The organism is Nonomuraea sp. H19, from assembly GCF_052068215.1.
In the GTDB taxonomy this organism is placed as follows: Bacteria; Actinomycetota; Actinomycetes; order Streptosporangiales; family Streptosporangiaceae; genus Nonomuraea.
This window is the reverse complement of record NZ_JBQHCV010000014.1, coordinates 110,566-166,857: the sequence shown is the minus strand read 5'-3', so window position 1 is coordinate 166,857 and position 56,292 is coordinate 110,566. Positions and strand designations below refer to the sequence as shown.

Sequence of the window (56,292 nt, the reverse complement as noted above, 5' to 3'; positions counted from 1 at the left end):
TGGGCTTCACAGTGGGCTTGGCGGTCGTCGGCCTGGCGGTCGGCTGGCTGGGAACCGTCCTCGTCGGGGCGGAGGTCGGCGGTGCCGACTCCTGTGTCGTCGGCTCCACGTCCGGCTCGACCAGGTTGGTCTTCTTCGTCTTGGTCGGGGACGGCGTGGGCTCGGGCTCGGGCCGCTTGGTCGTGACCTGGGGCCTCGGAGCTTCGGTGACCGGGTTCGGGACCTGGGAGATGGGCTCCTTGCCCTGCTTCTCGGTCTTCTCGGGCTCCTCCGGCACCTCGATGTCCAAGGTGGGAATCGGCTGGGAGGTGTCCGTCGGGATGACCGGGTCGGCGGTCGGACCGGCCGTCGGCGGCTCGCCCTGGCCGGCGCCGGAACCGTCACCCGGGCTGTGCTGGCTGGTGTCCCGCACGGCCACCACCGGGACCTCCCGGCTCTGCGCCTGCACCACGACGGCGCCGACGACCACGAGCAGGGCCGCGGCCGCGGCTCCGGACAGGGCGAAGGTCAGCGTGCGGCGCTGCTTCGCGGGCGCGCCGTCACCGGGTAGCGAGGAGCCGCCCGGCCGGGCCGGCCCGCCGGGGCCGCCTGGGGCTCCGGCCTTGAAGGGGCCGGGGCCGTGCGGTGGCATGCCGGACGCGGCGGCTTGGTGGCCGCCGAGCGGTGCGCCCGCCTGCGGGCCTCCCTGGGGCATGCCCGCCTGCGGACCGTTGCCGGGCATCGCGGGCTGGTGCCCGCCGGGTGCCCCGGGGTGAGGGCCACCGGCAGGGCCGGGCTGTGAGCCGCCTGCCGGTCCGTTCGTCATCGGGGAGCCCTGGGCGGGGCCGTTGTGCGCGGCCGCGGCCGGGCGGCCATAAGGCCCGGTCTGCGGAGGGCCGGGCTGGCCCGGCTGCGGCGACGGGATGGCCTGAGGGCCGGTCAGCTGCGTCCAAGGGCCCGGATAGGAGTCTTGGCCACCCTGAGAGGGGCCGCCTTCGGCTCCGGGGCCGCCCGCGGTGCCGGTGCCCGCCACCGCGGCTGCCGCCGCCGGGCCCGCGGGCGTGCTGCCCGTCACCGGTTCGATGGCGGACTTCGGGGCCGGCTGGCCGGTCAGGCGGGTGATGAGCTCGTCGGCGCTCGGCCGCAGCGCCGGGTCCTTGGACAGGCAGGCGGCCACCAGTTCGGCCAGCACGCCGTCCATGCCGCCCAGCTGCGGTTCCTCGTTCAGGATCCGGTTCATCACCACGGGAATGGAGTCCGCGCCGAAAGCGGGCTTGCCCGTCGACGCGAACACCATCGTGACGCCCCAGGCGAACACGTCGGCCGCCTCCGCCACCGGGGCCCCGCTGAGCTGCTCGGGCGCCAGGTACGAGGGCGTTCCCATGGCCATCCCCGTGGCGGTCGCGCCGGGGGAGTCCAGCGCGCGGGCGATGCCGAAGTCGATCACGACGGGACCCTCGGGTCCCATGAGCACATTGGCGGGCTTGAAGTCGCGGTGCAGGATCCCGGCGCGGTGGATGGCCGCGAGCGCGGTGGCCGTACTGATCGCGAGCCGTTCCAGCGCCGCCCCTCGGCGCGGCCCCTCGTTGATGACCAGCTCACGCAGAGAGGGGCCGGGGACGTACTCGCTCACGATGTACGGCCGGCTCCCGTCCAGGTCGGCGTGGAGCACGGGAGCGGTGCAGAACCTGGCCACCCGCTGCGCCACCGCCACCTCGCGCAGGAAACGGGTCCTGGCGTCGGCATCGGCCACCAGGGCGTGATGCAGCAGCTTGACCGCGGCCTGTTCGCCGGAGTCGTTCTTGCCCAGATAGACAACGCCCTGGCCACCCTCGCCGAGCCGGGCGACGATGTCGTACGCCCCCAGCCGCCGCGGGTCGTCCGCCGCCAACGGCTGGAACTGATTCACGTCGGACCCCCATCACAACCCAATAGATGAGGCAAGACGCTACCAGCGTGATGCTTGAGGCGTCTGCTGGACCTAACAGAAGTTTCGTGTTTTGACCCAGGAAGTCAGTGTTTCGTCCCTGGTGGTGTGCGCGTTGACGCCCAAGGTCACGGGTTGGTCAAGCCCGCTCAGATCGCCTTGCCCGGGTTGAGGATGCCCAGCGGGTCGAACACCGCCTTGATGCCCCGCTGGACCTCCGCGGCCACCGGGCCGGCTTCCATGGCCAGCCAGCGCTGCTTGAGCAGGCCCACACCGTGCTCCCCGGTGAGCGTGCCACCGAGCTCCAGCGCGCGGGTGAACACCTCGTCCGCCGCCGCCCACACCTCGGCCGGCGGCTCCGCCATGCCCCGGTCGAAGATGAAGACGGGATGCACGTTGCCGTCCCCGGCGTGCGCGACGGTGCAGATCTGCACCCCGTGCCGGGCCGCGGACTCCTCGATCGAGGTGATCATGTCGGGCAGCGCGGAACGCGGCACGCACACATCCTCCACCAGGCACGCCCCGAGCCGCTCCTTGGCGTCGTAGGCCATCCTGCGCAGCCCGATCAGCTCCTCGGTCTCCTGCGGGCTGGAGGACACGGCCACGAACGAGGCGCCGTTGTCCATGCAGATGCGCTCCATCCGCTCGGCCATCGCCTGCCCGTCCGCCGCGTCGGATTGGCCGATCAGCATGGCCTTCGTGCCGGCCTCCAGCCCGAAGTTGCGCATATCGTTGATGGCCTTCAGCGTGGCCCGGTCGAGCAGCTCCATGAGCGACGGCTGGCAGCCGGCCGCCATGATCGCCGACACGGCCGCCCCCGCGTCCCTGAGCGAGCCGAACTCGGCCGCGAACGTCGCGGGCGGCCCGGCCGGCGCGCGGCGCAGGCGTACCGTGGCCGCGGTGATGACGCCCAGCGTGCCCTCCGAGCCGACGAACAGGCCGGTCAGGTCGTAGCCCGTGACGCCCTTCATGGTGCGCCGGCCGGTGTCGAGGATCCGGCCGTCGGCCAGCACGACTTCGAGGCCGAGGGCCGAGTCCCTGGTCACGCCGTACTTCACGCACCGCAGCCCGCCGGCGTTGGTCGCCAGGTTGCCGCCGATCGTGGAGATCTCGTACGACGACGGGTCCGGCGCGTACATGAGGCCGTGCTCCCGTGCGGCCCGGTCCAGGTCGGCGGTGATCACGCCGGGCTCGACGACGGCGATCTCGTCGGCGGGGGAGAGCTCTCTGATCGCGGTCATCCTGGCCAGCGACAGGATGATCGCGCCGTCGCCGGCGACGGACGCGCCCGCCAACCCGGTGCCCGCGCCGCGCGGCACGACCGGGACCCGGTGCTCGCTCGCCCACTTCATGGTGGTGACCACGTCGTCGCGGGAGGCGGCGAGCACGACGCCGAGCGGCTTGCCGGGCTCCAGGAACGTGCGGTCGCGCGCGTAGGAGTCGATGACGTCGGGGTCGGTCAGGACGCGAGCATCGGACAGGGAGTTCACCAAGGCATCAATCGGTCTCACACCCAGCAGCCTATGGTTTGCGCAGCGCGGCCCTAACGGACAAACTGCCCAGGTGAAAGTCAGGTGCCCGGTGTGTTCGGAGACTGACCAGGTTGTCGCGGTCCCCGGAGCGGTCGCGGCGGGGACCACGTACAAGATCGGGCGTGTCAGGTTGCCCGGCGCACGCGAGATCGCCGATCTGCCCACCGGGCCGGCCCTGGGCGCGTCCAAACACGTCATGAGCCGGACGCAGCTGGCGGTGTGGCTGTCGTTCCCCAGCCGCCACTACACGCCGTGGGCGAGGAACCAGGGCTACATCCTGCTCTGCGCGGCCGCGCTGATCCACCTGGTGGTGTCGCTGGTGATCGCGATGGGGCAGGACGCCCAGTGGGGCGAGGTGCTGCTCGCGCCGTTCTGCCTGACCGGCCTGTTCTGGGGGTTCGGGCTGCTGAACGTGCTCGGCTCGTACGGCGCCCGAAAGCGCGACCACGTCGAGGCCCCGGCCAGGGAGCAGGCCCTGGCCGTCTGGAAGAGCCTCTACTACTGCGCCCGCGACAACGTCGCCTTCGAGCCGGGGGTCGGCGTCTCGTTCCATCCGAGCGAGACGCGCGAGTACATCTTCGGCTTCAGGTCCGGCCGGTAGCCTCAGCCGCGCTCCTCCGCGACCAGGCGGACGCAGACGGCCAGGCCGTCGATGGCCTGCGCCAGCTCGTCCGGCTCCGGGTAGGTCGGCGCGATCCTGATCGTGCGGTCCGCCGGGTCCTGGCCGTAGGGGTGCGTGGCGCCCGCGGGCGTCAGCGCGATGCCCGCGGCCTTGGCCCTGGCCACCACCTCGGCCGCGTGCGGCACCTCCAGGCTGATGAAGTAGCCGCCCTTGGGGCTCGTCCAGGTCGCGAGGTCGCCGAGGCGCTCGCTCAGCACCTTGTCGACCAGCTCGAACTTCGGCCCGATCAGCTCGGCGTGCCGCCGCATGTGCGCGGCCACGCCGGCGGCGTCGCGCAGGAACTCCACATGACGCAGCTGGTTGATCTTGTCCGGGCCGATGGACTGCTTGCCGGTGTTGTACAGGAACCACTCGACGTTCGCCGGCGAGCCGCCGAAGAACGACACGCCGCCACCGGCCAGCGTCACCTTCGAGGTGGAGGCGTAGACGAACACGCGGTCGGCGTTGCCGTGGGCGGCGGCCAGCGCCAGCAGGTCGGCCAGCTCGGCCGGGGTGTCGGTGAGGTGGTGCACCGCGTACGCGTTGTCCCAGAAAATCCGGAAATCGGGGGCGGCGGTGGGCATGGCGGCCAGCCGGCGTACCGTCTCGTCGCTGTAGACGACGCCGGACGGGTTGCTGTACTTCGGCACGCACCACATGCCCTTGACGCTCGCGTCGGCGGCGACCAGGCGCTCGACGACGTCCATGTCGGGGCCGTCGGCGTTCATGGGCACGGGGACCATCTTGATCCCGAGCCGCTCGCAGATCGTGAAATGCCGGTCATAACCGGGCACCGGGCACAGGAACGTGATCTCCGGTTCCTCCACCCAGCGGCGCGCCGCGCCCGGCACCGGGGTGAGCAGCGCGTGCACCACCGTGTCGTGCATGAGGGCCAGGCTGGCGTTGCCGCCCACGACGAGCTGCTCGGCGGGCACCTGCAGCAGCGGCCCGAACAGCTCGCGCAGCTCGGGCAGGCCCTGAAGGTTGCCGTAGTTGCGGCCGTCGGTCCCGTCCGCCGCCCTGTAGGTCGACGGCAGCTTGAGCATGTCGTCGGAGAGATCGAGCTGGCGCGGCGACGGCTTGCCTCTGGTGAGGTCGAGCGAGAGCCCTCGCTGGACGAGGGCGGCGTAGTCACGCTGAGCGGTCACGAGATCTCTCCTCCGAGTCGGTTCGGTTACGAAGGATAGAAGACGCCACCAGGTGAGCCGGTAAATATCCGCAATGTGGGACGGCGTCCGGGGCTCGGCCGGGGCCGGTCAAAGACATGGGCGGCGAATGTTAAAGAACGGCTTCCCGTGCGGCGATCGTTGGCGTGGAATGGGTACATCGGGGCAAGCCACGTTGGGCTGCCTAGGCGGTCCAGCGCAGTAGCGGTCTCTGCACCTACCACTCCGCACAGGAGGGAGCAGCCGTGACGACCGTTCGAGAGACCTCGATGGAACAGGTCAGGCGCCGCCGCACCGGGACCGTCGCCGTCTCCTGGCTGTCGACGACCGACCACAAGGTCATCGGGTATCTCTATCTGATCACGTCGTTCGGGTTCTTCCTCGCGGCCGGCGTCATGGCCATGATCATTCGCGCCGAGCTCGCGCAGCCCGGCATGGACCTCGTCAGCCAGCAGATGTACAACCAGCTGTTCACCATGCACGGCACGATCATGCTGCTGTTGTTCGCCACGCCGCTGTTCGCCGGGTTCGCCAACGTGGTCATGCCGCTGCAGATCGGCGCGCCCGACGTCGCCTTCCCGCGGCTGAACGCGGTGGCGTACTGGCTGTTCCTGTTCGGCGGGCTGATGGTGCTGGCCGGGTTCTTCGCGCCGGGCGGGGCGGCGGACTTCGGGTGGTTCGCGTACACGCCGCTGTCGTCGTCGATCTACTCGCCGCAGATCGGGGGCGATCTGTGGATCATGGGCCTGGCCATGTCCGGGCTCGGCACGATCCTCGGCGCGGTCAACTTCATCACCACGATCGTCGGGATGCGGGCGCCCGGCATGACCATGTTCCGGATGCCGCTGTTCACCTGGAACGTGCTGCTGACCAGCGCAATGGTGCTGATGGCGTTCCCGGTGCTGGCCGCGGCGCTGCTGGTGCTCGAATCGGACCGCAAACTGGGCACGCAGGTCTTCGCGAGCGAGAACGGCGGGCCGCTGATCTGGCAGCACCTGTTCTGGTTCTTCGGCCACCCCGAGGTCTACATCATCGCGCTGCCGTTCTTCGGGATCATCACCGAGGTGATCCCGGTCTTCAGCCGCAAGCCGATCTTCGGCTACATGGGGCTGGTCGGCGCCACGATCGCCATCGCCGGGCTGTCGATGACCGTGTGGGCGCACCACATGTTCGCCACCGGCCAGGTGCTGCTGCCGTTCTTCTCGTTCATGACGTTCCTCATCGCGGTGCCGACCGGGGTGAAGTTCTTCAACTGGATCGGCACGATGTGGCGGGGGCATCTGAGTTTCGAGTCGCCGATGCTGTTCGCCGTGGGCTTCCTGGTGACGTTCCTGATCGGCGGGCTCACCGGGGTCATCCTCGCCTCGCCGCCGCTGGACTTCCACATCAGCGACACCTACTTCGTCGTCGCCCACTTCCACTACGTGGTGTTCGGCACGGTGGTGTTCGCGATGTTCGCCGGGTTCTACTTCTGGTGGCCGAAGATGACCGGCAGGATGCTCGACGACCGCCTCGGCAAGATCCACTTCTGGACGCTGTTCGTCGGCTTCCACACCACGTTCCTGGTGCAGCACTGGCTGGGGCAGCTCGGCATGCCCAGGAGATACGCCGACTACGGCGCCGGCGACGGCTTCACGCTGCTCAACCAGGTCTCGTCCGTCGGCGCGTTCCTGCTCGGCGCCTCCACGCTGCCGTTCCTCTACAACGTGATCAAGACGACCAAGCGCGCGCCCAAGGTCACGCTGGACGACCCGTGGGGCTACTGCAACTCGCTGGAGTGGGCCACGAGCTGTCCGCCGCCGCGGCACAACTTCGTCAGCATCCCGCAGATCCGCTCCGAACGGCCCGCTTTCGACCTGCACTATCCCCAGGAGGAGGCGGAACAGCCCTCCGTGGTGGAGCAGGGCGAGGCCCCCGAAATCCCGCCGCGCGAGGAGACCCCCGGCTGACCCTTCCCCGAACCGGGGCGCGGTGCTTGTGTGGAGGTGACGTTTCGCCCATCTAAGGAGATCGGCGATGACAGGCACGAAGATCCCCTTCGACCCCGAGACGGCCCCCTGCGGCGAGAGGTCCGGTGGTGAGCGCCTCGTCGACGACGACGGCTACGGCCTGGTGATCCGTGACCAGTTCTTCGACTGCGGCTGTCGCCGGATCAGGCACGAGTACCACGACGGAAGCATCCATCTGTCCGCCATCCGCCACGACGGCAAGCGGGTGAAGGACCCGATCCAACCCGACCACGGGAGCTGAACGAACATGATCGACGTGCTCATCGTCGGAGGAGGCGGAGCGGGCCTGCGGGCGGCCATCGCGGTCGCCGAGCTGGACCCGTCGCTGAAGGTGGCGGTCGTGTCGAAGGTCTACCCGATGCGCAGTCACACGGTCTCCGCCGAGGGCGGCGCCGCCGGGGTGATCGGCATCGGCGACACTCTCGACGAGCACTGCTACGACACGATCTCCGGCGGTGACTGGCTCTGCGACCAGGACGCGGTCGAGGCGTTCGTGGCCGAGGCGCCGCGCGAGCTGATCCAGCTCGAACACTGGGGCTGCCCGTGGAGCCGCGAGAGCGACGGCCGCGTCGCGGTCCGCCCGTTCGGCGGGATGAAGAAGATGCGCACCTGGTACGCCGCCGACAAGACCGGCTTCCACCTGCTGCACACCCTCTTCCAGACATCCCTGAAATATCAGGACGTCATCAGGTACGACGAGTGGTTCGTCACCAAGCTCGTCGTCGACGACGGCCGCGTCCACGGCGTCGTGGCCGTCGAGATCAGGACGGGCCGCATCGAGACCATCCCGGCCAGGACCGTCATCCTGGCCACCGGCGGATGCGGCCGCGTCTTCCCCTTCACCACGAACGCCGCCATCAAGACCGGCGACGGCATGGCCCTGGCCTACCGCGCGGGGGCGCCGCTGAAGGACATGGAGTTCGTCCAGTACCACCCGACGGGCCTGCCCTTCACCGGCATCCTCATCACCGAGGCGGCCAGGGCGGAGGGCGGCTGGCTGCTCAACAAGGACGGCTACCGCTACCTGCAGGACTACGACCTCGGCAAGCCCACGCCCACGCCCAAGCTGCGCAGCATGGAGCTGGGTCCGCGCGACCGGCTCTCCCAGGCGTTCGTGCACGAGCAGGAGATGGGCCGCACCGTCGACACCCCGTACGGCCCCGTGGTCTACCTGGACCTGCGCCACCTAGGCGAGGACAAGATCGACACCCGCATCCCGTTCGTGCGCGAGCTGTGCAGGAGCTACCAGAACCTCGACCCGGCCACCGACCTCATCCCGGTACGCCCGGTCGTGCACTACATGATGGGCGGCGTCCACACCGACATCGACGGCGCCACCCCCGTCGCCGGGCTGTACGCGGCCGGGGAGACCGCCTGCGTGAGCATCAACGGCGCCAACCGGCTCGGCTCGAACTCGCTGCCGGAGTGCCTCGTCTTCGGCCGCCGGGCGGGCATCGCCGCCGCCGAGTTCGCCCGCTCCCACCGGGACGCCGAGGCGGCGGCCGTACGCAGCCAGGGCGATGACGAGCGGCGGCGGTTGGAACGCCTGCGCGAGGGCAGCAGGACCGGCGAGCGAATCGCCGACCTGCGCGAGCTGATGCAGCACACGCTTGAAGGGGCGGCCGGCATCTACCGCGCCGGCGACGTGCTCACCAAGGCCGTCGACACGCTCGCCGACCTGCGCGAGCGCGCCGAGGAGGCACGTGTGGACGACACGAGTGCCGCGTTCAACACCGAGCTGATCACCCTGCAGGAGCTGCACGCCATGCTGGAGATCGCGCAGACGATCGTGGCCTGCGCGCTGAACAGGCAGGAGTCGCGCGGCGCGCACCAGCGCACCGACTTCACCGCCAGGAACGACGAGACCTACCTGGCCCACTCGCTGGTGCACCGCGCGCCCGACGGCACGCCGTCGGTCGGGCTGCTGCCCGTGACGATCACCCGCTGGCCTCCGGGAGAAAGGGTCTACGGCCGTGACTGATACGACCGAAGCGGTACGGCAGGAGGCGGGCACGCGCACGATCAGGATGAAGGTCGCGCGCTACCGGCCCGGCGAGGACGCCGAGCCGGCCTTCCAGGGGTACGACGTGCCGCTCATGGCCGACTGGGCGGTGCTCGACGGGCTCAACTACATCAAGGACCAGCTCGACGGCAGCCTGTCCTACCGCTGGTCGTGCCGGATGGGCGTGTGCGGCTCGTGCGGCATGACCGTCAACGGCGAGCCCCGCCTGACCTGCGGCACCTTCCTCAGCGAGTACGGCGAGGGCCCGGTCGAGATCGAGCCGTTGAAGGGCTTCCCCGTCATCAGGGACCTGGTCGTGGACATCGACGACTTCCTGGCCAAGCTGTCGTCGGTGCGGCCCTGGCTGATCAGGGAGGGCGAGGACCTGCCGCTGACCACCGAGTACGCCCAGACGCCCGAGCAGCTGGAGGCGTACAAGCAGTACAGCATGTGCATCAACTGCATGCTCTGCTACTCGGCCTGCCCGGTCTACGTGCTCGACCCCGACTTCCTCGGCCCGGCCGCCATCGCCCTGGCCCAGCGTTACAACCTGGACTCGCGTGACATGGGCGACAGGTTCGACGTGCTCAACCTGGACGAAGCCGTGTGGGGGTGCACCTTCGTCGGCGAGTGCACCCGGGTCTGCCCCAAGCACGTGGACCCGGCCGAGGCCATTCAGCGCTACAAGCTGACCGCCGCCCTGCGCTCGGTCCTGCCGTGGAGCAAGCGATGAGCGACGAGAGCATCCCGGCCGCCAGGGTGGGCTACCGGCCCCGGCGCGACCACCTGTGGTTCGCCCGCAGCCGCAACTACACCGTCTTCGTGCTGCGCGAGCTGACCAGCGTCTTCGTGGCCTGGTCGATCGTCTTCATCCTCATGCTCGCCAGCGCGGTGTTCGGCGGCGGCCTGCGGGAGTTCGCCGTGCTGGCCGCCCAGCCGTGGATGATCGCGATCAACGTGGTCGCCCTCGCCGCGACCTGCTTTCACGCCATCACCTTCCTGAACCTCGCGCCCAAGGCCACCGTCGTCCGCCTGGACGGCTGGCGGGTGCCCGCCTGGATGATCCAGGGCGGCAACCACACGCTCTGGGCGCTGATCTCCGCCGTGATCGCCTACTTCGTCCTGAGGTCGCCATGAAGCGCACGCCGGAGCCGTACCTGTGGCTGCTGTTCAGCAGCGGGGGAGTGGTGGCCGCGCTCCTGCTGCCGGTGCTCGTGCTGCTGTTCGGCGTGCTCATGCCGCTCGGCGTGCTCGACTGGCCCAGTGCCGAGCACCTGCGCGCGCTCGTGGACCATGTGCTCGTCCGGCTCGCCCTGCTCGTGGTCGTCGTGCTGTGCCTCTTCCACGCCGCGCACCGGATCAGGTTCACCAGCGAGGAGCTGCTCGGCATCGCCAGGTTCGACCTGTTGATAGCGGTGATCTGCTACGGCGGCGCCATCGCGGGCGGCGTGGTGGCCGCGCGCCTGATGTTCTAAATGTCGTAGTTTGATCACGTTTCAACAACGTGCTTTACGACCGGATTATTAAGGCCTTAGCGTCCGGCATTGCACACCCCTATGGCCATGCGCCCGGCAGATCCCGGGCAGAGAGGGTTCCTGGTGCCCAAAACGAAGCGCTTATTAGCGGCCTTCCCGGCGGTGGCTCTCCTCGGCGCCGCCCTGTCCGCGCCCACCGCTCAGGCGGAGTCCGTTGCCGGCTATCAGCCGTCGGCATCGGACTTCTACATCAATTACGCTCCGCCCCAGGTCGAGAACGATCCACAACAGCCGGGCCTCACCGGCCAGAACGCGCGCTCGCTCACCCCGGCGCAGAAGTTCGACAGGAAGTTCACCAGCGGAAACCCGGCCGCCGGCCGCATTCTCGCCGCCCGCGAGAACGAGGCCATCAGGACCGGCCGCAACCCCGCTGAATGGATTTTCAAGAACTCCAAGCAGACCCGCACGGCCAAGCTCCTGACCCTGCTCGTCGAGTTCAACGAGCAGGCCAACGACGACTTCTCCGGATTCAACCGGCTGCGCACCGTCAACAGCGGGACCGACGACTGCCTGGTCGAGCCCCCGGGCACGGTCAAGAACGGTCCTCTGCACAACAACATCCCCGACCCGGCCACGCTGCCGCACAAGGACAACAACTCCTTCTGGGTCAAGGACTTCAGCCCCGAGCACTTCAACAAGATGCTCTACACCGACAAGGGCATCACCGAGCGCGTCCGCCCCGACCTGAAGGACCCGCGCGACGGCAAGTCCGGCATCGACATCTCCGGCTTCACGATGAAGAAGATGTACGAGGAGATGTCGAAGGGCGCCTACTCGGTCACCGGCTCGGCGGTCGGCTGGATCAAGGTCCCGCACTCCGAGGCCTGGTACGGCGCCGCGGCCTGCGGCGGCGCGCCCCAGGACATGTCCGGCCACCCCGACAACCCGCTCGGCGCCCAGCAGCTCGCCATCGACTCGGTGGACACCCTGGCGCAGACCCAGCCGGACTTCCCGTGGGCCGACTACGACCTCGAGGACATCTCCGACGCCGACGGTGACGGCAACTTCCAGGAGCCCGACGGCGTCATCGACCACCTGGTGCTGGTGCACTCCGGCAAGGACAAGTCCTCCGGCGGCGGCGCCGAGGGCACCTACGCCATCTGGGCGCACTCCAGCGCGGTCGCCGGCGGCTACAAGGTCCCCGGCACCGACAAGAAGATCTCCAACTACATCGTGCAGCCCGAGGACTCCGGCGTCGGCGTCTTCGCCCACGAGTACGGCCACGACCTGGGCCTGCCCGACCTGTACGACACCTCGGGCCAGGCCAGCTCGGCCGTCGACTTCTGGGACCTGATGTCCAGCGGCTCCCACTCCGGGCCGATCTTCCAGTCCATGCCGTCCCACATGGGCCTGTGGGACAAGTGGGTGCTCGGCTGGGCGAACCCGAAGGTGTTCAACCCGGGCGACGCCGCCAAGCTCGTCACGGTCGGCCAGTCCTCGCGCACGCCCAAGCTCACCGCCGACGGCGTCCGCGTCAACCTGGCCTCCACACCGCTGAAGATGATCGACGTCCACAGCGGCGCGAACGCCTGGTGGAGCGGCCTGGACCAGGATTGGGCCAACCTCACGCTGACCCGCGACCTGCCCGTCCCCGCGGGCACCGATCTCAGGTTGTGGATGTGGAACAACTACGTGATCGAGCAGGACTGGGACTTCGGCTTCGTCGAGGTCTCCACCGACGGCGGCGAGACGTGGACCCAGCAGAAGGTCTTCGACGAGGCCGGCAACGAGGTCAGCACGCCCGACGACTACCCGGACCCGAACAAGAACCTCAAGGCCTTCGGCAACAAGAAGTACGGCCTCACGGGTGACAGCGGCGGCTGGCGGCACGACTACGTGAACCTCACGCCGTTCGCCGGGCAGACGATCAAGCTGCGGCTGACGTTCAACACCGACGCCGCCTTCCAGGAGCGCGGCTGGCACGCCGACGACTTCCAGCTCACCAACGGCGGCACCGCCGTGTGGAGCGACGACGTCGAGGGCGGCGACAACGGGTGGAAGGCCGTCGGCGGCACGTTCACCAACACCAGCGGCCAGGGCTGGACCCGCAACAACGGCGAGCGCGAGATCTCCCGCTTCTACCTGGCCGAGTGGCGCAACTTCGACGGCTTCGACAAGGGCCTGCAGTACGCCTACGACACCGACTACTCCCGCGACGGGGCGTGGAAGGTGCAGAAGATCAAGTACAACGCGCCGGGCCTGCTGGTGTGGTACCGCGACTCGACGTACATCAACAACAACCTCGGCAGCACCCTGCGGCTCCCGCCGAGCCTCGGGCCCAAGGGCAGCCTGCTGATCGTGGACTCGCACTACGATCCGCTGCGCCGCACCGGGACCGCGGCCGAGAAGGACCCGACGGCCAACAAGAACCTCCAGGGGCGCGTCCAGACGTCCAACGCCGCGTTCGGGTTCGGCAAGACGTACCCGTTCAAGGAGTGCCTGGAGGCGCCGGACGAGCCGTTCAGCGAGTACTGCACGGACTTCCCCGCGCAGAAGGGCGTCTCGGCCTTCACCGACGCCAAGACCTGGTACCCGGGCCTCGAAGTGCTCAACGGCGCCCTCGCCTACCGCGACTTCGACGCCTCGGTGGTCGTGCCGTCGAAGGGCGACCAGACGTACACCACTCGCGTGGTGCACGCGGACGGCACCCCCGCCACGGAGCTGTACGGCCAGGTGGCCGCCGGCTCGGTGCTCGGCACCGGCAACCCCGGTGACGAGGGCAAGGCGCTGGGCGTGCAGTTCAAGCTGGTCAGCCCGCTGCCGGGCAACCTGGGCGCCATCGTCCAGGTGGTCCCGCCGAAGAAGTGAAGCAAGGGGCCGCCGGGGTTCCCGGCGGCCCCTCCGCCGCCCGCGGCCGATGTCGGCCGAAGGTAGCGGCTGATGCGCCTACGATTGATGACCATGAGCGAACTGCGCACCAAGACCGAGCACACTGAGGCGATCCTGAGGGATCGCCGGGTGGCTGTGGTGGTGAACACTCGCTCGCGCCGGGGCCGCCGCCACTACTTCGAGGTGATCGAGCAGATCCACAACCTCGGGTTCGAGCCGCTGGCCGAGCTGTCGGTCTACAACCCCAAACGGCTGCGCGACCTGCTCGACACGGCCCTGGAGACCAATCCCGACCTGCTCATCGTGGGCGGGGGCGACGGCACTCTCTCCTCCGCCGTGCGCCACGTGGCACACCGCGACGTGGCGCTCGGCGTGCTGCCGCTCGGCACCACCAACAACTTCGCCCGCAGCCTGGGCCTCCCGCTCGACCTGGCCGGCGCGATCAAGGTGTTCGCCACCGGCAAGGTGGCCGACATCGACCTCGGCATGGCCGACGACCGCGAATTCGCGAACCTGGCCAGCTTCGGCGTCTCCGTCGAGGTGGCAGGCAAGGTCAAGCCCTGGCTCAAGCGCATCATCGGCCGCCCCGCCTACCCGCTGACCGCGCTGACGATCCTGCCGAACCACAAGCCGTTCCGGGCCTACATCACGGTCGAGGGGCAGCGCCACGAGCTGCTCACCCACCAGCTCAACATCGCCAACGGCCGCTTCCACGGCGGCTGGCAGGTGGCCAAGGACATCAGCATCGACAACGGCATGCTGGTGGCCTACCAGCTCGGCTCCGGCAAGAAGCTGCGGCTGCTCGGCGAGACCCTGATCAGGGCGACCACCGGCCGCTGGCGCAGCCTCGCCGGGGGGCCGTTCGTGATGGGGCGGGAGATGCTGCTGGAGACCGACCCGCCGATGGCCGCCGACGTGGACGGCGAGGTGCGGCTGCGCACCCCGATCCGGCTCCGCGTGGTCCCGAACGGGGTACGCGTCATGGTCCCGGCCTCCTTCGAGGACCGCTGACCCGCCGGCGCCCGAGCCCGTAACCACGGCCGCGCCCACCGCGGCGATCCGTCGCCGACAGGACCCCATGCCGCCGCCAGTGAGCGCGTCAGGAGTCCGCCAGCCTCCGGTACGCCGGGGCGAGCGTGCGCGCCAGGTCACCGGGCGGCGGGAAGACGCGTAGCAGCAAGTCCGGGGCGGCGGTCGCCGGGCGGCGTTCCGGACGGTGTGCCGTCGCGGCCGGGGCGTAGAAGTCGGCCAGCCGGTCGGCGAACGGCACGTCCAGCACCCGCAGCCGATCCTCCGGCACCTCCGCCAGCGATCCCAGCAGCTGCTCCCGGGTGCGCCCGCGCCAGGCCAGCACCAGGAACGGGTCGTCGTCGAACGACTCGGCCAGCAGGTAGAGCACCGCCGACAGGTGCTTGCACGGGAAGCCCCAGTCGGGGCACGAGCAGTCCATGTCCAGATCGCGCGGGAACAGATCCACCCCGAGCGCGGCGAACAGCTCCTCGATCTCCGTCGGCATCTCGCCGGCCAGCAACTTGGCCCGGTAGACGGCCTGCGCCGCGATGGCCTCCTCCAGCGCGGCCCACCGGCGCTCGCCGTACGCCTCGATCTTGACCTCGACGTTGTACGGGGTGCGCCGCGAGCCCTGCACGGCGGCCTTGACCTCGCCAGGGGACAGGTCGATCGACAGGACCTGGCCCTGGCGGGCGTAGGCCCGGCCGCGCGTGAGGCGGCCCTTGTCGCAGATGCGCTCCAGGATGTCGATGAACCGCCGCGACCACCAGGTCGAGCCGATGGAGCCGCGCCGGGTGCGGGCCCTGATGCCGCCCTCGACCTTGATCGGCCCGTCGTACCAGCCGGACATCGTCAGCTCACCCCTTCGGCCGTGAGGCGGAAGACCTCGCGCAGCTCGTCGGTGGACAGGTCCGTCAGCCACTCCTCGCCGCTGCCGACCACCCGCTCGGCCAGGGCCTTCTTGCGCTCGATCATCTCGTCCACGCGTTCTTCCAGCGTGCCCGCGCAGATGAGCTTGCGTACCTGCACGTTCTTGCGCTGCCCGATGCGGAAGGCGCGGTCGGTGGCCTGGTCCTCGACGGCCGGGTTCCACCAGCGGTCCACGTGGATCACGTGGCTCGCGGCCGTCAGGTTGAGCCCGACGCCGGCCGCCTTGAGCGACAGCACGAACAGCATCGGCTCCGTGTCGTTCTGGAACCGCTCGACCAGGCGGTCGCGGGTCTTCTTCGGCAGCCCGCCGTGCAGCCACAGGACCGGCCGGTCCAGCCGCTGCGCCAGGTAAGGCTGCAGCAGCGTGCCGAACTCCGCGTACTGGGTGAACAGCAGCGCCTTCTCGCCCTCCGCCAGGATCTCCTCCGACAGCTGCTCCAGACGGGTCAGCTTGCCCGACCTGCCCGCCAGGCGGGAGCCGTCCTTGAGCAGGTGGGCCGGGTGGTTGCAGACCTGCTTGAGCTTGGCCATGGCCGACAGCACCAGGCCGCGCCGCTCGATGCCCTCGCTGTCGTCGATCTTGGCCAGCATGTCGTCCACGACCGCCTGGTAGAGCGAGGCCTGCTCCGGGGTGAGGGGGCACCACTCCTTGACCTCCAGCTTCTCCGGCAGGTCGGAGATGATGGACTTGTCGGTCTTGAGGCGGCGCAGGATGAACGGGCCCGTCGCCCGCCTGAGCGCCCGGGCGGCCTGCTCGTCCTGGCGGGCCTCGATGGGCTCCTGGAACCGGGTCCTGAATCGCGAGCGCGGCCCCAGCAGCCCCGGATTGGCGAACTCCATGATCGACCAGAGCTCGGCCAGGTGATTCTCGACCGGGGTGCCGGTCAGGGCCAGCCTGGTGCCCGTCGGAATCGACCGTACGGCCTGGGCCTGCAACGTCGCGCTGTTCTTGATCGCCTGGGCCTCGTCGCAGACGATCCGGCGCCATTCGTGCCGCTTGAGCGTCTCCAGGTCACGCTGCGCGGTGCCGTAGGTAGTGATGACGAGGTCGGCGCCGGCGAACTCGGCGGGGTCGCGGCCGCTGCCGTGGTGCACGTAGACGCGCAGCCCCGGGGCGAATCTGGCGGTCTCCCGCTGCCAGTTGCCCACCAGCGACATCGGGCACACCAGCAGCGTCGGCGTGGTGGCCCGCTCGTGGACGAGCAGCGCCAGCGTGGTGACCGTCTTGCCCAGCCCCATGTCGTCGGCCAGCACCCCGCCGAGGCCCAGCTCCGACAGGAAGCTCAGCCACGCCAGGCCGCGCTCCTGGTAGGGCCGGAGCGTGGCGTCCAGGCCCCCGGGCGTCCTGATCGGTTGGAGCCGCCGCTCGGCCTGGCCGGACAGCAGGTCGCCGAGCACGCCGTCGGCGTCGACCTCCAGCAGCGGCAGCTCGTCGTCGGCACCCTGGATCACCTGTCGCAGGATGTCGGCCGCCGCCGCCTCGCCCGTGCGGTTGCCCTCCACGGCCCTGAGCGCCGCCTTGAGCTGCCTGTCGTCCAGCTCCACCCACTGGCCGCGCACCCTGACCAGCGGCACCTTCAGCCGGGCCAGCTCGGCCAGCTCCGCCTCGCTGATCGTCTCGTCGCCCACCGCCAGATCGACGCGGAAGTCGACCAGCTCGCGCATCCCGAACCCCTGGCTCACGGCCGCCGTCTGCGTCTTGGTCCTGGTGGTCAGCTTCAACCCGAGTCTGGTGCGGCCCGCCCAGCGCGGCAGCTGCACCCCGAACCCGGCCGCCTGCAGCAACGGCGCCGCCTGCCGCAGGAACCCGAACGCCCCCGCCGTGTCCAGCCTCAGCTCCCTCGGCCGCGGGACGCGAAGGGCGCGGTCGAGCTCGGGATAGAGCCGGACGGCCCGGCCCAGCCCGGCCAGGAACTCCCGCTCCGGGCTCGCGGGCAGGCCGGGCAGGCCCTGGCCGCGCCACACCTCTTCGGCCGGGACGTAGAGGCTGGGGTCGTCGGCGGCCTGCAGCGCCAGCTCCACCCGCCAGTCGTCGGTATCGGCCGGCTCCAGCAGGCGGAAGCACACCCGGGCCGCGCCCTCGGCCGTGGTCGCGCCCGCGTGCCAGCTCTCCAGCTCCTGACGCAGCTCCGGGACGTCGGGGCAGGACGGGTCCGCGCCGGTCAGGGCGGCCAGCCAGCGGTCCTGGAGGGTCCTGGGGCGGGCGATGAGCGGCTCCGTGAGGGCCTGGCGGACGAGGGCGTCCGTGAACGCCTCGAGCGCCTCACGCAGGACGTCGGCGGAGGGGCGCTCGGTGCGGGAGGTACGGCACGCGGGCGGCATGGCCAGCGCCAGCTCCCGGAAATATCCGGCATCGAGCCCAGTCACCACGGGCCGCCACACCGCCCGCGCGTCAGCCCCGGGAATCGCCCACATGGACTGCGCGTCGGGCAGGGCGGCGGTGGCGCGGACGAGTTGCGGGATGACGCGGCCGCGGCCCACCAGGTCGCGGGCGAAATCGGCGACGGCGGTCCAGTGGCGCACGGTGGCGGTGCCGCCGGTGTGCTCGGCCAGCACCCGCAGCGCCTCCGTGGCGGGCGGCACGACAGCCGGGACCTGCCACAGCCGCAGCCGGGGCCGGGCCGCCTCCAGCAGTCGCCCGGTCTCCGGCGACGGCAGCGGCTCGCGGGCCGAGCCGGGAAGCAGCAGCTCCAGTGTCCCGACCGGCGCATCGTCGAGGCCCAGCATGGCGGCGACGCCGGACGCGGCCACGGCAAAGGGGTGCGGACGCGAAACCCCACTCCGCCGAGATCGACCACCAGCCGATGGCGCGGCTGCGGCGGGGTTGTGGGAGGCGGGATCGCCGTCGGCGGCCTCCGCCCAGAAGGCGAGCCCATCCGCCGTCCAAACCCCGTGTACCAGCACCAAGGCAGGTTACCTCCGCCCACGGAAGATCAGGTTCGTTACCACTGCTGGATCTTCTCGAAGGAGGAATCGAGGGTTGCGGGTGAGCTTATATAAGTCATTTCTGAAGTAGTAGAATAAATGGTATGAACCCTCCCGGATCGTGGTGCGAGCGGCCCAAGCCGCAGGTTCCCTCCTGCGAGCTCCCGTCCCCGTGGAGCAAGCCGAAGCAGCCGGAAAACTGGTGTGAGGTGCAGAAAGACCCGGTGCTGTCGGTTCTGGGATTCCTGCTGAAGGCCGCTAAGCGGTAGCAAGGCGCGATAGAAGGCCATTTGTCTGGGTAGTCGCCTTCCTCAGCGGAGGAGGCGAACGTCGTGAACGACACCCACAAGTTGGTCAACGACCTCTCCGAGCAGGTCTCCAGGCTCGTCAAGGACGAGCTTCGCCTGGCCAGACTGGAGCTCGCGGAGAAGGGCAAGCGCGCGGGTCTCGGCGCGGGCCTGTTCGGCGCGGCCGGGACGATCGCGTTCCTCGGCGGCGCCGCGCTCGTGACGGCTGTTGTGCTGCTCCTCGCTCTGGTCATGCCCGGCTGGGCGGCCGCCGCCATCGTGGCGGGCGCTTTGTTCATCGTCGCCGCCCTGCTGGGCCTGATCGGTAAGAGTCAGGTGAAACGGGCCGGCCCTCCGGTTCCGACGGAGGCCATCGCGAGCGTCAAGGCCGATATCGACATGGTCAGGGAGAAGGCACGTCGATGAGCGAGACCGACCCCGGATACAGCGAACAGCACGCCGGCAACGTCGGCGCGCGCAGGGCGACCGTGGGCACGCCGACGGAGGGCGAGTCCATCAACGTGCCGCCGACGCGCCCCGGTGCGGCGGAGAACGCGCGGGAGGCGGAAGCCGCCCGTGAAGGACACGAGACATTCATTCCCCAAGCCCCCATACGAGATGAGCGGTCCGAGGACACGGAGAGCCTGCGGACCGAGGAGGAGTCCTTGCGAGGGACGCAGGGGGACTACGGCGAGGAAGAGGCAGACGTGCGCAAGAACATCAAGGAAACGCGAGAGGGTCTCGGCGAGACGGTGAACTCGCTGGCCGGCAAGGCCGATGTGAAGGGCCGGGCGAGCAGCGCGGCTGAGACGGCCAAGAGCAGGGCGGCCGGCGCGGCGGAGACGGCCAAGAGCAGAGCGGCCGGCACGGCGGGGACGGTGAAGGACAAGACGTCAGAGACGGTCGGCAAGGTCAGCGAGACGGCGCAGGAGCAGGTCCAGGAGGTCACGGCGGTGCTCAAGAAGCGGCCCGTGCTGCTCATCGCCGCCGCGGGCACCGTGGTCGCCTTCGTCGTGCGCCGCGTGATCCGGCGCCGCACGGCCAAGTAGGGCGTGTCCCGCCCCGACGTCCCGGACCAGCCGGCCGAGCTGCCCCGCAGAGCCTGGTGGAACGTGGTGAGGCGGACGGTCGTCGAGTTCAAGGACGACCGGGTCCAGGACCTGGCCGCCGGGCTCACGTACTATGCCGTGCTGTCCATCTTCCCGGCACTGATCGTGCTGGTGTCGGTGTTCGGGCTGCTCGGCAGGAATGACGCGGCCGCGCTGATCGGCGGCATCGTGGTCCTGGTGCCGGCCGAGGTACGCGACGTGATCGTGCGGGGCGCGGCGGCGGCCCAGGGCGGCGGCGGCATGGCGGGCCTCGTGGCGATCGCCGGGCTGCTGCTCGCCCTCTGGTCGGCCTCCGGCTACATCGCGGCCTTCATCAGGGCGGGAAACGCGATCTACGACATCGAGGAGGGCCGGCCGTTCTGGAAGCTGACCCCGCTCAGGATCGGCCTCACGGTGCTGGCCACCGTGCTGCTGGCCGCCGGCACGATCGCGGTGACCCTCACCGGCGACCTGGCCAGGGTGGTGGGCCACGCGCTGGGCCTGGAGAGCGCGGTGGTGCTCGCCTGGAACGTCGTCAAATGGCCGTTGCTGGTCCTGGTCGCCGCCGGACTGGTCATGCTCCTGTACTGGGCGGCCCCCAACGTGCGCCAGCCCGGCGTGCGCTGGATCACGCCAGGGAGCGTGCTCGCGGTGGTGCTGTGGGTGGTGGTCTCGGGCGGGTTCGCGCTGTACGCGGCGAACTTCGGCTCCTACAACCGGACGTACGGGACCCTCGCGGCGGTGGTGGTATTCCTCGTCTGGCTGTGGCTGTCGAACATGGCGCTGCTGTTCGGCGCGGAGCTGGACGCCGAGCTGATCAGGGCGCGCCTCATCGCCGCAGGTCAGCCGGCCGAGCGGGAACCGTACGCGGAGCCACGCGACCCGCCGCAGGCCGATAGCCTGCCAGGATGATGCGACGAATGGCCGTCGCCGCCCTGCTCGCCCTGCAGGTGGCAGGATGCGGCGGCGGGTCGGCGGTGAGCGACCTCGGCACGGTGGTGCGGGGCGCCAAGGGCACGACCGTGCAGGTCGAGCTGCGGCCGGGGCAGCGGTTCTCGCTGGCCGTGGCCGACAACCCGTCCGTGGGCGACAGCTGGTCGCTGCGGACCATGCCGGACTCGAAGGTGGCCTCGTTCATCAGCCAGGAGCGCGAGAGCGAGGGCGACGCGCCTGGATCCGGCGGGACCACATACTTCGTCTTCAACGCCAAGCGGCCTGGCACGACCGAGATCCGCCTGCTCAACTGCTGGCGCTGCGGCCAGGGCAAGACGCCGCTCACCGAGGAGAGCAGACGGCAGTCCGGCGAGGCGATCTTCGCTGTCACCGTCAAGTGATTTCGCGTTAGTCTGCGGATCATGGACTTCATCCGGGTACGCGCTTCCGCCGACGGAGCGGAGACGATCTCCTACTGGACCGGCGATGTGTACGGGTGGCAGGACGACGACGGGCCGCACCACCTGTTCGGGTTCGAGGGCGTCAACGTGGCCAGGGCGGTCGAGGCCGACGGCGGCTGGCAGTTGCTGACCAGGGAGGCCGCGCTCTATCTCGACCCGCGCAGCCGTGAGGTGATCGACGCCTGGGACAACCCGTTCACGGGCCGGACGGTCGAGGTGCAGCACGTCTTCAACGACCCGGTCAACCAGCGGCTCGGCGCCTACCCCGTGCCTGAGACGCGCCTGGGCGACCAGGTCGTCTACAACGTCGACATCCGGCTGGCGTACCCCTCGCCGCTCAAGGTCGCCGACTACCCGGAGAACTCCGCCGGCGACACCTACCGGGCGCTGGAGCTGTTCCAGTTCTTCGCCTCGGCGCGGGACCTGGACTCCGGTGTGGCGGACGTGCCGTGCGTGTTCTCCTGGTGCCGGGTGTCGCCGTGGCTGCCGTGGATGGCGATGGGGCAGCGCGGCGGCGCGCTGGTCTACCACTGCCGGGGCGCCAAGGTCGCCGAGGTGCCCGACCGGCTGCGCGAGCGCGTGGGGGAGCGTTTCCTGCACGCGCCCGCGGAGTGGTCGGGGCCCAACATGACGAGCTGGACGGCCTTCGCGGACAAGGCCGGCCGGTGAGCGCCGACCTGTTCTGCGAGATCATCACCGGCGAGCGGTCCGCCCATGTCGTGCGATCCGACGAGGTCGCGGTCTCGTTCCTGGACGTGCGGCCGGTCTTCAAGGGGCATCTGCTGGTCGTGCCCAAAGTCCACGTCGAGACGCTGGCCGACCTGGGCGACGTCGGGCCGTTCTTCGAGCGGGTGCAGGCCATGGCGCGCGCGGTCGAGGAGGGGCTGGAGGCGGGCGGCACCTTCGTGGCCATGAACAACCGCATCAGCCAGAGCGTGGCCCACCTGCACGTGCACATCGTGCCGCGCAACAAGAAGGACGGGCTGCGGGGGTTCTTCTGGCCGCGCACCACGTACGACTCCGCCGAGGAGGCCGCCTCGTACGCCGCCAGAATCGCCGCGGCACTCTGAGCCCGGCACTCTGAGCCGGCGCTCTGAGCCGGGCACTCTGCGCCCGTACTAGGCTCTGGCCGCGTGGAGTACCTGGTGGGGGTCGCCGTGGTCGCGGTGCTCGTGAGCGTGCCCGCGATCGTGCTGTGGCGCGTCATGCGCGGCCGCCGCGAGCTGGGCACCAGCCCGGCGGAGCGGGCCACGTTCGAGACCCTGCACACCGCCTCGCTGGCCGGGCCGCCGCTGCGGGCCGGGCTCACCGCCGACGGCGCCGAGCGCGCCTCGCGGCACCTGCGCGCGCTGCTCGGCTCCGCCGCCCTGGCGATCACGGACGGCGAGCGGCTGCTCGTCTACGACGGCGCCGGCGAGCACCACGCCGGCCAGGCCTTCGAGCACGCGGCCGCCACCTTGAAAGACGGCCGCACCCAGGTGCTGACCATCGAGTGCGAGCTGCTCGAATGCCCGATCAGGCAGGCCGTGGTGGTGCCGCTCACCACCGACGACCGGGTCGTCGGCGCGCTGGCCGCCTACGGGCAGAGCGCCTCGGCGGGGCTGGTCAGGGCCGCCCAGGAGGTGGCCGGATGGGTGGACTCGCAGCTGGAGCTGGCCGAGCTGGACCGCTCGCGCACCCTGCTCATGGAGGCCGAGGTGCGGGCGCTGCGGGCGCAGATCTCGCCGCACTTCATCTACAACTCGCTCACCACGATCGCCTCCTTCGTCCGCACCGACCCGGAGCGGGCCAGGGAGCTGCTGCTGGAGTTCGCCGACTTCACCCGCTACTCCTTCCGCAGGCACGGCGAGTTCACCACGCTGGCCGAGGAGCTGCGCTCGATCGACCGCTACCTCATCCTGGAGCGGGCCAGGTTCGGCGACCAATTGCAGGTCACGCTCCGCATCGCGCCCGAGGTGCTGCCGGTCGCGGTGCCGTTCCTGTGCCTGCAGCCGCTGGTCGAGAACGCCGTCAGGCACGGCCTGGAGAGCCGCAACGGTGTCGGGCGTATAACGATTATCGCCGAGGACGCCGGGGCCGAGTGCCGCATCAGCGTCGAGGACGACGGGCTCGGCATGGACCCCGAGCGGCTGCGCCGCATCCTCGCCGGAGACATCGCATCCGCGGGCGGCGTTGGGCTGGCGAACGTGGACGAGCGGCTGCGGCAGGTGTACGGCGACGAGTACGGGCTCGTCGTCGAAACCGGCGCCGGCGCGGGCACCAAGGTCAATATCAGATTGCCGAAATATCACCCAGGCGTCTCTGCCCGTTGACCTCGATCTTTGTTGTCGGTTTTATCACTGTCTATGGCACACCTCCGCGTCCTCGCGGTCGACGACGAGCTCCCCGCGCTCGAAGACCTGACGTACCTGCTGCGCGCCGATCCCCGTATCGAGGAGGTCGCCACTGCGCGGGACGGCGCCGCGGCGCTGCGGCTGCTCGACCGGGCCATCGCCGACGGCCGGCCGATCGACGCGGTGTTCCTGGACATCAGGATGCGCGGGCTCGACGGGGTGGTGCTCGGGCGGCTGCTGTCGCAGTTCGCCAACCCGCCCCGGGTGGTGTTCGTGACGGCGTACGAGGAGCACGCCGTGGACGCCTTCGAGATCAAGGCCGAGGACTACCTGCTCAAGCCGGTACGCCCGGAGCGGCTGGCCGAGGCCATCCGGCGGGTCGCGGTCTCGGCCGACGTGCCCGTGGAGAGCGGTGAGACCGACACGATCCCGGTGGAGCTGGGCGGGGTGACGCGGTTCGTGTCCAGCGCCGACGTGATCTACGTGGAGGCGCACGGCGACTACGCGCGGCTGCACACGGCGGCGGGCAGCCACCTGGTGCGCATCCCGCTGGCCACGCTGGAGGAACGCTGGGCCTCGGCCGGGTTCCTGCGCGTGCACCGCAGCCATCTGGTGGCCGTCAAGCATATTGAGGAGCTGCACATCGACTCGGGCAAATGCACCGTACGGGTGGGCGAGACGGAGATCCCGGTGAGCCGCAGGCACACGCGCGAGCTGCGCGACCTGCTGGTGCGCCGGGCCAGGAAGGGCAGGCCGGAATGAGCGCGCCACGCCGGGTGGCGGTGACCAGCCCGCGCACCGCGGCCGCCCGCCGTCCCCGCTACCCCGCCACCAGGGAGATCGACGAGCAGACGCGGCTCGGCGAGGTGTACATGCGCTCGCTGCTGCGTACCCAGTTCCGGCTGGCGTTGTTCGTCTGCACCGTGCTGGCCTGCGTGGTCGGCGGGCTGCCGCTGCTGTTCCTGCTCATCCCCGAGCTGCGCGAGGTGCACCTGCTCGGCGTGCCGCTGCCGTGGGCGGTGCTCGCCGGGCTGATCTACCCCGCCTTCCTCATCGGCGCCTGGCTGTACGTCCGCCAGGCCGAGCGCAACGAACGCCACTTCGCCGAGCTGGTCGAGCGCCGATGAGCCTGACGGCGGTGCTGGTCGTGGTGGTGGCGGCCGTGCTCATCGGGGCGTTCGGCATCCGGGTCTCCCGCACCACCTCCGACTTCTACGTCGCCTCCCGCACGGTCAGCCCGTTCTGGAACGCCTCGGCCATCGGCGGCGAATACCTGTCCGCGGCCTCGTTCCTGGGCATCGCCGGGCTCATCCTGTCCTTCGGCGTGGACATGCTGTGGCTGCCCGTGGGCTGGACCGGCGGCTACCTGGTGCTGCTGGTGCTGGTGTCGGCGCCGCTGCGCCGCTCCGGGGCGTACACGCTGCCCGACTTCGCCGAGGCCAGGCTCGAGTCGATGACCGTGCGCCGCACGGCCAGCGTGCTCGTCGTGCTGATCGGCTGGCTCTACCTGATGCCGCAGTTCCAGAGCGCCGGGCTGGTGCTGCGGACGATCACCGGCGCGCCCGTGTGGGTGGGCGGGCTGCTGGTCGCGGTCGTCGTGGCGGTGAACGTGCTGTCGGGCGGCATGCGGTCGATCACGTTCGTGCAGGCGTTCCAGTACTGGCTCAAGCTGACGGCGCTGGCCGTGCCGCTGGTGTTCCTGCTGATGGCCTGGCAGGCCGACGGCGCGCCCGGGGTCGGCCCGCAGGACGCGGCCACCTGGCAGGTGCCGCTGGCCGGGGCCAAGGAGTACGGGCTGTACTCGACGTACTCGCTGATCCTGGCCACGTTCCTGGGCACTATGGGGCTGCCGCACGTGCTCGTGCGGTTCTACACCAACCCCGACGGGCAGGCCGCGCGCCGTACGACGCTGGTGGTGCTGTCGCTGCTCGGCGCGTTCTACCTGCTGCCCGCCGTGTACGGATGGCTCGGCCGCCTCTACGCGCCCGACCTGGTGCGCACGGACACGGTCGTGCTGACGCTGCCCGCGCGCATGATCGGCGGCCCGCTCGGCGACCTGCTGACGGCGCTGGTCACGGCCGGGGCGTTCGCGGCGTTCCTGTCCACCTCGTCGGGGCTGACCGTGTCCGTGGCGGGAGTGATCGCGCAGGACCTGCTCAAGGGCAGTGTGCGCTCGTTCAGGATCGCCACGCTCATGGCGGTGGCGGTGCCGCTCGCGCTGGCGCTGTGGGCGCGGGCGCTGCCCGTCGCGGACGTGGTGGGGCTGGCGTTCGCGGTCGCGGCCTCGTCGTTCTGCCCGCTGCTCGTGCTGGGCATCTGGTGGCGGCGGCTGACCACGACCGGGGCGCTGGCGGGCCTGTTCGTGGGCGGCGGCCTGGCCTGCGCGGCGGTGCTGGTCACGATCACGGGCGGGCCGCACGCGGGGTTCGCGGGCGCGCTGCTGGCGCAGCCGGCCGCATGGACGGTGCCGATCGCCTTCGTGGTGATGGTGGCGGTGTCGTTCCTGACCCCGGACCGGGTGCCGCCCGGTGTGGCCAGGATCATGGTCAGGCTGCACACCCCCGAGGACCTCGACCTGGATCGCGGCGACTGGCGGCCCCGCTCGTCCTAGGGCGGGGACGACAGCGGGAACAGAGGAAGGCGCCGGTCAGCGCCTTCCTCTCGGATCCCGGGCCGGGCCTCCTCCTCAAGGGGATACGGCGGTCACCGGCTCCCGATCAGCCGAGTGTGCGGCCGGTCGGGGTGAAGGGCTCAGTTGATGCCGAACCCGGAGGGCCATCCCCAGTTGGAGTTGGACCCGGGGTAGCCGGGGTCGACCGTTCCGGCGCCGGTGTCGCCACGGGTCACCCGGACGTACAGGTTCCCTTCGAAGAAGTAGCACTTGGTTCCGGAGAAGAGCGCTGCGTCGATGCCGCTCGCGCCGAATCCGGCGGGCCAGCCCCAGTTGGAGATGGGTGCGGGGTAGCCGGGGTCGACTGTTCCGGCGCCGGTGTCTCCGCGGGTGACGCGTACGTACCGATTATCCTTGAAGAAGTAGCATTTCGACCCGGAGAAGAGTGCCGCGTCGATGCCGTTGGCGCCGAATCCGGCGGGCCAGCCCCAGTTGGAGATGGGTGCGGGGTAGCCGGGGTCGACTGTTCCGGCGCCGGTGTCTCCGCGGGTGACGCGTACGTACCGATTATCCTTGAAGAAGTAGCATTTCGACCCGGAGAAGAGTGCCGCGTCGATGCCGTTGGCGCCGAATCCGGCGGGCCAGCCCCAGTTGGAGATGGGTGCGGGGTAGCCGGGGTCGACTGTTCCGGCGCCGGTGTCTCCGCGGGTGACGCGTACGTACCGATTATCCTTGAAGAAGTAGCATTTCGACCCGGAGAAGAGTGCCGCGTCGATGCCGTTGGCGCCGAATCCGCCGGGCCAGCCCCAGTTGGAGATGGGTGCGGGGTAGCCGGGATCGACCTTTCCGGCACCGGTGTCGCCACGGGTCACCCGAATGTAATGGGTCCCGTCGAAGAAATAGCTCTTCGAGCGCGAATAGAGCGCTGCGTCGATTGCCATCGGATCCTCCATGACCGGCGGAATTGACGGCACGAAAAATTCGGGCCTGACCACCGATCTCACCAGAGCTTAGGCGTGCGTCATGCCTCCGGGCATCAGAGGTCGCCCCAGGGATATTCCCAGTGACGGCCCCAGGGATATCCCTAGTGAAGTCCGGAATTCGCATGAGGGGGGAGTTCGCCCGAGCCCCGCGCGACCAGCTCCACCGGCACCTTCACCCGGCGCGGCGCCGGCGACGGGTGCAGCAGCAGGTCCACCGCGCCGCGGGCCAGGCGGGTCACGTCATAGCGCACCACCGTCACCCCCGGGCTGAACACATCCGCCAGCGCGAAGTCGTCGAACCCCACGTACGCAGGCCGCTCAGGACGCTCCCGCAGCGCCTGCAGGATCCCGATCGCGGCCCGGTTGTTGGTGGCGAAGAACGCCGTCGGCGGGTCCGCCAGGTCCAGCAGTCTGGCGACCTCCTGCGACACCTGCCACGGATCGAACACCCCGCGCACCACCAGCGCGTCGTCGGCCGCCACCCCCGCCGCGCGCAGCGCCGCACGGTGGCCGGAGGCGCGGTCGTGCACCGAGCTCACCCCCTCGTCGTCGGAGATCAGCGCGATGCGCCGGTGGCCGCGGGCGAGCAGATGCTCGGTGGCCACGCGCCCGCCCCGCACGTCGTCGAGCACCACCACGTCCGCCGACTCCAGCCCGCCCGGCACCCGGTCCACGAACACCATCCGCAGGCTCGCGTGCTCGGTCAGCCAGGCGTGGTCGGCCGCCGAGGGGACGACGATGAGGGAGTCGACCCCCCGCGCGTACATGGACTCGATCAGCATGCGCTCCTTGTCCGGGCTCTCCTCGTAGGAGCCGAACACCACCAGCGCCTCGTGCTCGGCCGCGGCCGCCTCGACCGCGGCCGCGAGGCGCGAGTAGAACTCGTTGGAGATGTTCTCCATCACCAACCCCAGTGTGAGCATGGTCGCGCCCCTGGCCAGGCGGGCGGCGGCCTCGTTGCGGCGGTAGCCGAGCGTGCTGATCGCGGCCTGCACCCGCTGCTGCAGCGAGGCTCTGACGTGCGGCTCCTGGTTGACGACCCGGGAGACGGTCTTCAGGCTCACACCCGCGTGCCGGGCCACGTCCGCCATGGTCGGCTTGCGCGCGTTCATCGCCGCACTCCGTGAGGTGGCTCGGTTGCCATATGCCGCGCTGTCATACGCTGCCCCCATGGATGACGAATGGATCTGTGGCCGGCTGGGTGAGGACGAGCCTTGGGTGCTGGGCGCGGTCAACCCGCCGGTGTTCGAGAACTCGCTGTTCACGTTCGCGACGGCGGAAGAGCTGGGCGAGGCCGTCAGGAACGAGGACGAGCGGTACGTCTACTGGCGGGGGACCAACCCGACGGTCGATCTCGCCCAGCGTAAGCTGGCCGCTCTTGAGCGGGGCGAGCGGGCCAAATGCTTCGGGTCCGGGATGGGCGCGATCTCGGCGACCATCTCCTCGCTCGTGTCGGCCGGCGACCATGTGCTGGTGCTGGGCGCGGTGTACGGGCCCACCACCCAGTTCCTGCGTTACCTGGAGAAGTTCGGCGTCACGCATACGCATGTCGGCGACCTCACAACAGGTGACAGCGCTATCAGGGCGAGCACGCGCCTACTCTACTTCGAGTCGCCCTCCTACATGGCCTACGCCGTCGTCGACATCGCCGAGGTGGCCGCCTGGGCGCGGGAGCGGGGGCTGGTGAGCGTGATGGACAACACCTGGTCCACGCCCCTGTTCCAGAAGCCGCTGACCATGGGCGTCGACCTGGTCGTGCACTCGCTGTCGAAGTACATCGGGGGCCACAGCGACCTCGTGGGCGGCGTCGTGGTGGGCCCGTCGCGGCTGATCAGGCCCCTCGCCCTGACGGAATACCAGCTCTACGGCGCCGCCATGTCGCCGCACGACGCGGCCAAGGTGATCAAGGGGCTGCGGACCCTGCCCGTGCGCATGGCGGCTCACCAGGAGCGGGGGCTGGCGGTGGCGCGCTTCCTGGCCGACCATCCGGCCGTGCGGGCGGTGAACCATCCGGGGCTGCCGTCGCATCAGGGGCATGCGATCGCGACCCGCCAGATGTCCGGGTTCTCCAGCTTGTTCAGCATCGAGCTGGCGACCGAATCGCGGGATGAGGTCGCGAGCTTTCTCGATAAATTGCGACATTTCAGGATTGGTGTGTCGTGGGGTGGCTTCGAGAGCCTGGTCAACGCGCCCGCGCTGTCCACCGAGGAGAGCGTGCGAGCCACCATGGGCATCCCGGTCGGCCTCGTCCGCCTCTCGGTCGGCCTGGAGGCCGCCGACACTTTGATCAAGGACCTCGGTCTAGCGCTGGAAGGGGTCGGTCGCCTAGCGTGACTGACAGCGCTGTCTGAACACGCAGGAGGCCCCCCATGAGAACGCCCCTTCTGGCGACCGCGGTCGCCGCCACGCTGGTGCTCGCGGGTTGCGGCTCCGGCTCGTCCTCCTCCCCGGGGGAGGTGCGGCTCCGCATGATCGAGAGCCTGACCAGCCCCGAGCGTACGAAGCTCATCAAAACCCTGATCGCCGACTTCGAGAAGGCCAACCCGGGCGTCACGGTCGAGCTCATCTCGCCGCCACTCGACAGCGCCGACCAGAAGATCACCCAGATCCTGCAGACGAAGAAGGACCTGGACGTGCTGGAGGTACGCGACCACACGGCCAAGTCCTTCTCCAACAACGGCTGGCTGGCCGAACTGCCCACCACGCAGTGGGCCGGCTGGTCCGACCTGACCGAACTGGCCCAGAAGAAGGCCGTCGAGGTCGGGGGCAAGGCCTACCTGATCCCGTACGGCTTCTACCAGCGCACCCTGTTCTACCGTACGGACTACGGCATGGCTCAGCCCCCGACCACCTGGCAGGAGCTGTACGAGGCCGGCAAGAAGATGACCTCCGGCGACCGCTACGGCTACTCGTTCAGAGGCGGCAAGGGCGGCGCGGACTACGCGGTGCAGATGATCAGCGCCTACAACGGCGAGGCGCTCAACCCCGAGAAGTCCTTCTACCTGAAGGACAAGCGGACCATCTTCGCCACCCCCGAGGCCGCCCAGGCCATGGACCTCTACGTCAAGATCTTCAAGGAGGCGTCGCCGCCGGACTCGGTGTCCTGGGGCTACCCGGAGATGGTCCAGGGCTTCACCTCCGGCGTCACCGGCATGCTCATCCAGGACCCGGAAGTGATCAAGACGGTCGAGGACAGCGGCGTCACCGCCTGGTCCACGGCCCCCATCCCCAAGGGCCCCACCGGGTACGCCTTCCAGCCCGTCGGCTACGCCGGATGGGGCGTCACCTCCTTCACCAAGCACCAGAAGGAGGCCGTCAAGCTGGTGCAGTTCCTGTCGGAGGCCGAGCAGAGCATCGCCTTCGCCAAGGGCAACTCGCTCATCCCGATCTCCAAGCAGGCCCAGAGCGACCCGCAGTTCTCCCAGGGCGCGTGGAAGGCGTACCTGCAGGCGCAGCAGGACCCCAAGCAGGTGATCACGATCAGGCCGGTGGACTACCCGGGCTGGAGCCAGTTCGGCGTCGATTCGGATCGCGACGTCCAGGCCCTGCTGACCGGCAAGAAGACCGTGGCCGAGGTGCTCAAGTCGTGGGACGCCTTCTGGATCGACCAGGCCAAGCAGGTGTCGTGAGCGCGACCCGGCCCTTCACCGCCCGCCGGGCCAGGTTCATCGCGCTGTGCCTGCTGCCCGGCGTGGTGTTCGTGGCGCTGTTCACCTACTACCCGGTGATCCGCGGCGTGGTGATCGCCTTCCAGCGCTACAACCTGTTCGACATCACCTCGACGCCCTTCGTCGGCCTGGAGAACTTCCGGGCCGTGCTGGGCGAGGACCGGTTCTGGACGGCGCTGCGCAACACCGGCACGTGGGTGGCGGTGTCGCTGTTCTTCCAGTTCTTCCTCGGCTTCGGGCTGGCGCTGCTGCTGCGCCGGCACTTCCGGGGCCGGGGCCTCTACCAGGCGTGGGTGTTCTTCCCCTGGGCCATGTCGGGGTTCCTGATCGGGCTGCTGTGGCGGTGGATGTTCAACGGGCAGTTCGGGGTGATCAACGACCTGCTGCTCAAGACCGGGATCATCGACCAGCGCATCGGCTTCCTGGCCACGCCGGGGTGGGCGATGACGTCGGTGATCGTGGCCAACATCTGGTACGGCGTGACGTTCTTCGCCATCATGATCATGGCAGCGCTGCAGTCGGTGCCCCGCGAGCTGTACGAGGCGGCGGATGTGGACGGGGCCTCGCGCCTGCGCCAGTTCTGGCACGTGACGCTGCCGCACATCCGGCCCACGCTGGCGCTGATCGTGCTGCTCCGGATCATCTGGATCCTGAATTTCCCGGATCTCATCTATTCGATGACCGGCGGCGGCCCCGCCGGCAGCACCGACATCATCACGACGTTCCTCATCCAGCAGATCATCGGCGGCGACTACGGCCGCGCGGGCGCGGTCGGCCTGCTCGTCCTCGGCCTGCTGCTGGCCTTCAGCGTCTTCTACCTCAACGCCACCAGATTCGAGAAAGCCCGATGAAGCGTGTTGGGACCGCGGCCAAGGTCGTCGTGCTGGCCGTCTGGCTGCTGATCACCCTGTTCCCCCTCTACTGGATCGTCGTCACCTCGCTCAAGCCAAAGTCCGAGATCTTCTCGGTGCCGCTCAAATACTGGCCGGGCAAGGTGACGTTCGAGCACTACGAGGAGCTGTTCTCCTTCGCCGACTTCGGCGTCTACCTGCTCAACAGCCTCATGGTCTCCTTGGTCGCGGCCGCGGCGGTGACCGCGATCGGGGTGCTCGGCGGCTACACCCTGGCCAGGTTCGACTTTCCCGGCAGGGGAGCGGTGATGCTGGCGTTCCTGGTCACCCAGATGCTCCCGCTGTTCATCGCGCTCGCGCCCCTCTACCTGCTGATGTCCGACCTCGACCTGCTCAACCGGCTGGCCGGGCTGATGCTGGTGTACGTGGCGATGCTGGTGCCGTTCGCCACGATCATCATGCGCGGCTTCTACGAGCGGGTGCCCGTCGCGCTGGAGGAGGCCGCCCAGGTGGACGGCGCCTCCCGGCTGGTGGCGATGGTGCGGGTGGTGATCCCGGTCATGCTGCCGGGGATCGCGGCGACGTTCATCTTCGCGTTCGTGCAGTGCTGGAACGAGCTGTTCCTGGCGATCACCTTCATCGACAGCGAGGACGCCAAGACCATCCCGGTCGCCATGAACTCCTTCATCACCCAGTACGACATCGACTGGGGCTCGATGGCGGCGGCCACGGTGGTGTCGGTGCTGCCCACGCTCGTGCTGTTCGCCGCCATCCGCCGCTATATCGTGGAGGGGCTGACGGCGGGTGCGGTCAAGGGCTAATGCATCCATGGACAAAGAGGTGCGCGATCACACAGCCAGGTCCTTCCCCAATGACGGTTGGCTGGCCGAGCTTCCCACCACGCAGTCGCCGGGGTGGTCTGACCTGACCGAGCTGGCCCGGAAAGGCCGTCGAGGTCGGCAAGGCCGTCTGGTCGGACTTTGGCTTCAGGCGCGGGGGAGAGCGCGCTCCTCCTTTCGGGCGTAGGCGTAGCCGTCCGCCCGTTGCAGGAGGCGGACATGGCGGTGGTGAATGCCATGGACGACGCCCAGAGCGGTGGTGATGTCGAAGCTGCCCCTTGATCGGACGGAGACCCTGCCGATGTGGGTCCCCTTATTCTTTCCGCGTGGCACCACCGCCAGAACCAGGTCCCCGGTCTGAAAGCCGTGCATCTGCTTGACCCTGGGTAGCCGCAGCCGGGGGAACCCGTACCGGTCCGGATGAGTCCTGCTATGTATGCCTCGCCCCGCGCAGGCTGCCACGAGAACCTCCGCAGGCCATGCGTTCACCGTGTCGAGCACACCGACGTGCAGGGCATCCAGGGTGTGCGACTTGGCCGCCCCAGTGCGCGACCGGTTCCACTTGGTCCGCCCGCCTGAGGCGACATGGATCGGCAGCCCGGTCGCGACCAGGGACCGCCACAGCAACCAGCGGGTCGCGTTGACAGCCGCGGCGTCGCGGAGCGGGATCTTGGTCTGCGCCAGCACTCTGGCCAGGACCTTCGGCTTGGTGGACAGGAACTCCTCGACAGGGCGGTTGTCCTTGTCCTGGTTGCACGGTAAGCACGCAAGCGTCAGGTTGGAGACCCGATCGGAGCCACCCCGGCTGCGCGGCCGGATGTGGTCGATGTTCACCGGCTTCCCTGCGGCTCCGCAGTAGGCGCACCGGCGGCCCCACTTGGCCAGCAGGTACTCACGCACCTCGTAGCCATACAGTGTGCCCTGCTGATACTCGACGCCCTCCAGTGGGCGGCTGGCCGACAAGGCGTGGACATCGAACGCCACCCGCTCCACATGGACGGCCCTCAATGGAGCCCACTGCGAGAACCGTCGCACCCACGAGACCGTGGTCTTCACCCGGTGCCGCAGGCTGGGCGGCAGCCAGCCGTCCGGCCGTGCCCTGTTGGAAAACCGTGGCTTGCGATAGCGCAGATTCGCGACGCGACGCCGACGACGGTACGCGGCCCGCTGTGCGAGCTTGTCACGAATGCGTGCGCCTCGGTGGTCGAGCTGGAGGCTGTACAGCCCTGTCCGACTCTTGCTATTGACACGGAAGAGCGCGATTCCAGAATGCTTGCTACCCGGATCGACCCCGAGCTCCACGCCCTGCACCGTCGATTCTGTGGCGGTGCGATCGATCAGACGGATGACGAACGGCGTGTGCCGGTGCACCCGCGCCCGTCCACTCGCCAGAAGTTTGCGGGCCCGCGCCGGATGGCACGGATCCAACGGGGTGACATCCGAAGCTAGGACGAACACCCGAGGTGCGGTCCTACGACCGCGTTCTCCCTTTGCGGGGGTGACGCCTGTACGGCCAGGTGAGGCCGTACGGGTCTCTCCTCGACCATGTTGGCCACTCCGCTGCCCGTTAGGGGCGTCGGCGTCCCGTTTCGTCCCTGCTCCGGGGTTGTCTGCTGGCGCCGATTCGAGGGTCCGGGGCTGGAGAAGCACCCCGGAGTCGATCTGCTGGCGTGTGGCCAACGTAGCCACCTGGTTCACCTACCCTTCGTGGTGGCTGGGTCTGGTCAAGCCGGCCTGCCCAGTGCTACAGCACTAGGCCGCAGTTCTGGGCAGACCCGACCCATTAGGGCCGAGAGCGCTTGACTGACCGACGCGTCATGTCTCTCTGGAACGAGCTGTTTTGGGACAGTCTGAATGACCCGCACTTCCTGCAACTTTCACGCTGAGTGATCGCTAGGCTACCAGCTTTTGATCTCGCTGCGTAGAACATTTGAACGATGCGTGGATGGACACAGGTGCTCACGGCGCACCTGTGTCGCCTCGGTCAGCGGATGCTTCGCCAGTCTTCGAGCTCTTCATGACCCGGGCTTCTCCAGCCCCCCATTTGCACTCTCTGAAAGGTGTCCGACGACTGAACAGCGGCCTCGGATCATGCGTTGCGTGGTTGCGTCCACGGGAGTGGTGGCCGAGTGAGGGGGCCGTTATGGGGTTGAAAGGAATAGCTGACCGTTCGTCGCGCTGGAAGGACCTTTCACCGCAGACCGTGCCCAACTAGTCGCCGTACGGCGGCGGTTCGGCGAAGAACCCCGTTACAGGCCTCCACGCAGGGTACGTTGCGCTCTTACCTTGAGCGTGATCCGCATCACAGTGGAGGTCTCGTGACAACAAGAGAACATGACGCTTCCGTTTACGAACAAATGCAGGAGAGTAATGAGTTCCAGGAGCTGAAGCGGCGTTTCCGCGCGTGGACGTTCCCCATGACCGTGGCGTTCCTCGCGTGGTATCTGCTCTATGTGGTGATGTCCGGGTGGGCGCGCGATTTCATGGCGATCAAGCTGCTCGGGGACATCAACGTCGGGCTGGTTTTCGGCCTGTTGCAGTTCGTCTCTACGTTCCTCATCGCGTGGGCGTACGCCAGGCATGCCGAGAAAAAGCTGGACCCGATCGCCGACAAGCTTCGCCACGAGGTTGAGGAGAGGTCGAAGTGAGCTCCACGACGCTGGGGATGATCCTCTTCCTCGCCTTCGTCGCCGCCACCCTGGGGATCACCTTCTGGGCGAGCCGCCAGACCAAGACGGCCGCCGACTACTACGCGGGCGGCCGCTCGTTCACGGGCGTGCAGAACGGCCTGGCCATCGGCGGGGACTACATGTCGGCGGCGTCGTTCCTCGGCATCGCGGGCATCATCGCGCTGTCCGGCTATGACGGGTTCCTGTATTCGATCGGGTTCCTGGTGGCCTGGCTGGTCGCGTTGCTGCTGGTGGCCGAGCTGATGCGGAACTCCGGCAAGTTCACCATGGCGGACGTGCTGGCGTTCCGGATGAGCCCTCGCCCGGTTCGCACGGCCGCGGGCGTGTCCACGATCGTGGTCAGCATCTTCTACCTGCTGGCCCAGATGGTCGGCGCCGGCGCGCTGGTCGGCCTGCTGCTCGGCATCACCAGCCCGGCGGGCAAGGCGTGGACGATCGTCGGCGTGGGCGCGCTGATGATCGTCTACGTGGTGTTCGGCGGCATGAAGGGCACCACCTGGGTCCAGATCGTCAAGGCCGTGCTGCTGATGAGCGGTGCCGCGCTGGTGACGCTGCTGGTGCTGGGCAAGTTCGGCTTCAACCTGTCCGCGCTGCTCGGCCAGGCCGCCGCCACCAGCGGACCCAAGGCCAACCCCGACAGCTTCCTCAGCCCCGGCCTGAAGTACGGCACCGAGGCGCAGGGCGTGGCCGGCAAGATCGACCTCATCAGCTTGGGTCTGGCGCTGGTGCTCGGCACGGCGGGCCTGCCGCACATCCTCATCCGCTTCTACACCGTGCCCACCGCGAAGGACGCCCGCAAGTCGGTCCTGTGGGGCATCGGCCTCATCGGCACCTTCTATCTGCTGACCCTGGTCCTCGGCTTCGGCGCGGCGGCCCTGGTCGGCAAGGATGCGATCGTCGCGGGCGACAAGGCGGGCAACACCGCGGCGCCCATGCTGGCCCAGCGGATCGGCGAGGAGATCTTCGGCTCGTTCGGCGGCACGATCCTGCTGGCGCTCATCGGGGCCGTCGCCTTCGCCACCATCCTCGCCGTGGTCGCCGGGCTGACTCTCGCCTCCTCCTCCAGCTTCTCCCACGACCTGTACGCGCACGTCTTCAAGCGCGGCCAGGCGAGCGAGCGGCAGGAGGTCGTGGTGGCCCGCATCTCCGCCCTGGTCATCGGCGCCGTCTCGATCGGCCTGGGCATCCTCGCGCAGGGGCAGAACGTGGCGTTCCTGGTGGCGCTGGCGTTCGCCGTGGCGGCCTCGGGCAACCTGCCCGCGATCCTCTACAGCCTGTTCTGGAAGCGGTTCAACACGGTGGGGGCCGTGTCCGCCATCTACGGCGGCCTGGTCTCCGCCCTGCTGCTGGTGATCTTCTCGCCGGTGGTGTCCGGCGGGCCGACGGCGCTGTTCAAGACGGCTGATTTCGCATGGTTCCCGTTGAGCAACCCCGGCATCATCTCGATCCCGCTGGGCTTCCTGTGCGGGTGGCTCGGGACGATCCTCAGCAAGGAGTACAACGCCGCCAAGTACGCCGAGATCGAGGTCCGCTCGCTCACCGGTGTGGGCGCAGAGCAGGCCGTGAAGCACTGATCGCCTGACCCATGTGGGCGCCCGTCTACCCCCCCAGGAGGGGCGCCCGCCCGCAAGGGCGCCTGCCTGCCCCCCAAGGCGCCCATCCCAAGGGCGCCCACCCCTCCGAGGCGTCCTTCCAAGGGTGCCTGCCGCCCAGGCGCCCGATTCACCGGAGGCGCCTGCCCCTTGGAGGCGCCTTCCGCACCGAGGGCCCGGCCATCTCCCAGGCCGGGCCCTCGGTGCGCGGGTGTGGCCGTCCTCCAAGGGCACTGTCCGCCCACCAGGAAAGGTTGCGGCGTCCCGCACTTTCCTGCCATTCATAGGCTCTCCCCGTAGGCGCCGCAGCCAGGAGCGCCGGCCTCGGGCCGGTCTTTGTGGCGGGCGGCGAAATCGGCCGTTGTCTGTACGGTCTTGTCCGGATAATTCGGGGCGCATTCCGAAGGACAAGGGCGTCTCCGATCGTCGATCTGACGAAAGGAGCGCAACGTGCTGGCTCTTGGCCGTACAAGACGGTGGGCTGCGGGAATCGCCGCGGCACTGGCATTGATCGTGGCGTTTCCCACCAGCGCGCAGGCAGCGGTGGGCGACCTCGTCTTCGTCCGGACGATCTCACAGAACGTGCCCGGTGCCGTGGACATCGGCCCGGTCAATCCGCTGGACTGGGCGTCGGCGGCGGCGCTGTCGGGCAATGGGATCACCGTCTACGTCGTGGCCGGCGGCGATGGTGGGTCAGGCACGGCGCAGCCGGCGATTTCCACGTTCCGCCGGGCGGGGAACGACACGCTGTCCCTCACTGGCTGCATGGGCGGTCTTCCGGGGTGCCGCCCGACGAAGGTGAACGATGAGGAGATCCCGAGCCGCTTGTACGCCGCCAGCTCTGTGGTGACCGCGGGCGTCCACGTGTACGTGCCCACTCCCGCCGCCGTGGTCGGCTTCAGCACGGCGGCCAATGGCGACCTCGTGACGGATTTCTGCGTCTGGGATCCGTCGTGCGGCAGTGTGGCGGCCCTGCCCGGGCTCGCTCCCTGGGCGACGTCACAGAACGCGCTGACGGCGACCGCGGACGGCCGCGACCTGTACCTGTACGCGGCAGGCGGCGGCAAGGGTGCGGTGTACCACCTGCGGCGTGACGGCGTCACTGGCCGCCTGGCCTACAGCGGCTGTATCGGGGAGGCGATGCCGGGCTGCACCCCGATTGGCCGCACCGGCGTCATGACATCCTCGGGCGACGTCGTCGTCAGCGCCGACGGGCGCAGCCTCTACGTCGTGGCCCAGCGGCCCGGCTCGGTGACGCACTTCCGGCGAGACCTCACGACGGGCTCGCTCACGGAGGCGGGATGTGTGGGCGAGTCCGGGGCCGGCGGCTGCACGATCCCCGCCACCGACGGCCTGCTCGGTATCACCCAGGGCGCGATCACCCAGGCCGGCGACAGCCTCTACGTGTCGGGACCGAGTGGTGTCACCCATCTGCACCGCGACACCACCACCGGGGACATCGCCTATTGGGGCTGCATCGGTTACGTCGCGGGGTGCCATGCCACCGGTCCCCAGGGCCAGTACGTCGACGTGGCGGTCACCGCCGACGGCACGAGCGTCTACGGGAGCATCCAAGGCCAGGCCTTCGCGTGGGGAGCAGTCACCCACCTGCGCCGTTCCGGCAATGGCGACTTGGCGTACGCCGGGTGCATCGGGGAGGGCCTGCCGCAATGGTGCCGCCCGATCGGGTTGACCGGGGTGATGAACCACGCCGGCCCGGTGCTCGCTCCCACCAGTTCGCGGGTCGTCTACAGCCTGGGTGTCCACGCGCGTGGGGCGATCAGCCAGTTCACCCGGATGACGTCATAGGAGGGCGGAGAGCTACCGCGGTGAAACGCCTCGGGTCGGTCGAGGTCTGAGTTCGGTGTGACCAGGGTGGTGGGCCTCACCCGGCCCGCCACCCGGGTTCCGGGCTCCGGTGATCACTGGGCCGAGTGCCGCGTAGTCGCTTGAACGCCACGCTCAGCGCGAAGGCGTTGGCGTAGCCCACCTTCCTCGCGATCGTGCCCACCGTATGGTCGGTCTTCCGCAGCAGGTCCGCGGCCAGGGCGATCCGCCAGTCCGCGAGGTAGGACATCGGCGGTTCGCCGACCAGCGCGGTGAACCGCCGGGCGAGCGCCGCCCGCGACACCCCCACCTTGGCCGCCAGGTCCGCCACCGTCCAAGGGTGGGCGGGTGTGTCGTGCAACAGCCGCAGCGCGGTACCCACGACCGGGTCGTCCAGTGCGCGGCACCAGGCCGGGGCATCGGCGTCTGGGTTGTCGAACCAGCTGCGCAGCGCGGAGACCAGCATCAGGTCCAGCAGCCGGTCCAGCACCAGCTGCTGTCCCGGCCGGTCTCGGGCGACCTCCTCGGCCACCGTCTCCACCGATGGGTAGGGGCTGCCCTCGGCCGGCACCACCAGCACGGCGGGCAGGGCCTGCAGCAGTCGTTCGCTGAGCTCTCCCCGGCGTTCGAAAGCCCCGCTGACCAGCACGGCGGCCCCGTCGGCCGGTGTTCCGCAGGTCCGGGCGGGCCCGGAGGCGGGCTCGACGCCCTCGGCCCCCGGGCAGTAGTCGGCGCTGGTCACCACCAGCGAGGGTGTGGTCGCGGGGTCGTCGGCCACCGTGTAGGGCGCGTCGCCGCGGATGACGGCGATGTCGCCGACGTCGATGGGCACCGGTTCGTGCTGGTCGGTAACGATCCAGGCCCGGCCGCGCAGCATCGTGGCCAGCGTCAGCGGGGCGCCACTGGCCATCCGCAGGGCCCAGGGCGGTCGCATGATCGTCTGCCGGAAGACGGCGCCGCGCGCCCGTACCTCTGCCAACAGCTCCGACACGGCGTCCATGCCCTCAGTGTAGACGCCTAGACATCAAGCAGAGCTTCCAAGCCATGGATCGTCTCAGCACCAGCCGGTTGACTGGGGTCATGTCTGAACATCCAATTCTGGTCACCGGGGCGACCGGTAAGTCCGGTCGCCGCGTCGTCAGCCGACTGCGGGCCAAGGGGCTGCCGGTTCGCGCGGCGGCCCGGAACGGCGAGCACGTCTTCGACTGGACCGACCGCGGCACCTGGGATGCCGCTCTGGAGGGCGTGCGGTCCATCTACATCGTGCAACTGGACGGCACGAAGCTTGTTCGCCCGTTCATCGAGCGGGCGGTGCGGCATGGGGCGCGGCGGATCGTGCTGGCCTCGGGGCGCGGGATCGACGATCCGGACTACGCGAAGGACAGCAGCGGCATCTTGGAGGGCCTCGTCGACAGCGAGGCCGCCGTGCGGGAGAGCGGTCTGGAGTGGACGATCAGCAGGCCGGGCTGGTTCGCGCAGAACTTCAGCGAGGGCTTCTTCGCCGATGCCATCCGCGCCGGTGAGCTGCGGTTGCCCGCCGGCGGTGGGGCTGCCAGCTTCGTCGATGCCGAGGACATCGCCGCGGTTGTGGTCGCCGCGCTGACCGAGGACCGGCACGCGGGCCAGGTCTATGAGTTGTCCGGACCCCGGGCGGTGACGCTGACCGAGGCGGTCGCCACGATCTCCGAGGCCACCGGCCGCGAAATCCGCTATGTGCCGCTCTCTGCCGAGGACTACGTCGCGGAACTCGTTCGGCAGGGATTGCCGCCCGCGGAGGCCGAAGCCTTCGCGGACGTCATTGAGCCACTCAGGGAGGGTACGGACGAGTACGTCTCCGACGGCGTGCAGCGTGCCCTTGGCCGCCCGCCGCGGACCTTCGCCGAATTCGCCCAGTCCACTGCGGCCGCAGGCGGTTGGCCGGCCTGACCGTCTCACCCGAAACCGGCGCGACCGACCCGAACCGGCAGTCGCCCAAGGTCGTCACGGCCCTGGGTGACTGCGGTCATCGCCGCCGGAGTCTCCGACGGTGGAGACGAGCGGCGAGATCGCCCCTCGGGCATTGCCGGCGCGGCGGGTCGCCTGGCCGGCCGGCCTGGCGCGGGAGCTGACCGCCCGCGCCCTAGTCGGGAAGGGCCGGCTTGGCGTCGGTCCAGCCCGAGTCCACGACCAGCCAGTAGCCCAGCATCCTGCCGGGAACCTGCCACTTCTCGCTGTTGGGGCCTGGTTCGAGCTGGACGTCACGGCTGCCCAGGACCTTGCCGGTCCGCTGGTCGAAGAGCACCTCTCTCTGGATCTTCCCGCGGCCGTCGGCGCTCTCGAACGGGGCCGCGAGGCCGACCGCCGGCCGGCCGAGGGGATCCGTGACGGTGCCTAGCTGCTGCACGCCCGGATAATCGCCGCTACTTCGACGAGGTGGCCAAGCGGCTGGGCGAGCGCGGCCTGGCCGAGCTGCCGGTGTGGCGCGAGAACCTGCAGCACCACGCGGCCGGCTGCTACTCCTCGCACTCCGGCGTCAAGGCGTGGCAGCGCAGGGCGCAGGCGGCGGTGCTGTCGGCGGAGCGGTGGGCCGCGATCGCCGGCCACGACGCCCGCGCGGACCTGGAGCGGGCGTGGAAGCAGGTGCTGTTCAACCAGTTCCACGACGTGTTGCCGGGCTCGGCCATCGAGCCCGCCTACGACGACGCCCGCGACCAGCTCGGCGAGGCGGTCGCGATCGCCAAGCGGATCATCACCAGGGCGCACAACGTGATCGCCCGCGACATCCACGTCCCCGAGGAGACCGGCACCCAGCCGGTGGTCGTCTTCAACCCGCACCCGTGGCCGGTCAGGACCCGGGTCGAGATCCAGTACGGCCTCGCGCCCACCGGCGTGCGGGTGGTGGACGCCGACGGCACGGACGTGCCCTGCCAGCCGATCCAGCCGGTGGCCACCACCGACCGGTTCACGTACCTGCTGGTGCCGCACGCCGGCGACTGGCGGGCCGCCGGGCTGACGCGGCGGGCGGCGGTGCTCAGCTCCCCGGTGCGCGCGATGCTGGAGAGCTTCCACCGCGGCACCCTGCCCGCGGCCTGCGGCTACCTCGATGACGGCGGCGGCCAGGTCATGGTGACTGCGGTGAAGCGGCACGAGGACGCGCCGCGCGACCTCGTCGTCCGCGCCGTCGAGACCACGGGGCGGGCCGCCGTCGCCACGCTCGACCTGCCGCTGGCCGGGATCAGGCTGACGGCGGACTTCGGGCCGAGCCAGATCCGTACGTTCCGGATTCCCCTGGACGATCCGCTCTCCGTGGTCGAGACGGATCTGGTCGAGCTGGGCACCCGCAAGGGCGCGTTCACGGTGGAACCATGGTGATCCCCGACCCCGGTGGGGGAGAGGTGGTCGTCGAGGCGCCGGGCCGTAGACGATCGGGGGCGCGGGGCGAGCGGCTGCCAGCATGTAAGCCGCACGCTCACACCTTCAACGGTATCCTTGAACCCCTTGTGTAAACTTTGAGCCGAATCCCGGCGCCCCACGAGGCCAGACCTTCAACACGGTGAGGCACCCATGTCCGGTGAGCGACTCCGGCCGGTGGACCTTGCGCGCCGGCACGGCCTGTCCACGCAGGCGATCAGGAACTACGAGCAGGCCGGCATCCTCCCGCCTGCCGGCCGCACGTCCACCGGCTACCGCACCTACACCTCGCTCCACGCGCAAGCCCTGCGCGCGTTCGTCGCCCTGGTGCCCGCGCACGGCCACCCGACGGCGACCTCGATCATGGAGGCGGTGAACCGGGGTGCGACCGAGGACGCCTTGAAGCTCATCGACGAGAGCCACGCCCAGCTTCTCGAGGACCGACGGACCCTCCAAGCCGTAGAGAGCGCGCTCCGTGATCTGGCGCCGCCGGAGCCGCCCAGCGCTCCCGAGCCGGGCGTCACCTTCGTCGGGCCGCTGGCCAGGAAACTCGGGATCCGACCGGCGACGCTGCGCAAATGGGAGCGCGCGGGACTGGTCCAGCCGCGACGCGACCCGCACACCGGCTACCGGGTCTACTCCGCGGCCGACGTACGGGATGCCCGGCTGGCGCGCCAGCTCAGGCGGGGCGGATATCTGCTGGAGCAGATCGCCCCGCTGCTCGCGCAGGTACGGTCCGCCGGAGGGCTGGCGCCCCTGGAGGCCGCCCTGCGCGAGTGGCACGGCAGGCTGTCCGCCCGCGGGCGCTCGATGCTGGGCGGCGCCGCCGAACTGGACGCGTACCTCCGCTTGCGCGCTCTCACCGAGGCCGAGCGCCAGGACGGCGGCGCGGCGACGGCCGAGTAGACCGCCTCACCCGCGCCGCCGGCACCGCGCGCCAGTGTCGCCGGCGCGAGGGGACGATCAGCTGCCGACCGGCTCCGCACGCAGACTGGCCGAGTGCTTGACCAGCGCGATCAGGACCTCCCTGCTGGAGTCCCGTTTCCTGGCGTCGCACATGATGATGGGGATCGACGGGTCGAGTTGCAGCGCCAGTCGTACCTCGTCCAGCTCGAACGTCGGCGACCCCTCGAAGCAGTTGACCGCCACCACGAACGGCGTGCCGCGGCGCTCGAAATAGTCCACCGACGGGAAGCAGTCCGCCAGGCGCCGGGTGTCGGCCAGGATGACGGCGCCGAGCGAGCCCTCCGCCAGCTCGTCCCACACGAACCAGAACCGCTCCTGCCCCGGCGTCCCGAACAGGTACAGGACGTATTCGGTGCCGAGCGTGATGCGGCCGAAGTCCATGGCCACGGTGGTGGTCCGCTTGGCCTCCACCGAGGTGAGGTCGTCCACGCCGATCCCGCGGTCGGTGAGGATCTCCTCCGTCCGCAGCGGCCGGGTCTCGGAGACGGCGCCGACCATCGTCGTCTTGCCCGCGCCGAAGCCGCCGGCAATGAGGATCTTGATTGCCGTGGGGAGGCGCGGGCGCTCAGAGCGAGCGAAGGCCATCGAGCACCGCCCTATACATCTTCATGTCACGCATGTCCACCTCGGATTGGGGTTCCTGAGCAGAGACGAGTTCTCGGTCGAACAAGTCTCCGAGCAGCACGCGGATGGTGCCGGCGGGCAGGTCCAGGTGCGCGGCGATCTCGGCGACCGACTTGGGCTCACGGCAAAGCTGGAGGATACGCAGGTGTTCGGGGTCTAACCCGGCGTCCGGGCCCGGCGGCGGACCGATCGCCAGAGCCATGGAGATCAGGTCGAACCTGCCGTGCGCGGGCTGGGTCCGGCCCCTGGTGACGACGTAGGGCCGGATGATCTCCGGGTCGACCCAGTGCTCGTCCGTCGGGTCGTCCGGGCCTGTCACCGGTCGCTCCTCGCGACGGCCTCGGCGGTGCGGGCTCCCGAGGTGAGGTATTGCCCCACCCTGGCCACCATCATCGCCATCTCGTACGCGACCAGCCCGATGTCGGCGTTCTGCGCGCACAGCACGGCCAGGCAGGCCCGCTCGCCCGCCGTGGTGACGATGAGGAACTGGGATTTCCACTCCACGACCGTCTGCCGCACCGCGCCGCCGGAGATCTGCTCCGCGACGCCCTTGGCCAGGCTCTGCAGCCCGGAGGCCACGGCGGACAGGTGCTCGCCGTCGGTCCGCTGCAACCCGGCCGACGAGGCCATCAGCAGGCCGTCGGAGGACAGCACGATGGCGTGTTCGGCCTCCTTCACGCGCCCGACGAGGTCGTCGAGCAGCCAGTTGAGATCGGTGCCCGCAGAGGGGGTCATTTCTCGCCTCCCGACTGCTCATCCAGCATCCTGGCCGCCTCGGTGCGGCCAAGGCGGGTGCCCGACTGCAGAGATCCCATCATTCTGCGGATCTCCTCCGGCGAGCGCTCGTCATCGTCCTCCTCGAGATCGGGCTGCGTGGGCGTGTCGGTACGCAGCGCTGGCGCCAGGTTGGCCTGCGGCACGCGGAGCGGCAGCCCTGACGGCGTGAACTCGGCCACAGGCTGCTGCTCCGGTTCGGCTGGACTTTCAGGTACAGGTTCGGGTTCAGGTTCGGGGGCGCGAGGGGGAACGGGGACCGGGCGCGCGGGCTTGAGTGTGCGCACGTTCTCCGCGGCGACCGGACGCGTCGCCGTGGCCACGGCCGTCGCCCGGCGCGGCAGCCGCTCCCGGCCGCCGCCCTGCGGCTGCGGCATGGGGTCGAGCTGCACGAGCTCCTGCGGCAGCAGCACCACGACCGTGGTCCCGCCGTACGGGGACGCCTTGAGCACCACCTGGATGTCGTGCCGCCGGGCCAGCTGGCTGACCACGTAGAGCCCGAGCCGGGCGGTGCCGGTGATGCGGAACTCGGGCGGGTCGGCGATGCGCGCGTTGGCGGACTCCAGGTCCTCGGGCTTCATGCCCAGGCCCCGGTCCTCGATCTCGATCACGTACCCGTTGGCCACGAGCTGGCCGCTGACCTGCACGTTCGTGTACGGGGGCGAGAACGACACGGCGTTCTCGATCAGCTCGGCGAGCAGGTGGATGACGTCGCCCACGGCCCGGCCGATGAGGACGACCTCGCCCATCGGCATGAGCGTGACGCGGGTGTAGTCCTCGACCTCGGCCAGCGCACCGCGTACCACGTCGACCATGGGCACCGAGCGGCGCCAGGTACGGGCAGGGGAGGAGCCGGAGAGCACGATGAGGTTCTCGGCGTTGCGCCGCATGCGGATGGCCAGGTGGTCCAGCCGGAAGAGCTCCTTCAGCTCCTCGGGGTCGGTCTCGCGGCGCTCCATCACGTCCAGGACGGTCAGCTGCCGGTGCACCAGGCCCTGAGTCCTGCGGGCCAGGCTGAGCAGGATGTCGCGGATGCTGCGGCGCAGCTCCGCCTGCTCGGCGGCCACCTTGATCGCGGTGCGCTGGACGGTGTTGAACGCCTGGCCCACCTGGCCGATCTCGTCGTCGCCGAACTGCAGCGGCGGCGCCTCGGCGGCCACGTCGACGTCCTCGCCGCGGCCGATGCGCTCGACGATCCCGGGCAGCCGCTCGTCCGACAGCTCGTGCGCGGCGTCGCGCAGCTTCTTGAGCTGCGCCAGCAGCGACCTGGTCGTGGTGACCGAAAGGATGATCGACGCCACGACCGCGAACAGGCCGAGACCGCCGGCCAGCACGAGCCGGATGATGACGCCCACGGCACCGGGCACGGCCCGGTCGACCAGCCGGTCGCCGCCGTCGGAGATGAGCTTCTCCAGCGCCGCGCGGGCGGGCTCGGTGCTCGAGCGCCACTCCGTGCTGGTCACCACCGCGGGCAAGCCGGTGCCGGACTGCTGGGCGAGCCGCTGCTCCAGCACGTGCAACTGGCCCACGGTGCGGGACTTCGCCCAGGCGCTGTACGCGGCCGCCTCCTCCGCCGGGAGCTGGGCCGCGGCCTGCTCGAGCGAGATGCGGTAGAAGCCGGACAGCTGCACGAACTGGGTGTGCTCCGACGGTGTGAACCCGCCCTTGGCCAGCGCGCCGGCGACGAGCGCGTCCGCGCGGGCCAGATATTCGCTCGACCGGCTGATCGCGAGCAAGGTGCGGGCGTCCTTGGCGATCTCCTTGTCGTCCAGCGAGGCCACCGAATCGAACATGTGGTAGACCGAGTCGATGACCTTGTTGTAGGAGTCGGCCGCCTGCGCGCGTTCGGACCGGCCGGCGTCGATCGTCTTCCTGACCGTGCCGATGCCCTCGGCGCTGTGCAACACTTCGTCGATGCGGCGCCTCAGCGGGGCGTCGGCCGCGAACTGGACGCTGGCGCTCGTCGCGGACAGCGCGAGCTCCGCGCGCGCCGCGTCCGTCCTGACCCGCTGGTCGCGCAGCATCTTGTCGGGCATCCGCCCGCCGGTGCCCAGGGCCACCAGAGTGAGCCGGCGCTCCCGCTGCAGCTCGGCGAGCAGGCGCTCGCTGGGCTGCACGGCGCCGCTGTCGACGGTGGTGGCGCCGACCAGATTCACACCTTCGCGCAGCGTAACCCAGGCGGCGAAACCCCACAGGGCGACCAGCGACACCAGCAGGGCTGTCACCTTTGTTCGCACGCCGAAGTTGCGCAAACGCATAATTGGCCGTCCAGGTCAGGGGGTTACGTTAAGCCGGCTGTCAAGGCATACGCGAGTATTTCTTGGCTTCGGCACCCGGGACACCTTAGCAACGCCTCAAACCACACTCAAGGCGGGTAATACCGCTACGTAGTACTACGTCCTCATCTGAACTGTTCGAATCGCACATGCTATAACATGTCGTGCTGCCAGGATCGCTGCTCCCACGACGGCTATGGGGGTGTAAAGGTCCTTGTCATGCCACATTGGCGGATAATCTGACATTTCGCTCGCACGCCCTAAATACTCGTGGCTCCGAGCGGCGGCCTGCCGGAAACGCTCCTCGACCCCGTGGCCCCGTACCGCCTCGGGCAGTAGCAACGCCTGCACCGCGTACGCGGTCTCCTCCGGAGTGCCCTCCCAGCGTCCCCAGGACCCGTCGGCGCGCTGCGTGGCCAGCAGCCATTCGCGCGCTCTGTCCACGGTGGGCGCGCGGCCAGGGCCGCCGTACTCGCCGAGCGCGAGGACGCAGCTCAGCGTCGCATAGTACGGGGAGGCGTGCCAGCGGTCGTCCCAGCTCCCGTCCGGCCGCTGCCGCTCGGCCAGCAGACTCGCCAGCCGCTTCCGCACCTGCGCGTACGTGCCCGCCCGGTCGGGCCGGCTGGCCGCGTACGCGCCGAACGCGTCGAGCACGTGGGCGTTCACGCTGATGGAGAAGCCGTCCTCGCCCCGCCAGGTGCAGAAGTGCTTCCCTGTGTCGAACGCCAGCAAGCTCTTCGGATCACGTGCCACGCCGTGCAGCGCCAGCGCGTGCAGCGCGACGGACGTCGTGTCGGCGTCCGCCGGCAGCCCGGGTCCGGCAGGCGTGCCGGCCGGGCCGATCGCCGCTCTGAGGTCGGCCACCATCTCCGGCGGCACGGCAACGCGGATGCCGGCCCGGGCCAGCCAGCTCAGGACCCAGCCGCGCTCGAACACGGTGATGGGCAGGCCGACGGGGACCGGGCCGCCGTACCTGGTGACGACCGCTTCCAGATGGCTCCTGGCGGAGTCGGCGTCGAGCGGGACGCCGCTGCCGAGCCAGGCGGCGGTCGCGGCGGGAGAGGCGCCGATCGTGCCGATCGCCGTCGGCTGTACGGAGCTTGCGCCGCCCGCCGCCAGGCCCGTCACCTCCAGCGCGTGCAGTAGCTTCTCGGGCAGCTCCGCGCCGGAGGCCACCGCGTGGCGGACGCGCTCGACGCGGGAGTAATCCAGGCCGGGAGGCAGGGGGAGCGGCTCGCCTACGCCGTGGGCGTTGATGAGAGCGATCAGCGACGGAACGATCAGGTCGACGGCCGGCATGTCCGGCAGGTTCGCCGCCCGCGGCAGCCGCTCTCGCAGCGCGGCCAATCCTCGGCGGGCGGCGTCCACCGCACCGGCGGTGAGCAGGGCCTCCGTGGCGCTCAGCGTCGGGACCAGGCCGTAGTTGCCCGGCGCGCCCCACGACCCGTCCGGGGACTGCGTCGCCAGCAGGAAGTCGATGCGCTCGCGATGTCCGGTCAGCCACGGTGCCAGGGTGACCAGCCGCCCGGTCTCGTAGATCGACGCGGACACCTGACCCCACGGCGTGGCCATCAGCGTGGCGACCAGGGCGTCTGCCTCGCGGGCGGTGCTCACAGCTCTCCCCAGTAGTCGGAAACGCCGTAGAAGCCGGTGTTGAAGCCCACCTGCCGCTCGAGGTAAAGCGCGGTCCTGGGACTGGTCTCGCAGAACGGGGCGATCAGCTCGGCGGCCGTACGGGCGTGCCGCGCCATCCGCTCCGTCACCTCGGTACGCCGGGCGCCCAGCACCAGCGCGTTGGCGTCGCCCCAGCGCGCTTCCCTGTCGTACGTGGCCAGGTCGTTCAGCAGCCGCAGATAACGCTGTACCTCGTCGCCCGCCTCGCGCACGAGGTCCAGGTTGGCGAGCGTCCACGCCTCGCCGATGTACAGCCAGTGCGAGAGGTTGACGAAGGAGGAACCGCAGCTGTCGGCGTTCAGCAGATAGACGTCCAGGTCGACCGTGGTCTTGGATTCGCGCCAGTCCCACTCCTGGAGCATGGCGGAAAGCATGCGCCGGAGCTGGTCGCTCCATCGGGGGTCGCCCCCCACGTCATCGCGGAGCCCGGCGAGTACCCGGGCGAGCGGGCTGCGCGCCACATCGCCGCCGGCTACGGCCAGGCAGTCCGCGACCAGCGCGGCCAACTCGTCACGGGATCTGGTGACGCGGTCGACGAGCAGGTCCGCTGCGAACACCCACAGCGCCGCCCGGTTCACCACCCTCAGCTCCTCCACTGTGGCCCAGGGCGAGCCGAACGCGCCGACCAGTCCCAGCGAGTGGAAGAAGCCCCCGTCGAAGGGCCGGGCGGGGAAGAGTCCGGGGTGCTCGGCGGCGTGGCGGGCCAAGTCGCGCGCGCACTCGACCGCCAGCGCACTGGTCCTGCCCAGCTCGGCCGCCGTGCCGAGATCGGTCATGAGTGCCCTGCCGGGACGAGCGTCATCGACAGCCCGGTCGCCGGCCGCAGCGTCGAGGCGAGCCGTGGGGCGATCGGCCCGGTCGTGTGCAGGATCGGCCGGTACCTGCACAGGATCCCGGCGATCAGCAGCAGCGCCTCCATCATGAACAGCCGAGGTCCCAGGCAGGCGTGCGGCCCGGCCGCGAACGGAAAGTACGCGTACCGGTGCCGCCCGTGGTCGTTCCCCGGCGCGAACCGTTCAGGGTCGAACTCCAGTGGCCGATTCCAGAACTCCGGCAGCCGGTGCGTCAGGTACGGGCTCAGCACCACGGTGGATCCGGCCGCGATCTCGACCTCGCCGATCGTGTCGGCTCCCACCGCCGTACGGGGCAGGATCCAGCCCGGCGGGTAGAGGCGCACCAGCTCGTCCACGAACATCTTCAGGTACGTCAGCTCCGGCAGGTGCGCGACTGTGACGGGTCCGTTCCCGACCACCCGCCGCACCTCTTCGTACACCTTGGCGGCGATCTTCGGATGCGCGTCCAGGATCGGCCAGACCCAGGTGAGCGCGGTGACGGAGGTCTCGGTGGCGGCGCCGTGCACGGCGACCATGTCGTCTCTGATCAGCCGGTCCGCGTCCGCCTCGGTCCGGCGGACGCCGACGAGTCTGGAGACCAGGTCGGCCTCCTCGCCGCCGCGCAGCTTGGCGTAGTCGATGCGGGGGTAGACGACCTCGTCAATGGTCCTGATCGCCTGCTTGAAGGCCCTGTCGCCGGGCAGTGGGAAGCTCTGCGGCACGAACGGGAGCAGCAGCCTGATCGACCTGGCCGTCACGCCCGTGTCGTAGGCGGGGGCCAGCCGGTCGATGTCCGCGTCGGAGATCGTCGCACCCAGGAACAGCCGCACGATCGTGGGGTGGATCAGGGCCGAAATGGCCTCGGCGACGTCGAAGCGGCGATTGGGGACCATGGTGGTGTCGATCAATTCGTCGATGATCTGCGCCATGCGGTCGGTGAGGGAGTTGACGTACCTTGCCGAGAACACCGGTTGCAGGATCTTCCTGCTTGCCGCCCAGCCATCGCCGTCGGACAGGATGCCCTGGCCGAGCAGCGGGGCCAACGGGTCCCAGAACATGCCGGCCCGGACGTAGTTGGGCTGGTTGGTCTTCAGGATGTGCTGGACGTGGTCCGGGTGGGTGACGAGGTAGGGGCGAAAGGGGCCCATGTTCAGCCTGACGAGCTCGCTGCCCGCGCGGCTGGCGGCCTCCTCGAAGGCGTGGACTGGGGTACGCGCGTGTCTGGCCAGTGAGCGGAGGAAGGGAACGGTTCTTGCTTGACGCGTCGGCACACCGCCGAACGACACGCGGACCTCCACGGGAGCCTGTCTGTTATGACAGGTAATCTGACAAAAGTTAAACTTTCGGTGGAGTATCACACGAACGTCCGTGTAGATTCAAGATCGCACTGATGGGGGAGCGTGCATGAAGCCTGGGCATCCGGCCCCCGTTCGGCCCGGCGGTGAGGCGATCGACCGCTGCCGGCGGCTGCTCGTTCCCGCGCTCCGCGAGGCGGTCTCCGCGCTGCATCCGTGGAGTGCCAGGATGGCCGCGTTCACGCTCGGGTGGTCGGATGTGGACGGTCGCCCGTACGAGGGCGACAGCGGCAAGGGCCTGCGGCCCGCGTTCGCCATGCTCAGTGCGGAGGCCGTGGGAGGCGGCGCGGAGTCGGCGCTGCCCGGGGCGGTGGCGGTGGAGCTGGTGCATGCGTTCTCACTGGTGCACGACGACATCATCGACAACGACGAGCGCCGCAGGCACCGGGACGCGCTCTGGAAGGCCTACGGCGTGGGCCCCGCCCTGCTGGCCGGCGATGCGCTCCTGGCCCTGGCCATCGGCCAGCTCGCCGGTCGGCCGGACGCCATGCGCTACCTCTCCGCGGCTCTCATCGAGCTCGTCAAGGGCCAGACCGCCGACATGGCCTTCGAGAACCGTCCCTGGGCCGGCCCCAACGAGGTCACCGTCGCCGAGTACACCGAGATGGCCGCAGGCAAGACCGGTGCGCTGCTGGGCGCCGCCGCGGCGACGGGCGTGACCCTGGGGGGCGCGGCCGAGCTGGCCGAGCGCATGTGGCAGATGGGCCGCGACCTCGGGGTGGCCTTCCAGATCACGGATGACATGCTCGGCATCTGGGGCGACCCCCGGGTCACGGGCAAACCCGTGCACGGCGATCTGCGGCGCGACAAGAAGACCTTTCCCGTGCTCGCGGCCGTCGGCGCGGGCGGTACGGCCGCGCGCGAGCTGTCCGCCATCCTGGCCGCGGGCGCCACGGACGAGGAGTCCTTGCGGCGGGCCGCCCACCTCGTGGAGGAGGCCGGCGGCCGCGCCGCGTCCCAGGCGCTGGCTGACCGATACCTGGCCGCGGCGCTCGAGGTCCTCGACGAATGTCTGCCGGGCGCGACAGAGCTGCGTTCCTTGTGCGACGGGCTCGTGAACCGCGTCCGCTGACACCCCGCGTCTTCGCGCCCGTCCCGCGCTTTTGCGCCCGCCTTGCGCTGCGTGCGCGTAGGCCGGGTGGGCCCGCCGGACGAACCTGCCACGCCAGGCGGGACCGGGGCGCTCGGTTCGCCAGGTGGGGGTCAGGGACGAGAGGCCTCCTCCAGGAGGGCCAGCTCTTCGGCGCTCAGCGCCAGGCCGGCGGCCGCCATCAAGGGCTGGAACTGGTCGGTGTTGCGCGCGCTGGCGATCGGCGCGGTGATCGTCGGTTGCGCCACCAGCCAGGCCAGCGCCACGGTGGCGGGGGCCACCCCGCGCTCGGCCGCCACCTTGGTCAGCGCGTCCAGCGTCCTGCGCCCGTGCTCGGTCGCCAGATATTCGCTCGCCTTGCCCGCCCGCGGGCTGTCGACGCTCACGCCCGGCGCGTACTTGCCCGTCAGGAAGCCGCGCGCGAGCCCGAAGTACGGCGTGCTGGCCAGCCCCTCCTTGGCCACCACCTCCCGCAGTGCGCCCTCGTAACCGCGCTCGACCAGGTTGTACTCCTGCTGCAGCGCTACATACCGGGTCAGCCCCTCGTCGTCGGAGATCTTGACCGCCTCCGCCAGCCGGGCCGCGCCGTAGTTGGACGCGCCGACGTACCGGATCTTGCCTTCGCGCACCAGCGCGTCGAACGCGGCCAGCGACTCCACCAGCGGCGTGTCGTGGTCGTCCACATGCGCCCAGTAGAGGTCGATGTAGTCGGTACGCAGCCGCCGCAGCGAGTCCTCGACCGCCGTGCGGATGGTCGCCGGGGCCAGGCCCGTCAGTCCCTCCAGCATGCCGACCTTGGTGGCGAGGACGATCGAGTCGCGGTTGCGCCGCTCGGCCAGCCACTCCCCGATGATCACCTCCGCGGTGGACTCGCCGGTCGCCCAGTACGGATACACGTCGGCGGTGTCGATGAAGTTGCCGCCGCCCTCGACGTAGGCGTCCAGGATCGCGAACGACGTCTCCTTGTCCGCCGTCCAGCCGAAGACATTGGTGCCGAGCGATATCGGGAAAACGGACAGAGCCGTGGTGCCTATGGATCTCATTCCGCTATTATCCGCACCCCCGCCGGCCGCCCCGATCCCCGGCCCCCTGGTGATGGGCAGAGGAAAGATCCAGGTCACGGGGCGTGAGCGGCCACACCAGCAGCGTGCCCGCCGGCATCAGCGCCGCTCCCGCCCCGCTGGTCAGCGTCAGCGAGTCGGTGAAGGCCGCCGTGGCCCGCTCGGCCAGTCGCGCGCCCTCCGCGCCCGGCTCCCCGGCCACGCCGAGCGCCCCCGCCCGGCCAGTAGCCCAGCGGCGCCGGCGCCAGGAAGAGCAGCAGGAACCCCAGCCCGGTCACGGCCAGCCCGCCCGAGCCGATGGCGGCAGGGCCGCGTCTCTAGCGATGAAGTCGCAGGTGGCGCTATGGTTCGTGCTGTGGTGATGGGTGACGCGCGGACACGCATCCTGGACGCGGCAGAAGAGTTGTTCGCGGGCTCTGGTTTCGAGGCCACCCCGACTGCGGTCATCGCCAAGCTCGCGAAGGTGCCCAAAAGCCTGCTCTCGGACTACTTCCCGCGCAAGATCGACGTACTGGTCGCGCTCGTCAACGAGCGCACGCAGATCGAGGAGGGGCACGAGGTCGACGCGGTCCCCGGCGACCCCGCGGGGACGCTGGCCCGGCTGGCCCGCGCGCTGCCGCTGCGCGCCTCACCGGCGATGCGGCGCATCCTGTTCCGCGAGGCCGACACACACGGCTCGGTCAAGGAACGGCTCGGGCGCCTCAACGGCGAGCTGATCAGGCGCTCCAGGTTCGCGCTGGAGCTGGCGCTGCCCGGCGCGCGTGGTGACGCGGCCCGGCTGGAGGCGGCGGCGGCCATGTTCGCCGCCGTCCTGCTCTACCAGGAGAACCTCTGGCAGCTAACCGGCCACCAGATCGATCCCGACGCTGTCGCGGAACTCATCGCCCACGCGCTCGTCTAGCAGCTCGTCCAGCGCCTTACGCAGGTGGCCGACCAGGCTCCACACGTCGTCCACCCGCTCGGGGCAGGCCACGATGCCGAAGTCCAGCATGCCGTCGTAGGAGAAACACGTGATGTTCAGGCCGCCGCTCATGTCGGTCAGCACGGACAGCGGATAGTACGACAGCACCCGCCCGCCGCACAGGTAGAGCGGGAACTGAGGGCCCGGCACGTTGCTGATGATCAGGTTGATCGGCGGGAACGCCATCCCCGCCAGCCGGAAGATCGTCGGCGTGGCCAGGCTGGTGACCGGGACGGGCAGCAGGGAGCACAGCTCGCTCAGCCAGGTCGCCGGGGCCAGCGCGAAACGCCGCTTGGCCCGGCCCATGGTCGCGCCCACCTCCCGCAGGCGCTGCTTGGCGTCGGAGACGTGCGTGGGCAGCGGGGCGACCATGGCGGAGATCTGGTTGCCGACCAGGTCTCTGGCTCCGGCCGTACGGACCGCCACGGGAACGGCGACGATCAGCGGCCCGTCCGGCAGCGCGTCCCGCTCGCGCAGCCACGAGCGCAGGGCCGACGTGCACAGCGTCATGACGACGTCGTTGACACTCAGGCCGTTGGCCTTGGCGACGATCTTGACATCCTTGAGCGACACCGAGCCGAAGGACAGGTGGCGGCGGGCGCTGATGGGGCCGTTGATCGGGGTGCGGGGCACGGCCAGGCTGGGCAGCTCGGGCCGGTCGGGCCGCTCCCTGGCGACCAGCCGCGCGGCCTTGGCGATCAGCTTCGCGCCGGGCAGGCCCGCGGCCAGCGGGATGGCGTCCAGGTCGCCCGCGGCTCTCACGATCGACTGCGCGGCGCGCACGGGGTGCGTGGCGGTCCGAACGGCGGCGCCGGCCAGCATGCCGATCAGCCCGGGCGCCTTCTCCTGGTGCTGGTCTTCGCCGGACGGGGCGGCGTACCGCTGCGGCGCGCCGTCCTCGGCCGCGGTGGTGCGGATCCTGCCGCGCTTCAGGTGGCCGTCCGGGCTGAGATCGAGCAGAGTGGCCAGGGTCTCCGCGCCGGAGATGCCGTCGATGGCGGCGTGGTGCACCTTCGTGTAGATGGCCACCCTGCCGTCCGGCAGCCCGTTGATCAGGTGCATCTCCCACAGCGGATGGGCCCGGTCGAGCTTGCGGGCGTGGATCTCCGCGACCGCCTCGGCCAGCTGCCAGTCGTTCCCGGGAGCGGGCAGCGTCAGCTCGAACAGGTGGTTGCCGAGGTCGAAGCCGGGGTCGGGGGCCCAGTAGGGATGGTCCAGCCCGAACGGCACCGCGGCCAGCCGCAGGCTGAGGGCGGGGGAGAGATGCATCCGGTCGAGCAGTAGCTCCTCGAGCGCGTCCCTGCTGAGGGAGCCGTCAGCGGAGTCCAGTATCGCCAGCCCGGCCACGTGCGCGGCGGTGGTCGCCGTCTCGACATTGAGGAACTGGGCGTCGAGTGCGGTCAGCTGGCGCATCTGCTCTCCTTATCCCGGCGTATGTGAAGGATGGCACCACGGGATTTCCGGAAGGTTTCCGCGAGAGTCTTTCAGATGAATTCAGATGCGCCGGACCAGGGTAATGAGAATCGCCAGCTCAACCGGTATCGGTGACAATTTCCTACCCCATGACAACGTGAATGGGGTGTTGCACGACGGCGTCGAAGTGATAGCCGAACGGGTGCCGTGGCGTGACGAGCGGTTGCGTGGCGCCGGTCTCGTCGGTCGCCCTGGCCATGAGCGCGTGGCCGCCCGGGCGGCGGGGAGCCCATGCGATGTGCCATGGCAACCAGGCGCCGACCAGGTGGTGGCCGTGGTGCTCGGCCTCGCGCCAGCTGATCCCGCCGTCGAGGCTGACTTCGACCCGGACGATCCTGCCCCGCCCCGACCAGGATCGGCCGTGCAGGATGTGCGGCCCCGGGAGGGGCAGGCGGGCGTTCCACGGGAGCTCGAAAGCGCTCTTCACGGGTTGCGTCGTGAGGTCCGGGTAAAAGACGGTGTTCCATGGGGTGAACAGCTTTCTTGTTGAAACTTCTATGTCACCGAGCCATTTGATCGACGCAATTCCCGCCCATCCCGGCACCACCAGTCGTACCGGAAATCCATGATCGGGGGGCAGCGGCTCGCCGTTCATCTCGTAGGCGACGAGCACGTCGTCCATGGCCTTGCCGATCGGCAGCGGCCTGCGTACGTGGCCGTAGTCCTCGAAGGGCGCGTCCAGCCCCGTGGGCAGCACGTCCACGGCGTCCGGCCGCACGCCTGCCTCCTTGAGCAGGTGTTTCAGCGGCACGCCGCGCCACCGCGCGACCCCGATCGCGCCCAGGCCCCACTGCGTTCCGGGGGCGGGCTCGTGCTGCTGCGTCCCGTAGAACCGCCGCCCGTTGCCCGCGCACTCGATCGCCACGTCCTGCGTCCGCGACGGCATGGCGCGCAGCTCGTCGTAGCCGAACTCGCGGGGACATCGGATCCCCTGCCCGTGCAGCCGCAGCCGCCAGGTGGTGACGTCGATGAGAGGGGTGTGGGTGTGATTCCGCACGAAGAACCGGTCGGCCGGGGTGTGGTATCCCTGCCCCGCCATGGCCTCCCACCGCATCTCGGCGCTCGCGCCGTGCACTCTGAACAGGTGGCCGGGCAGCGGCTTCACGATCGTCGCCATGGTTTGCCTCATGGACCTCACCTCCGTAA

At 69.9% G+C, this 56,292-nt stretch carries 53 protein-coding genes (1 of these 53 only partly in view); 32 read left to right on the top strand and 21 right to left on the bottom strand.

The window, feature by feature from the left end; genetic code table 11:
• Together ACTMTI_RS30010 and ACTMTI_RS30005 are read right to left on the bottom strand one after the other, a co-directional pair.
• Positions 1-1,888, bottom strand: partial view of a protein kinase domain-containing protein gene (locus ACTMTI_RS30010; RefSeq protein ID WP_441123911.1) — the 5' portion only. 341 nt of this gene lie to the left of the window's left edge; only the first 1,888 of its 2,229 coding nucleotides appear in the window; it begins with the start codon at positions 1,886-1,888; the stop codon falls past the left edge of the window.
• Positions 1,889-2,055: 167 nt separating this feature from the next.
• The gene (locus tag ACTMTI_RS30005) at positions 2,056-3,417 is read right to left on the bottom strand and encodes an FAD-binding oxidoreductase (protein WP_441123909.1); all 1,362 of its coding nucleotides are present in this window, start codon (positions 3,415-3,417) and stop codon (positions 2,056-2,058) included.
• Between the two features lie 70 nt (positions 3,418-3,487).
• Here ACTMTI_RS30005 and ACTMTI_RS30000 point away from each other — a divergent pair, with 70 nt between their 5' ends.
• The gene (locus ACTMTI_RS30000; protein ID WP_441123908.1) at positions 3,488-4,039 is read left to right on the top strand and encodes a hypothetical protein; all 552 of its coding nucleotides are present in this window, start codon (positions 3,488-3,490) and stop codon (positions 4,037-4,039) included.
• A 2-nt stretch (positions 4,040-4,041) separates the two neighbouring features.
• Here the strand turns inward: ACTMTI_RS30000 and ACTMTI_RS29995 are convergent, their stop codons facing one another.
• Positions 4,042-5,247 (bottom strand): aminotransferase class I/II-fold pyridoxal phosphate-dependent enzyme, encoded by a 1,206-nt coding sequence (locus tag ACTMTI_RS29995; protein ID WP_441123907.1) that lies wholly within the window; start codon positions 5,245-5,247, stop codon positions 4,042-4,044.
• A gap of 287 nt (positions 5,248-5,534) precedes the next feature.
• On the opposite strand from ACTMTI_RS29995, the gene ctaD reads away from it, so the two are divergent.
• The 8 genes from ctaD (at position 5,535) to ACTMTI_RS29955 (ending at position 14,651) form a co-directional block, all read left to right on the top strand.
• Positions 5,535-7,214, top strand: a complete 1,680-nt coding sequence (gene ctaD / locus ACTMTI_RS29990; RefSeq protein WP_441124031.1) for an aa3-type cytochrome oxidase subunit I — start codon at positions 5,535-5,537, stop codon at positions 7,212-7,214.
• 67 nt (positions 7,215-7,281) lie between these two features.
• A complete protein-coding gene (locus ACTMTI_RS29985) occupies positions 7,282-7,515 on the top strand; it encodes a hypothetical protein (RefSeq protein ID WP_441123906.1) in 234 nt (77 codons plus the stop codon).
• Between the two features lie 6 nt (positions 7,516-7,521).
• Positions 7,522-9,255 carry a fumarate reductase (quinol) flavoprotein subunit gene (frdA, locus tag ACTMTI_RS29980; RefSeq protein ID WP_441123905.1) on the top strand — a complete coding sequence of 578 codons (1,734 nt, stop codon included), beginning with the start codon at positions 7,522-7,524 and terminating at the stop codon, positions 9,253-9,255.
• The gene (gene sdhB, locus ACTMTI_RS29975) at positions 9,248-10,009 is read left to right on the top strand and encodes a succinate dehydrogenase iron-sulfur subunit (RefSeq protein ID WP_441123904.1); all 762 of its coding nucleotides are present in this window, start codon (positions 9,248-9,250) and stop codon (positions 10,007-10,009) included. The genes frdA and sdhB overlap by 8 nt, the downstream gene beginning before the upstream one ends.
• Positions 10,006-10,413: a hypothetical protein gene (locus ACTMTI_RS29970; RefSeq protein WP_441123903.1), complete on the top strand. Its 408-nt coding sequence runs from the start codon at positions 10,006-10,008 to the stop codon at positions 10,411-10,413. The genes sdhB and ACTMTI_RS29970 overlap by 4 nt, the downstream gene beginning before the upstream one ends.
• Complete coding sequence (frdD, locus tag ACTMTI_RS29965; protein ID WP_441123902.1) at positions 10,410-10,751, top strand: fumarate reductase subunit FrdD; 342 nt, start codon at positions 10,410-10,412, stop codon at positions 10,749-10,751. Before ACTMTI_RS29970 ends, frdD begins: the two co-directional genes overlap by 4 nt.
• A gap of 123 nt (positions 10,752-10,874) precedes the next feature.
• Positions 10,875-13,619, top strand: coding sequence for an immune inhibitor A domain-containing protein (locus tag ACTMTI_RS29960; RefSeq protein ID WP_441123900.1), 2,745 nt, complete (start codon positions 10,875-10,877; stop codon positions 13,617-13,619).
• A gap of 93 nt (positions 13,620-13,712) precedes the next feature.
• Positions 13,713-14,651: a diacylglycerol/lipid kinase family protein gene (locus ACTMTI_RS29955; protein WP_441123899.1), complete on the top strand. Its 939-nt coding sequence runs from the start codon at positions 13,713-13,715 to the stop codon at positions 14,649-14,651.
• Between the two features lie 88 nt (positions 14,652-14,739).
• On the opposite strand, the gene ACTMTI_RS29950 is transcribed toward ACTMTI_RS29955, so the two are convergent.
• Both ACTMTI_RS29950 and ACTMTI_RS29945 read right to left on the bottom strand, forming a co-directional pair.
• Complete coding sequence (locus tag ACTMTI_RS29950) at positions 14,740-15,501, bottom strand: SWIM zinc finger family protein (RefSeq protein WP_441123898.1); 762 nt, start codon at positions 15,499-15,501, stop codon at positions 14,740-14,742.
• 2 nt (positions 15,502-15,503) lie between these two features.
• Positions 15,504-18,488 (bottom strand): DEAD/DEAH box helicase, encoded by a 2,985-nt coding sequence (locus ACTMTI_RS29945; RefSeq protein WP_441123897.1) that lies wholly within the window; start codon positions 18,486-18,488, stop codon positions 15,504-15,506.
• 122 nt (positions 18,489-18,610) lie between these two features.
• Between ACTMTI_RS29945 and ACTMTI_RS29940 the strand changes: the two genes are divergently transcribed.
• The 11 genes from ACTMTI_RS29940 (at position 18,611) to ACTMTI_RS29890 (ending at position 26,219) form a co-directional block, all read left to right on the top strand.
• A complete protein-coding gene (locus ACTMTI_RS29940) occupies positions 18,611-18,775 on the top strand; it encodes a hypothetical protein (protein WP_441123896.1) in 165 nt (54 codons plus the stop codon).
• 63 nt (positions 18,776-18,838) lie between these two features.
• A complete protein-coding gene (locus ACTMTI_RS29935; RefSeq protein ID WP_441123895.1) occupies positions 18,839-19,219 on the top strand; it encodes a phage holin family protein in 381 nt (126 codons plus the stop codon).
• Complete coding sequence (locus tag ACTMTI_RS29930) at positions 19,216-19,842, top strand: DUF3618 domain-containing protein (RefSeq protein ID WP_441123893.1); 627 nt, start codon at positions 19,216-19,218, stop codon at positions 19,840-19,842. The genes ACTMTI_RS29935 and ACTMTI_RS29930 overlap by 4 nt, the downstream gene beginning before the upstream one ends.
• A 3-nt stretch (positions 19,843-19,845) precedes the next feature.
• Positions 19,846-20,793 (top strand): YihY/virulence factor BrkB family protein, encoded by a 948-nt coding sequence (locus ACTMTI_RS29925; protein ID WP_441123892.1) that lies wholly within the window; start codon positions 19,846-19,848, stop codon positions 20,791-20,793.
• Positions 20,790-21,215, top strand: a complete 426-nt coding sequence (locus tag ACTMTI_RS29920; protein ID WP_441123891.1) for a protease inhibitor I42 family protein — start codon at positions 20,790-20,792, stop codon at positions 21,213-21,215. Before ACTMTI_RS29925 ends, ACTMTI_RS29920 begins: the two co-directional genes overlap by 4 nt.
• Positions 21,216-21,236: 21 nt before the next feature.
• On the top strand, positions 21,237-21,944 hold the full coding sequence (locus tag ACTMTI_RS29915) for a DUF1838 family protein (protein ID WP_441123890.1): 708 nt from the start codon (positions 21,237-21,239) through the stop codon (positions 21,942-21,944).
• Positions 21,941-22,345, top strand: coding sequence for an HIT family protein (locus ACTMTI_RS29910; RefSeq protein ID WP_441123889.1), 405 nt, complete (start codon positions 21,941-21,943; stop codon positions 22,343-22,345). The genes ACTMTI_RS29915 and ACTMTI_RS29910 overlap by 4 nt, the downstream gene beginning before the upstream one ends.
• A gap of 63 nt (positions 22,346-22,408) precedes the next feature.
• The gene (locus ACTMTI_RS29905) at positions 22,409-23,587 is read left to right on the top strand and encodes a sensor histidine kinase (RefSeq protein WP_441123888.1); all 1,179 of its coding nucleotides are present in this window, start codon (positions 22,409-22,411) and stop codon (positions 23,585-23,587) included.
• A gap of 33 nt (positions 23,588-23,620) precedes the next feature.
• The gene (locus ACTMTI_RS29900) at positions 23,621-24,370 is read left to right on the top strand and encodes a LytR/AlgR family response regulator transcription factor (RefSeq protein ID WP_441123887.1); all 750 of its coding nucleotides are present in this window, start codon (positions 23,621-23,623) and stop codon (positions 24,368-24,370) included.
• A complete protein-coding gene (locus ACTMTI_RS29895) occupies positions 24,367-24,735 on the top strand; it encodes a hypothetical protein (protein ID WP_441123886.1) in 369 nt (122 codons plus the stop codon). Before ACTMTI_RS29900 ends, ACTMTI_RS29895 begins: the two co-directional genes overlap by 4 nt.
• On the top strand, positions 24,732-26,219 hold the full coding sequence (locus ACTMTI_RS29890; protein ID WP_441123885.1) for a sodium/solute symporter: 1,488 nt from the start codon (positions 24,732-24,734) through the stop codon (positions 26,217-26,219). The genes ACTMTI_RS29895 and ACTMTI_RS29890 overlap by 4 nt, the downstream gene beginning before the upstream one ends.
• A 140-nt stretch (positions 26,220-26,359) precedes the next feature.
• Here the strand turns inward: ACTMTI_RS29890 and ACTMTI_RS29885 are convergent, their stop codons facing one another.
• Together ACTMTI_RS29885 and ACTMTI_RS29880 are read right to left on the bottom strand one after the other, a co-directional pair.
• Complete coding sequence (locus ACTMTI_RS29885; protein ID WP_441123884.1) at positions 26,360-27,160, bottom strand: hemopexin repeat-containing protein; 801 nt, start codon at positions 27,158-27,160, stop codon at positions 26,360-26,362.
• A gap of 143 nt (positions 27,161-27,303) precedes the next feature.
• Positions 27,304-28,314 carry a LacI family DNA-binding transcriptional regulator gene (locus ACTMTI_RS29880; protein ID WP_441123883.1) on the bottom strand — a complete coding sequence of 337 codons (1,011 nt, stop codon included), beginning with the start codon at positions 28,312-28,314 and terminating at the stop codon, positions 27,304-27,306.
• Between the two features lie 58 nt (positions 28,315-28,372).
• Here ACTMTI_RS29880 and ACTMTI_RS29875 point away from each other — a divergent pair, with 58 nt between their 5' ends.
• Genes ACTMTI_RS29875 through ACTMTI_RS29860 form a run of 4 tightly spaced genes read left to right on the top strand, consistent with a single transcriptional unit; the run spans position 28,373 to position 32,542 of the window.
• On the top strand, positions 28,373-29,536 hold the full coding sequence (locus tag ACTMTI_RS29875; RefSeq protein ID WP_441123882.1) for a trans-sulfuration enzyme family protein: 1,164 nt from the start codon (positions 28,373-28,375) through the stop codon (positions 29,534-29,536).
• 35 nt (positions 29,537-29,571) lie between these two features.
• A complete protein-coding gene (locus ACTMTI_RS29870; RefSeq protein WP_441123881.1) occupies positions 29,572-30,831 on the top strand; it encodes an ABC transporter substrate-binding protein in 1,260 nt (419 codons plus the stop codon).
• Positions 30,828-31,721 (top strand): carbohydrate ABC transporter permease, encoded by an 894-nt coding sequence (locus ACTMTI_RS29865; protein WP_441123880.1) that lies wholly within the window; start codon positions 30,828-30,830, stop codon positions 31,719-31,721. The genes ACTMTI_RS29870 and ACTMTI_RS29865 overlap by 4 nt, the downstream gene beginning before the upstream one ends.
• A complete protein-coding gene (locus ACTMTI_RS29860; protein ID WP_441123879.1) occupies positions 31,718-32,542 on the top strand; it encodes a carbohydrate ABC transporter permease in 825 nt (274 codons plus the stop codon). The genes ACTMTI_RS29865 and ACTMTI_RS29860 overlap by 4 nt, the downstream gene beginning before the upstream one ends.
• A 165-nt stretch (positions 32,543-32,707) precedes the next feature.
• Here the strand turns inward: ACTMTI_RS29860 and iscB are convergent, their stop codons facing one another.
• Positions 32,708-34,018 (bottom strand): RNA-guided endonuclease IscB, encoded by a 1,311-nt coding sequence (iscB, locus tag ACTMTI_RS29855; protein ID WP_441123878.1) that lies wholly within the window; start codon positions 34,016-34,018, stop codon positions 32,708-32,710.
• Positions 34,019-34,878: 860 nt separating this feature from the next.
• Here iscB and ACTMTI_RS29850 point away from each other — a divergent pair.
• From ACTMTI_RS29850 to ACTMTI_RS29840, 3 genes are all read left to right on the top strand, one after another.
• On the top strand, positions 34,879-35,208 hold the full coding sequence (locus tag ACTMTI_RS29850; RefSeq protein WP_441123877.1) for a DUF485 domain-containing protein: 330 nt from the start codon (positions 34,879-34,881) through the stop codon (positions 35,206-35,208).
• Between the two features lie 17 nt (positions 35,209-35,225).
• On the top strand, positions 35,226-36,824 hold the full coding sequence (locus tag ACTMTI_RS29845) for a solute symporter family protein (protein WP_441124030.1): 1,599 nt from the start codon (positions 35,226-35,228) through the stop codon (positions 36,822-36,824).
• A 468-nt stretch (positions 36,825-37,292) separates the two neighbouring features.
• Complete coding sequence (locus ACTMTI_RS29840) at positions 37,293-38,651, top strand: hypothetical protein (RefSeq protein WP_441123876.1); 1,359 nt, start codon at positions 37,293-37,295, stop codon at positions 38,649-38,651.
• Between the two features lie 76 nt (positions 38,652-38,727).
• Here the strand turns inward: ACTMTI_RS29840 and ACTMTI_RS29835 are convergent, their stop codons facing one another.
• Entirely contained in the window at positions 38,728-39,669 is a 942-nt protein-coding gene (locus ACTMTI_RS29835) for an AraC family transcriptional regulator (RefSeq protein ID WP_441123875.1), read from the bottom strand.
• Positions 39,670-39,713: 44 nt separating this feature from the next.
• Between ACTMTI_RS29835 and ACTMTI_RS29830 the strand changes: the two genes are divergently transcribed.
• Positions 39,714-40,595, top strand: a complete 882-nt coding sequence (locus ACTMTI_RS29830; protein ID WP_441123874.1) for an SDR family oxidoreductase — start codon at positions 39,714-39,716, stop codon at positions 40,593-40,595.
• A gap of 193 nt (positions 40,596-40,788) precedes the next feature.
• Here ACTMTI_RS29830 and ACTMTI_RS29825 read toward each other — a convergent pair whose 3' ends face one another.
• Positions 40,789-41,052 carry a hypothetical protein gene (locus ACTMTI_RS29825; RefSeq protein ID WP_441123873.1) on the bottom strand — a complete coding sequence of 88 codons (264 nt, stop codon included), beginning with the start codon at positions 41,050-41,052 and terminating at the stop codon, positions 40,789-40,791.
• 29 nt (positions 41,053-41,081) lie between these two features.
• Between ACTMTI_RS29825 and ACTMTI_RS29820 the strand changes: the two genes are divergently transcribed.
• Positions 41,082-42,020 (top strand): hypothetical protein, encoded by a 939-nt coding sequence (locus ACTMTI_RS29820; protein WP_441123872.1) that lies wholly within the window; start codon positions 41,082-41,084, stop codon positions 42,018-42,020.
• Between the two features lie 192 nt (positions 42,021-42,212).
• Positions 42,213-42,965 carry a TioE family transcriptional regulator gene (locus ACTMTI_RS29815; protein ID WP_441123871.1) on the top strand — a complete coding sequence of 251 codons (753 nt, stop codon included), beginning with the start codon at positions 42,213-42,215 and terminating at the stop codon, positions 42,963-42,965.
• 57 nt (positions 42,966-43,022) lie between these two features.
• Here ACTMTI_RS29815 and ACTMTI_RS29810 read toward each other — a convergent pair whose 3' ends face one another.
• The 7 genes from ACTMTI_RS29810 to ACTMTI_RS29780 all read right to left on the bottom strand — a co-directional run bounded on the left by ACTMTI_RS29810 (position 43,023) and on the right by ACTMTI_RS29780 (position 50,492).
• Complete coding sequence (locus tag ACTMTI_RS29810) at positions 43,023-43,610, bottom strand: GTP-binding protein (RefSeq protein ID WP_441123870.1); 588 nt, start codon at positions 43,608-43,610, stop codon at positions 43,023-43,025.
• Positions 43,591-43,968 (bottom strand): DUF742 domain-containing protein, encoded by a 378-nt coding sequence (locus ACTMTI_RS29805; protein ID WP_441123869.1) that lies wholly within the window; start codon positions 43,966-43,968, stop codon positions 43,591-43,593. The genes ACTMTI_RS29810 and ACTMTI_RS29805 overlap by 20 nt, the downstream gene beginning before the upstream one ends.
• On the bottom strand, positions 43,965-44,384 hold the full coding sequence (locus tag ACTMTI_RS29800) for a roadblock/LC7 domain-containing protein (RefSeq protein WP_441123868.1): 420 nt from the start codon (positions 44,382-44,384) through the stop codon (positions 43,965-43,967). The genes ACTMTI_RS29805 and ACTMTI_RS29800 overlap by 4 nt, the downstream gene beginning before the upstream one ends.
• Positions 44,381-46,681 (bottom strand): sensor histidine kinase, encoded by a 2,301-nt coding sequence (locus tag ACTMTI_RS29795; protein WP_441123867.1) that lies wholly within the window; start codon positions 46,679-46,681, stop codon positions 44,381-44,383. The genes ACTMTI_RS29800 and ACTMTI_RS29795 overlap by 4 nt, the downstream gene beginning before the upstream one ends.
• Positions 46,682-46,816: 135 nt before the next feature.
• Complete coding sequence (locus tag ACTMTI_RS29790) at positions 46,817-48,313, bottom strand: prenyltransferase/squalene oxidase repeat-containing protein (protein ID WP_441123866.1); 1,497 nt, start codon at positions 48,311-48,313, stop codon at positions 46,817-46,819.
• A complete protein-coding gene (locus tag ACTMTI_RS29785; protein WP_441123865.1) occupies positions 48,310-49,149 on the bottom strand; it encodes a terpene synthase family protein in 840 nt (279 codons plus the stop codon). The genes ACTMTI_RS29790 and ACTMTI_RS29785 overlap by 4 nt, the downstream gene beginning before the upstream one ends.
• Complete coding sequence (locus ACTMTI_RS29780; RefSeq protein WP_441123864.1) at positions 49,146-50,492, bottom strand: cytochrome P450; 1,347 nt, start codon at positions 50,490-50,492, stop codon at positions 49,146-49,148. Before ACTMTI_RS29780 ends, ACTMTI_RS29785 begins: the two co-directional genes overlap by 4 nt.
• Before the next feature lie 118 nt (positions 50,493-50,610).
• Here ACTMTI_RS29780 and ACTMTI_RS29775 point away from each other — a divergent pair, with 118 nt between their 5' ends.
• A complete protein-coding gene (locus tag ACTMTI_RS29775) occupies positions 50,611-51,633 on the top strand; it encodes a polyprenyl synthetase family protein (protein ID WP_441123863.1) in 1,023 nt (340 codons plus the stop codon).
• 131 nt (positions 51,634-51,764) lie between these two features.
• Here ACTMTI_RS29775 and ACTMTI_RS29770 read toward each other — a convergent pair whose 3' ends face one another.
• Both ACTMTI_RS29770 and ACTMTI_RS29765 read right to left on the bottom strand, forming a co-directional pair.
• Positions 51,765-52,694 (bottom strand): aldo/keto reductase, encoded by a 930-nt coding sequence (locus ACTMTI_RS29770; protein ID WP_441123862.1) that lies wholly within the window; start codon positions 52,692-52,694, stop codon positions 51,765-51,767.
• A 7-nt stretch (positions 52,695-52,701) separates the two neighbouring features.
• Positions 52,702-52,914: a hypothetical protein gene (locus tag ACTMTI_RS29765; RefSeq protein WP_441123861.1), complete on the bottom strand. Its 213-nt coding sequence runs from the start codon at positions 52,912-52,914 to the stop codon at positions 52,702-52,704.
• Positions 52,915-53,055: 141 nt separating this feature from the next.
• Here ACTMTI_RS29765 and ACTMTI_RS29760 point away from each other — a divergent pair, with 141 nt between their 5' ends.
• A complete protein-coding gene (locus ACTMTI_RS29760; RefSeq protein ID WP_441123860.1) occupies positions 53,056-53,613 on the top strand; it encodes a TetR/AcrR family transcriptional regulator in 558 nt (185 codons plus the stop codon).
• On the opposite strand, the gene ACTMTI_RS29755 is transcribed toward ACTMTI_RS29760, so the two are convergent.
• Together ACTMTI_RS29755 and ACTMTI_RS29750 are read right to left on the bottom strand one after the other, a co-directional pair.
• Complete coding sequence (locus ACTMTI_RS29755) at positions 53,551-55,086, bottom strand: WS/DGAT/MGAT family O-acyltransferase (protein WP_441123859.1); 1,536 nt, start codon at positions 55,084-55,086, stop codon at positions 53,551-53,553. The genes ACTMTI_RS29760 and ACTMTI_RS29755 overlap by 63 nt on opposite strands.
• Before the next feature lie 142 nt (positions 55,087-55,228).
• Complete coding sequence (locus ACTMTI_RS29750) at positions 55,229-56,275, bottom strand: sulfite oxidase (RefSeq protein ID WP_441123858.1); 1,047 nt, start codon at positions 56,273-56,275, stop codon at positions 55,229-55,231.
• Positions 56,276-56,292: the final 17 nt, after the last annotated feature.

Excerpts from the sequence above, each read along its gene's own strand:
- ACTMTI_RS29875 (WP_441123882.1), top strand. The coding sequence starts at position 28,373 with ATGGATGACGAATGGATCTGTGGCCGGCTGGGTGAGGACGAGCCTTGG.
- ACTMTI_RS29760 (WP_441123860.1), top strand. The coding sequence starts at position 53,056 with ATGGTTCGTGCTGTGGTGATGGGTGACGCGCGGACACGCATCCTGGAC.
- ACTMTI_RS29860 (WP_441123879.1), top strand. The coding sequence starts at position 31,718 with ATGAAGCGTGTTGGGACCGCGGCCAAGGTCGTCGTGCTGGCCGTCTGG.
- frdD (WP_441123902.1), top strand. The coding sequence starts at position 10,410 with ATGAAGCGCACGCCGGAGCCGTACCTGTGGCTGCTGTTCAGCAGCGGG.
- ACTMTI_RS29870 (WP_441123881.1), top strand. The coding sequence starts at position 29,572 with ATGAGAACGCCCCTTCTGGCGACCGCGGTCGCCGCCACGCTGGTGCTC.
- ACTMTI_RS29955 (WP_441123899.1), top strand. The coding sequence starts at position 13,713 with ATGAGCGAACTGCGCACCAAGACCGAGCACACTGAGGCGATCCTGAGG.
- ACTMTI_RS29950 (WP_441123898.1), bottom strand. The coding sequence starts at position 15,501 with ATGTCCGGCTGGTACGACGGGCCGATCAAGGTCGAGGGCGGCATCAGG.
- ACTMTI_RS29755 (WP_441123859.1), bottom strand. The coding sequence starts at position 55,086 with ATGCGCCAGCTGACCGCACTCGACGCCCAGTTCCTCAATGTCGAGACG.
- ACTMTI_RS29920 (WP_441123891.1), top strand. The coding sequence starts at position 20,790 with ATGATGCGACGAATGGCCGTCGCCGCCCTGCTCGCCCTGCAGGTGGCA.
- ACTMTI_RS29900 (WP_441123887.1), top strand. The coding sequence starts at position 23,621 with ATGGCACACCTCCGCGTCCTCGCGGTCGACGACGAGCTCCCCGCGCTC.
- ACTMTI_RS29830 (WP_441123874.1), top strand. The coding sequence starts at position 39,714 with ATGGATCGTCTCAGCACCAGCCGGTTGACTGGGGTCATGTCTGAACAT.
- ACTMTI_RS29810 (WP_441123870.1), bottom strand. The coding sequence starts at position 43,610 with ATGGCCTTCGCTCGCTCTGAGCGCCCGCGCCTCCCCACGGCAATCAAG.
- ACTMTI_RS29985 (WP_441123906.1), top strand. The coding sequence starts at position 7,282 with ATGACAGGCACGAAGATCCCCTTCGACCCCGAGACGGCCCCCTGCGGC.
- ACTMTI_RS29895 (WP_441123886.1), top strand. The coding sequence starts at position 24,367 with ATGAGCGCGCCACGCCGGGTGGCGGTGACCAGCCCGCGCACCGCGGCC.
- ACTMTI_RS29775 (WP_441123863.1), top strand. The coding sequence starts at position 50,611 with ATGAAGCCTGGGCATCCGGCCCCCGTTCGGCCCGGCGGTGAGGCGATC.
- ACTMTI_RS29940 (WP_441123896.1), top strand. The coding sequence starts at position 18,611 with ATGAACCCTCCCGGATCGTGGTGCGAGCGGCCCAAGCCGCAGGTTCCC.
- ACTMTI_RS29795 (WP_441123867.1), bottom strand. The coding sequence starts at position 46,681 with ATGCGTTTGCGCAACTTCGGCGTGCGAACAAAGGTGACAGCCCTGCTG.
- ACTMTI_RS29785 (WP_441123865.1), bottom strand. The coding sequence starts at position 49,149 with ATGACCGATCTCGGCACGGCGGCCGAGCTGGGCAGGACCAGTGCGCTG.
- ctaD (WP_441124031.1), top strand. The coding sequence starts at position 5,535 with ATGGAACAGGTCAGGCGCCGCCGCACCGGGACCGTCGCCGTCTCCTGG.
- ACTMTI_RS29885 (WP_441123884.1), bottom strand. The coding sequence starts at position 27,160 with ATGGCAATCGACGCAGCGCTCTATTCGCGCTCGAAGAGCTATTTCTTC.
- ACTMTI_RS29750 (WP_441123858.1), bottom strand. The coding sequence starts at position 56,275 with ATGAGGCAAACCATGGCGACGATCGTGAAGCCGCTGCCCGGCCACCTG.
- ACTMTI_RS29890 (WP_441123885.1), top strand. The coding sequence starts at position 24,732 with ATGAGCCTGACGGCGGTGCTGGTCGTGGTGGTGGCGGCCGTGCTCATC.
- frdA (WP_441123905.1), top strand. The coding sequence starts at position 7,522 with ATGATCGACGTGCTCATCGTCGGAGGAGGCGGAGCGGGCCTGCGGGCG.
- ACTMTI_RS29930 (WP_441123893.1), top strand. The coding sequence starts at position 19,216 with ATGAGCGAGACCGACCCCGGATACAGCGAACAGCACGCCGGCAACGTC.
- ACTMTI_RS29815 (WP_441123871.1), top strand. The coding sequence starts at position 42,213 with ATGTCCGGTGAGCGACTCCGGCCGGTGGACCTTGCGCGCCGGCACGGC.
- ACTMTI_RS29970 (WP_441123903.1), top strand. The coding sequence starts at position 10,006 with ATGAGCGACGAGAGCATCCCGGCCGCCAGGGTGGGCTACCGGCCCCGG.
- ACTMTI_RS29915 (WP_441123890.1), top strand. The coding sequence starts at position 21,237 with ATGGACTTCATCCGGGTACGCGCTTCCGCCGACGGAGCGGAGACGATC.
- ACTMTI_RS29770 (WP_441123862.1), bottom strand. The coding sequence starts at position 52,694 with ATGAGATCCATAGGCACCACGGCTCTGTCCGTTTTCCCGATATCGCTC.
- ACTMTI_RS29845 (WP_441124030.1), top strand. The coding sequence starts at position 35,226 with ATGATCCTCTTCCTCGCCTTCGTCGCCGCCACCCTGGGGATCACCTTC.
- ACTMTI_RS29800 (WP_441123868.1), bottom strand. The coding sequence starts at position 44,384 with ATGACCCCCTCTGCGGGCACCGATCTCAACTGGCTGCTCGACGACCTC.
- ACTMTI_RS29880 (WP_441123883.1), bottom strand. The coding sequence starts at position 28,314 with ATGAACGCGCGCAAGCCGACCATGGCGGACGTGGCCCGGCACGCGGGT.
- ACTMTI_RS29835 (WP_441123875.1), bottom strand. The coding sequence starts at position 39,669 with ATGGACGCCGTGTCGGAGCTGTTGGCAGAGGTACGGGCGCGCGGCGCC.